43 protein-coding genes and 1 pseudogene (1 of these 44 running past the window's edge) are annotated in these 50,568 nt (G+C 57.1%); 34 read left to right on the forward strand and 10 right to left on the reverse strand.

Annotated features, from left to right (window positions below):
* The 6 genes from VFX97_13425 to VFX97_13450 all read left to right on the forward strand — a co-directional run.
* A protein-coding gene (locus VFX97_13425; GenBank protein ID HEX5704198.1) for an ABC transporter ATP-binding protein crosses the window boundary here: on the forward strand, window positions 1-583 show its 3' portion. The gene continues 185 nt to the left of window position 1, outside the view; the window shows 583 of its 768 coding nt (coding positions 186-768); its start codon lies off the left edge, out of view; its stop codon occupies window positions 581-583.
* 10 nt (window positions 584-593) lie between these two features.
* Complete coding sequence (locus VFX97_13430; protein HEX5704199.1) at window positions 594-1,958, forward strand: ABC transporter permease; 1,365 nt, start codon at window positions 594-596, stop codon at window positions 1,956-1,958.
* A gap of 2 nt (window positions 1,959-1,960) precedes the next feature.
* Window positions 1,961-3,202, forward strand: coding sequence for an ABC transporter permease (locus VFX97_13435; protein ID HEX5704200.1), 1,242 nt, complete (start codon window positions 1,961-1,963; stop codon window positions 3,200-3,202).
* 127 nt (window positions 3,203-3,329) lie between these two features.
* Complete coding sequence (locus tag VFX97_13440; GenBank protein ID HEX5704201.1) at window positions 3,330-4,571, forward strand: ABC transporter permease; 1,242 nt, start codon at window positions 3,330-3,332, stop codon at window positions 4,569-4,571.
* Between the two features lie 33 nt (window positions 4,572-4,604).
* The gene (locus VFX97_13445) at window positions 4,605-4,880 is read left to right on the forward strand and encodes a hypothetical protein (protein HEX5704202.1); all 276 of its coding nucleotides are present in this window, start codon (window positions 4,605-4,607) and stop codon (window positions 4,878-4,880) included.
* 2 nt (window positions 4,881-4,882) lie between these two features.
* On the forward strand, window positions 4,883-6,139 hold the full coding sequence (locus tag VFX97_13450) for an ABC transporter permease (protein ID HEX5704203.1): 1,257 nt from the start codon (window positions 4,883-4,885) through the stop codon (window positions 6,137-6,139).
* Window positions 6,140-6,202: 63 nt separating this feature from the next.
* Here VFX97_13450 and VFX97_13455 read toward each other — a convergent pair whose 3' ends face one another.
* From VFX97_13455 to VFX97_13470, 4 genes are all read right to left on the reverse strand, one after another.
* Window positions 6,203-7,201: a YIP1 family protein gene (locus tag VFX97_13455; protein HEX5704204.1), complete on the reverse strand. Its 999-nt coding sequence runs from the start codon at window positions 7,199-7,201 to the stop codon at window positions 6,203-6,205.
* Between the two features lie 91 nt (window positions 7,202-7,292).
* Window positions 7,293-8,306 carry an oligopeptide/dipeptide ABC transporter ATP-binding protein gene (locus VFX97_13460; protein ID HEX5704205.1) on the reverse strand — a complete coding sequence of 338 codons (1,014 nt, stop codon included), beginning with the start codon at window positions 8,304-8,306 and terminating at the stop codon, window positions 7,293-7,295.
* 103 nt (window positions 8,307-8,409) lie between these two features.
* A complete protein-coding gene (locus tag VFX97_13465) occupies window positions 8,410-9,456 on the reverse strand; it encodes an ABC transporter ATP-binding protein (GenBank protein HEX5704206.1) in 1,047 nt (348 codons plus the stop codon).
* Window positions 9,457-9,626: 170 nt separating this feature from the next.
* Window positions 9,627-11,345: a M20/M25/M40 family metallo-hydrolase gene (locus VFX97_13470; protein ID HEX5704207.1), complete on the reverse strand. Its 1,719-nt coding sequence runs from the start codon at window positions 11,343-11,345 to the stop codon at window positions 9,627-9,629.
* A 302-nt stretch (window positions 11,346-11,647) separates the two neighbouring features.
* Here VFX97_13470 and hisS point away from each other — a divergent pair, with 302 nt between their 5' ends.
* The 13 genes and pseudogenes from hisS (at window position 11,648) to VFX97_13535 (ending at window position 24,019) form a co-directional block, all read left to right on the forward strand.
* Window positions 11,648-13,042, forward strand: a complete 1,395-nt coding sequence (gene hisS / locus VFX97_13475) for a histidine--tRNA ligase (GenBank protein ID HEX5704208.1) — start codon at window positions 11,648-11,650, stop codon at window positions 13,040-13,042.
* 125 nt (window positions 13,043-13,167) lie between these two features.
* The gene (locus VFX97_13480; protein ID HEX5704209.1) at window positions 13,168-13,734 is read left to right on the forward strand and encodes a DUF1572 family protein; all 567 of its coding nucleotides are present in this window, start codon (window positions 13,168-13,170) and stop codon (window positions 13,732-13,734) included.
* A 4-nt stretch (window positions 13,735-13,738) separates the two neighbouring features.
* Entirely contained in the window at window positions 13,739-14,104 is a 366-nt protein-coding gene (locus VFX97_13485; protein ID HEX5704210.1) for a VOC family protein, read from the forward strand.
* Window positions 14,104-14,469, forward strand: a complete 366-nt coding sequence (locus VFX97_13490; protein HEX5704211.1) for a VOC family protein — start codon at window positions 14,104-14,106, stop codon at window positions 14,467-14,469. The genes VFX97_13485 and VFX97_13490 overlap by 1 nt, the downstream gene beginning before the upstream one ends.
* 84 nt (window positions 14,470-14,553) lie before the next feature.
* Window positions 14,554-14,952 carry a RidA family protein gene (locus VFX97_13495; GenBank protein ID HEX5704212.1) on the forward strand — a complete coding sequence of 133 codons (399 nt, stop codon included), beginning with the start codon at window positions 14,554-14,556 and terminating at the stop codon, window positions 14,950-14,952.
* 3 nt (window positions 14,953-14,955) lie between these two features.
* Window positions 14,956-16,011, forward strand: coding sequence for a hypothetical protein (locus tag VFX97_13500; GenBank protein ID HEX5704213.1), 1,056 nt, complete (start codon window positions 14,956-14,958; stop codon window positions 16,009-16,011).
* Window positions 16,012-16,018: 7 nt separating this feature from the next.
* A complete protein-coding gene (locus VFX97_13505) occupies window positions 16,019-16,810 on the forward strand; it encodes an enoyl-CoA hydratase family protein (protein ID HEX5704214.1) in 792 nt (263 codons plus the stop codon).
* Window positions 16,811-16,864: 54 nt separating this feature from the next.
* Window positions 16,865-17,359 carry a hypothetical protein gene (locus VFX97_13510; protein HEX5704215.1) on the forward strand — a complete coding sequence of 165 codons (495 nt, stop codon included), beginning with the start codon at window positions 16,865-16,867 and terminating at the stop codon, window positions 17,357-17,359.
* Window positions 17,360-17,474: 115 nt separating this feature from the next.
* Window positions 17,475-18,629, forward strand: coding sequence for an acyl-CoA dehydrogenase family protein (locus VFX97_13515; protein ID HEX5704216.1), 1,155 nt, complete (start codon window positions 17,475-17,477; stop codon window positions 18,627-18,629).
* A gap of 59 nt (window positions 18,630-18,688) precedes the next feature.
* Window positions 18,689-19,975 (forward strand): annotated as a pseudogene (locus tag VFX97_13520) (amino acid permease).
* Window positions 19,972-21,057: an aminotransferase class I/II-fold pyridoxal phosphate-dependent enzyme gene (locus tag VFX97_13525; GenBank protein HEX5704217.1), complete on the forward strand. Its 1,086-nt coding sequence runs from the start codon at window positions 19,972-19,974 to the stop codon at window positions 21,055-21,057. The pseudogene VFX97_13520 and the gene VFX97_13525 overlap by 4 nt, the downstream one beginning before the upstream one ends.
* Window positions 21,058-21,166: 109 nt before the next feature.
* Window positions 21,167-23,173 carry a DUF559 domain-containing protein gene (locus VFX97_13530; GenBank protein ID HEX5704218.1) on the forward strand — a complete coding sequence of 669 codons (2,007 nt, stop codon included), beginning with the start codon at window positions 21,167-21,169 and terminating at the stop codon, window positions 23,171-23,173.
* Between the two features lie 141 nt (window positions 23,174-23,314).
* Window positions 23,315-24,019, forward strand: a complete 705-nt coding sequence (locus VFX97_13535; protein ID HEX5704219.1) for a hypothetical protein — start codon at window positions 23,315-23,317, stop codon at window positions 24,017-24,019.
* A 108-nt stretch (window positions 24,020-24,127) separates the two neighbouring features.
* Here VFX97_13535 and VFX97_13540 read toward each other — a convergent pair whose 3' ends face one another.
* Window positions 24,128-25,600, reverse strand: a complete 1,473-nt coding sequence (locus tag VFX97_13540; GenBank protein ID HEX5704220.1) for an NADH:flavin oxidoreductase — start codon at window positions 25,598-25,600, stop codon at window positions 24,128-24,130.
* A 170-nt stretch (window positions 25,601-25,770) separates the two neighbouring features.
* Between VFX97_13540 and VFX97_13545 the strand changes: the two genes are divergently transcribed.
* From VFX97_13545 to VFX97_13570, 6 genes are all read left to right on the forward strand, one after another.
* A complete protein-coding gene (locus VFX97_13545) occupies window positions 25,771-26,967 on the forward strand; it encodes an aminotransferase class V-fold PLP-dependent enzyme (protein ID HEX5704221.1) in 1,197 nt (398 codons plus the stop codon).
* Window positions 26,964-27,560: a DinB family protein gene (locus VFX97_13550; protein HEX5704222.1), complete on the forward strand. Its 597-nt coding sequence runs from the start codon at window positions 26,964-26,966 to the stop codon at window positions 27,558-27,560. Before VFX97_13545 ends, VFX97_13550 begins: the two co-directional genes overlap by 4 nt.
* Window positions 27,561-27,572: 12 nt before the next feature.
* Window positions 27,573-28,430 (forward strand): tryptophan 2,3-dioxygenase family protein, encoded by an 858-nt coding sequence (locus tag VFX97_13555; protein ID HEX5704223.1) that lies wholly within the window; start codon window positions 27,573-27,575, stop codon window positions 28,428-28,430.
* Between the two features lie 14 nt (window positions 28,431-28,444).
* Window positions 28,445-30,028: a benzoate-CoA ligase family protein gene (locus VFX97_13560; protein ID HEX5704224.1), complete on the forward strand. Its 1,584-nt coding sequence runs from the start codon at window positions 28,445-28,447 to the stop codon at window positions 30,026-30,028.
* Between the two features lie 27 nt (window positions 30,029-30,055).
* Window positions 30,056-30,466, forward strand: coding sequence for a hypothetical protein (locus VFX97_13565; GenBank protein ID HEX5704225.1), 411 nt, complete (start codon window positions 30,056-30,058; stop codon window positions 30,464-30,466).
* Between the two features lie 130 nt (window positions 30,467-30,596).
* Entirely contained in the window at window positions 30,597-31,310 is a 714-nt protein-coding gene (locus tag VFX97_13570; GenBank protein ID HEX5704226.1) for a PEP-CTERM sorting domain-containing protein, read from the forward strand.
* A 169-nt stretch (window positions 31,311-31,479) separates the two neighbouring features.
* On the opposite strand, the gene VFX97_13575 is transcribed toward VFX97_13570, so the two are convergent.
* From VFX97_13575 to VFX97_13585, 3 genes are all read right to left on the reverse strand, one after another.
* Window positions 31,480-32,880, reverse strand: a complete 1,401-nt coding sequence (locus VFX97_13575) for a sigma-54 dependent transcriptional regulator (protein ID HEX5704227.1) — start codon at window positions 32,878-32,880, stop codon at window positions 31,480-31,482.
* Window positions 32,881-32,923: 43 nt separating this feature from the next.
* Window positions 32,924-34,972, reverse strand: coding sequence for an ATP-binding protein (locus VFX97_13580; protein HEX5704228.1), 2,049 nt, complete (start codon window positions 34,970-34,972; stop codon window positions 32,924-32,926).
* 177 nt (window positions 34,973-35,149) lie between these two features.
* Window positions 35,150-37,141 (reverse strand): diguanylate cyclase, encoded by a 1,992-nt coding sequence (locus tag VFX97_13585; protein ID HEX5704229.1) that lies wholly within the window; start codon window positions 37,139-37,141, stop codon window positions 35,150-35,152.
* Window positions 37,142-37,649: 508 nt separating this feature from the next.
* On the opposite strand from VFX97_13585, the gene VFX97_13590 reads away from it, so the two are divergent.
* The 4 genes from VFX97_13590 to VFX97_13605 all read left to right on the forward strand — a co-directional run bounded on the left by VFX97_13590 (window position 37,650) and on the right by VFX97_13605 (window position 40,805).
* Window positions 37,650-39,005 carry an MFS transporter gene (locus VFX97_13590; GenBank protein HEX5704230.1) on the forward strand — a complete coding sequence of 452 codons (1,356 nt, stop codon included), beginning with the start codon at window positions 37,650-37,652 and terminating at the stop codon, window positions 39,003-39,005.
* Between the two features lie 66 nt (window positions 39,006-39,071).
* Window positions 39,072-39,605, forward strand: a complete 534-nt coding sequence (locus tag VFX97_13595) for a hypothetical protein (protein HEX5704231.1) — start codon at window positions 39,072-39,074, stop codon at window positions 39,603-39,605.
* A gap of 83 nt (window positions 39,606-39,688) precedes the next feature.
* Window positions 39,689-40,480: an SDR family oxidoreductase gene (locus VFX97_13600; protein HEX5704232.1), complete on the forward strand. Its 792-nt coding sequence runs from the start codon at window positions 39,689-39,691 to the stop codon at window positions 40,478-40,480.
* Between the two features lie 70 nt (window positions 40,481-40,550).
* Window positions 40,551-40,805: a hypothetical protein gene (locus VFX97_13605; protein HEX5704233.1), complete on the forward strand. Its 255-nt coding sequence runs from the start codon at window positions 40,551-40,553 to the stop codon at window positions 40,803-40,805.
* An 8-nt stretch (window positions 40,806-40,813) separates the two neighbouring features.
* Here the strand turns inward: VFX97_13605 and purE are convergent, their stop codons facing one another.
* Both purE and VFX97_13615 read right to left on the reverse strand, forming a co-directional pair.
* Window positions 40,814-41,329: a 5-(carboxyamino)imidazole ribonucleotide mutase gene (purE, locus tag VFX97_13610; GenBank protein ID HEX5704234.1), complete on the reverse strand. Its 516-nt coding sequence runs from the start codon at window positions 41,327-41,329 to the stop codon at window positions 40,814-40,816.
* 40 nt (window positions 41,330-41,369) lie between these two features.
* Window positions 41,370-42,824 carry an NADP-dependent isocitrate dehydrogenase gene (locus VFX97_13615; protein ID HEX5704235.1) on the reverse strand — a complete coding sequence of 485 codons (1,455 nt, stop codon included), beginning with the start codon at window positions 42,822-42,824 and terminating at the stop codon, window positions 41,370-41,372.
* Window positions 42,825-43,053: 229 nt separating this feature from the next.
* Between VFX97_13615 and VFX97_13620 the strand changes: the two genes are divergently transcribed.
* The 5 genes from VFX97_13620 to VFX97_13640 form a co-directional block, all read left to right on the forward strand.
* Window positions 43,054-45,843: a Smr/MutS family protein gene (locus tag VFX97_13620; protein ID HEX5704236.1), complete on the forward strand. Its 2,790-nt coding sequence runs from the start codon at window positions 43,054-43,056 to the stop codon at window positions 45,841-45,843.
* Window positions 45,840-46,784: an alpha/beta hydrolase gene (locus VFX97_13625; protein ID HEX5704237.1), complete on the forward strand. Its 945-nt coding sequence runs from the start codon at window positions 45,840-45,842 to the stop codon at window positions 46,782-46,784. Before VFX97_13620 ends, VFX97_13625 begins: the two co-directional genes overlap by 4 nt.
* On the forward strand, window positions 46,784-47,149 hold the full coding sequence (locus VFX97_13630) for a hypothetical protein (GenBank protein HEX5704238.1): 366 nt from the start codon (window positions 46,784-46,786) through the stop codon (window positions 47,147-47,149). Before VFX97_13625 ends, VFX97_13630 begins: the two co-directional genes overlap by 1 nt.
* Before the next feature lie 3 nt (window positions 47,150-47,152).
* Window positions 47,153-48,964, forward strand: coding sequence for a DNA primase (gene dnaG, locus VFX97_13635; GenBank protein ID HEX5704239.1), 1,812 nt, complete (start codon window positions 47,153-47,155; stop codon window positions 48,962-48,964).
* Window positions 48,965-49,067: 103 nt separating this feature from the next.
* A partial coding sequence (locus VFX97_13640; protein HEX5704240.1) for a sigma-70 family RNA polymerase sigma factor occupies window positions 49,068-50,568 on the forward strand: 1,501 nt, incomplete at its 3' end.

Consider the following 50,568-nt stretch of genomic DNA (forward strand, 5'->3'; position numbering starts at 1 on the left):
GTACCTCGCCATTACGGGCCCGTCAGGTTCAGGCAAGTCCACCCTGATGAACCTGATCGGATGTCTCGACACGCCATCACAGGGCGAGTACTGGTTGAACGGGAAGAACGTCTCTGAGATGGATGATGACGAACTGGCGCGGATTCGCAATCAGGAAGTCGGCTTCGTCTTTCAAACTTTTAACCTGCTGGCGCGGGCCACGGCTTTGCACAACGTCGAGCTGCCTTTGATTTACGGCGGCATTCCCGGCGCCAAGCGAAAAGAGATGGCGACGCACGCGCTGGGCGCCGTCGATCTCACCGACCGCATGATGCACCGCCCGAATGAACTGTCAGGGGGACAGCGTCAGCGTGTCGCCATCGCTCGTGCGCTTGTGAATCACCCGTCTATCCTGCTCGCTGACGAGCCGACCGGCGCGTTGGATACGAAGACGAGCTACGAAATCATGAACCTCTTCGAGAAGCTTCACGAAGACGGCAATACCATCATCCTCGTCACGCACGAACATGACATCGCCGCGCGCGCGCATCGCATCATCTCGGTTCGCGACGGCCTAATCGAAAAAGACGAGCAAGTTAGGTAGGATCGCTGCCATGCCCGACCGCAGCGAACAATCCCCCGAACGCGCTGCAACGGTATTTGGTAAGTCACTGTCTGTCCCCGCTCGAGTCCGTTCGTTTCCCATTTTCCGCGTCGCCGCCCTCTGGGAAGCTTTCCTGGTTGCCGCTGCCAGTCTTCGTCAGAACAAGTTACGCACCGCATTGACCCTCGTCGGCATCATTGTCGGCGTCACCGCTGTCATCTCGGTCGTCACGATCATCAAAGGTCTCGATCAGACTGTCTCGCAGACATTCAATTCACAGGGCTCGACCGTCTTCACCATCTCCAAACGTCCCCAGGTCATTACCTCGCGCGAAGAGTTCGTCAGATACAACAAGCGCAAACCGGTCACCCCGGATGATGCGAATGCGATCGCGCGGCTCTGCACGGCGTGCTGGCGCACGGGCGTCGCGGTGAATTCGATTAAACCCGCCAAGCGTGGCAACGAAACTTTTGAATCCATGCAGGTTCGCGGGATCGAGCCGGTGGCGATGTTTGACATCGACGGCGTATCGATCGATGCCGGCCGATTTTGGACCGAAGGTGAAGGCGCCGCGGGCGGCGACACCTGCGTCGTCGGCTCAGACGTGGTGACGAATCTATTTCCAAACGAATCCGCCGATCGCGTACTCGGCCAGGACATCTGGGTTGGCGGCCATCGTTACATAATCATCGGGGTGCTCCAGCCGCTGGGAAAGATCTTTGGCATCTCGCGCGACACGCGCGTCTACATTCCGTTCGCGACATACAAGAAGCGCTTCGGGGTTGATTTCAGCGGCGCCGCATACGCGCCGCAGGGTTCGCTGGTTGTCTTTGTGCAAACCGAATCACCGGCGCAACTGGAAGCAGCCGAAGATCAAGTCCGCGCCATTATGCGTAATCGCCGCGGCAAGAGTTTCAAGGATGAGGACGATGGTTTCGCGCTCGAAACCCAGGATGTCTTTCTGGATCTTTATTCGAAAGCCACTTCGAATATTTATCTCGTGACGATTGGCGTATCGGCGATTTCGCTCGTGGTCGGCGGCATCGTCGTCATGAATATCATGCTGGTCTCCGTTACCGAGCGCACGAAAGAAATCGGCATTCGCAAAGCGGTGGGCGCGCGCCGAAAAGACATCCTGACGCAGTTTCTAATCGAGGCTGTGACTGTAACGGCGATCGGCGGGACGATGGGCGTGCTGACGGGATTCGGCGCGGCCTGGTTGATTGCCCTGCTGATCGGGTTTCCGCTTTTGATCAGCATCTGGTCGGCCGTGCTGGGCGTCAGCGTCTCGTCAATTGTGGGCGTGGTCAGCGGCCTGTGGCCGGCATGGCGGGCGTCGCGACTCGATCCGATTGAAGCGCTTCGCGCTGAATAAAGATGAACATCGCCGACGTAAAAGAATCGGCCTGGATGGCCCTTGAGACGGTGCGCGCTAACAAGCTGCGCTCGGCGCTGACGATTCTCGGCGTCAGCGTGGGCGTCGTGACGGTCGTGTTCATGGTGGGAATCATTCAGGGGTTGAACAAAGCATTCGCCGATCAAATCGAGTCGCTCGGTTCCAACACTATCTGGGCGACGAAGTTCGACCCGAGCATTGGGCATCAACCAACGCAGGAAGAAATCCATCGCAAAGAGTTGACGATTGAAGATGCGGACACCATTCGCAACGAAGCAACCTCAGTCGCGGGCGTGGCGCCGTTTTATCGCAAAGTCGCAGAGACCGTTCAGTACCGTGGTAATCAGAGCGACACTCCGATCCTGATCGGCGCCACGCCTTATCACGAATACACCGTTTCAAGTTACGTCGATCGCGGCCGTTTCATCTCTGAACTCGACGTTGACCGGCGCGAGAATGTCTGCGTGCTGGGCATCGATGTCGTAAAGGCACTTTTCGAGTACGAAGATCCGCTCGACAAGGAAATAAAACTTGCCGGCCACCCATTCAAGGTCGTGGGCATCATGGAGCCGCTCGGCAGCATCCTCGGCCAATCGCGGGACAACTCAGTCTTTATTCCGATCACGACGTTTGGGAAGTACTATCCGGAGTTCGACTTCCCTGAAATCATCTCAGCCATTATTGTCCGGCCGGTTTCACGCGCGCACGTTAAGACCGCTATCGACGAGATGACCGACATCCTGCGCCGGCGCCGCGGCGTGAAGCGTGGGGAGCCCAGCAACTTCGGCATCTCCTCGCAAGACGCGCTGCTGGATGTTTATAACCAGCTCACTGGCGCAACGTATCTCGTGCTGACGGCGATTTCGTTTGTGGCGCTGATGATTGGCGGCATCGGCGTGATGAACATCATGCTGGTATCAGTCACTGAACGCACTAAGGAGATCGGATTGCGGAAGGCCGTCGGCGCCACGCGGCTGAACATCCTTTCGCAGTTCCTGATCGAAGCCGTCGTGCTGACGGCCATCGGCGGTTTGCTAGGGCTGCTGGTTGGCGAAGTGGCCAGCATTCTCACCAACTGGTACTCGCCGCTGCCGGCGTATGTGCCCGCGTGGGCGATCGTGATCGGCATAGGCATCTCGGGCGGCGTCGGCATCGTGTTCGGCCTGTGGCCCGCATGGAAAGCAGCGCGGCTGGATCCGATTGAATCGCTTCGCTATGAGTGAGGCGGGGCAGTAGCCCGGCCGTCAGGAAGGGCGTGTCGCTCCGTTAGCGCCCTCCCTGACGGTCGGGCTACTGCCCCGCTCTTTGCCCAAGTAACCATTTCCCCTCGCTGAACGTAGTAACCAACAAGTGAAGCTCATCGAAATCCTGAAAGTCGCGATCGCCGCGATTTGGGCGCACAAAATGCGTTCAGCGCTGACTTTGCTTGGCATGATTGTCGGTGTGACGGCGTTTGTCACAGTCGTTTCGCTGATTCAGGGTTTTAACGTCTATATCGACGAGAAGATTGCCGGCATCGGCGCAAAATCGTTTTCGGTCCAGCGCTTTAATCCGTTCGAAGATTTCAAAGACACCGACACGATCGCCGCCGCGCAACGTCGCAACAAAGAGCTGACGCTCGATGACTACAATTACCTGAAAGAGAAAGCGACGCTCATCGGCAAGATCGGCGCAAAGGCCCGCGGCACTCCCGCCGAAGTAAAACGCGGCGATCAGGTTCTGGAAGACACCTTTGTCAGTGGCGCCACTGCCAATACCGCTGACATCGACAATCGCAACATCGAGTTTGGCCGCTTCTTTGCAGACGCCGAAGCTGAAGGTGGCGCGCGCGTCGCTTACATCGGAGCGGACATCGCCAACAAGCTCTTCCCGGCCGGCAACCCGATCGGCGGCGAGATTCAAATTCGCGGCCTGCCTTATCGGGTCGTGGGCGTTGAAGCTGTGAAGGGCACGGTCTTCGGCATTCCGCAGGACGGCTTCATCGTCATTCCCTTGAAAGCGTATCAGCTGGACTTCGGGCCCCTGGTGCGGCAGCGCTCGTTGTATTTCACCGCGACTGCGCGGTCTGATGAAATTTTTAGTGATGCGGTTGAGGAAGCACGCTTTCTCATGCGTGCGCGCCGGCACCTGCAGCCGAAAGAGAAAGATAACTTTGGCATCGTCACACCCGACGCGATTACCGGCCTGCGCGACCGCATCTTCGGCACCATCTTTATCGTGGCGATGTTGGTTCCCGGCATTGCGCTGATCGTTGGTGCGATTGTGATCATGAACATCATGCTGGTGTCGGTCACCGAACGCACCAAGGAAATTGGCATCCGTAAGGCGCTCGGCGCGCGCAAGGCGGATATTCTCAAACAGTTCTTATTTGAAGCGGTGACGCTCGCGACGATGGGCGGCGCCGTGGGAATCTTTTTGGCGTGGGTGATCGGCAAACTAGTGACCGCGGCTATTTTTCCGACCTATCTTTCACTGGCCGCGATTCTCGGAGCCCTCGCGGTCTCGGGTGGCGCCGGCGCGGTCTCGGGACTGTTTCCCGCGTGGAAGGCTGCGCGGCTGGATCCGATTGAAGCGCTCCGTGCGGACACTTAATTTGTTAACAGTGGGGAAACGAGGATGAAGTGTGTGGCATGTGGAAGTACGGCTCTCGTAGAAGGCTCGCTGGTGGATACCACGTCCGGAGGACGGCTCGCGTTTCAACCGGCTGACGTGTCCACCCTGAAATCAATGTTTGGAATGGGCAGTCGTGGAGTTGTCTCTTATGCTTGTATTCATTGCCGGACCCTGCAATTGACCGTTGAATTCAATGAAAAGGATTTGGCGAAGTATCAACAGTTTGAAGGCCAACAACCCGGCGTGTTGGAGAGAATTAATTTGGGCGAGGAACGAGAAGGCAGCTAGAGATGAAGCTAATCCGTTCTGACATTCTCGAGAACCTTTGGATGGCGCTGGGCACTTTGCGCGCCAACAAGCTGCGGTCGTTCCTAACGGTCTTTGGCGTCATCATCGGCGTGATCACGGTAATGCTGATCGCCTCGATCATCGCGGGCGTCGACACAGCGGTGACGAAAGAAGTCGAATCGTTCGGCACCCGCTCGATGTACATCAGCAAGTTCGATCCCGGCATTCATGTCGGCCGCCGCTCGCGCGAAGAGCGCATGCGCAAAGAACTGACCTATGACGACGCGATCGCCTTGTCACAACTGCCCACCGTTGAAGTCTCAGTCCCCTTTCTCGACATCACCAGCAACTTTTTTGGCCGGAAGATTAATGTCAGCGGCGGAGGCAAAACCTCGGCGTCGGTAGCTCTTCAGGGCACGCTGCCGGACTTTGAAAAAGCCGGCACGCAAGTCATTTCGGAAGGTCGGTTCTTTTCACAATACGAGAACGACGCGAATCAGAAGGTGTGCGTGATCGGCTCAAAAGTGGCCGACGACTTTTTCCGGTTCCGCTCGCCCGTCGAAGAACACATCAAGATCGACGAGGAAGAGTTTCGCGTGGTGGGCGTGCTGCAAAAGCGCGAGCAGTTTTTGTTCAGCGGCGGCAGTGACGATCAGAATAATGTCATCTACCTGCCGTATAACGTCGCGCGCAAAGTGAAACCGAACGAGGACGACATCTACATTCTCGCCGTGGCAAAACCCGGCATGATGCGGCAGGCGATGGATCAGGTTGTCGATACGTTACGCGTGCGGCGCCAGGTGCCGTTCGGGGCCCGGGACAACTTCGGAATTGAGACGACTGAGTCACTCATCTCGACGTTTCGTTCGATTACCGGCGGCGTCGCCGTCGCGATGGTGGTGATTTCGTCAGTGGGCTTAATGGTAGGAGGCATCGGCGTGATGAACATCATGCTGGTGTCGGTCACCGAGCGCACCCGCGAAATCGGAGTGCGCAAGGCGATTGGCGCGCGCCGCAAAGACATCATGGTTCAGTTCCTGATCGAAGCAGCGACACTGACTGGATTCGGTGGACTGCTGGGATTGTTAGTCGGCTGGCTGCTGACGCTGGTGGTGCGATTGATCATGCCGTCCTACGTTCCGCTGTGGGCGCCGATTGCGGGTTTCGCCGCGAGCGTCGGCATAGGCGTGATCTTCGGGCTGTGGCCGGCGTGGAAGGCCGCGCGGCTCGATCCAATCGAATCGCTAAGATACGAATAACGTGGCACAGACTTCAGTCTGTGATCAGCCCGATCAAACTGAAGTCTGTGCCACCGCTGGCCCTTAGCCCAGGAAGCTCGGGAAGATTGCGGCCATCGCCAGCCTGAGCACCAGGAATAGAACTGTCAGCGTGATGGTCACTCCCCATGCCGCGGTCGAGCTGACTTTGTAGCCACCCTCGCGCAGTCCCGTCGCCATCAGCCAAATTCGATACAACGCAAGGATGCCGAAGGTCGCCAGGAACGTGTACAGAATCGGATGGTCTTTCGACGAAACCAGCAGCGCCAGGTGGTCATACACCAACGACTCCTGGCCCAGCAACGGATGGATGTCTTCCGGCGCCTTCAGGTAAAGCACGAGGAAACTAATTAACTTCTGTATCACGGTCACGGGAAGACTGAGGTATGCGACGACCGAAAACGCCTGCCAGTAGTGCATGCGACCGCCAAACGCGAGCACGCCCAGAAGGGCCAGCGCCGCTACAAGTGCGACGCCAAAAAACCCGTTAGCGATGGTGCTGATTCCATTTGTCACCTGGGCCGACGTTGAATTTGCTTTTTCCAGTTCCGTGCGTCTGGATTCGGCAAGCGCCTCGGGCGGCGGTTTCAAAGGGCTTTGCTCGAGCGCGTCAAAAGTGAAATTCACAATGCGTTCCGGACCGAGGCGCCGGTAGAACGCAGTCGTGTACACCGCACTGACAATTCCCACAATCAGAATCGCGGCCAGCCAACGCGGGTGCGCGCGGAGATTCCGGAAGACGCGCGTGGGTTCAAAAAAGATTCCGGCGAGCGTTGCCGCGGTGGACATTTTAGGCGGTGCGTCCGGCACGGCCGGCAATCGCATGAAGCTGAACCCGAAGAACATGATGCCCAACACACAAACCGTCGCGCCGGTGCCAATCGCTGACGTCAGCACGCCCGCGATGTTCAGCCCGATGATGATTATGCCGACTACGAATACACCGACGCCCGCCCACATCAACCAGGTGGGCCGCTGCCGCTCCGGCTCAGTTTGGATTGGCGGCGGTGGTGGGGCATGAAACTCCTGATTTGGATCGCTCATGTTTTCTCCTCTGACTTTTAGAGGACGGGGAGACTGCTTTCCGTCCGATGATTACGTTAAGTTGTTTTACGGACGCGCTGCGCGCCAGGTTTCAAACCGTTTTGGTAACCAGAGTCTCGATTGGCTTTGCCTCGGCGTAACCATCGACGCGAATGCAGGCCGCGGAATGACCCGGAGAAATTTCGCGCAACTCTGGATCAATTCGCGAGCACTCGTCAATAGCAATCGGGCAGCGCGTACGAAAGCGACAGCCCGACGGCGGATTGCGAGCCGTCGGCACGTCGCCCTTCAAGATAATGCGGTCGCGTTTCTCTTTTGGATCGGGAACCGGAATTGCCGATAACAGCGCGCTCGTGTACGGGTGCAAGGGGTTGGCGTACAGCTGAGCGGCCGTCGCTATCTCGACCACGCGGCCGAGATACATCACGGCCACGCGCGTTGAGATGTGTTCGACCACGGCGAGTCCGTGCGAGATGAAAAGGTAGGTGAGCCCGAATTCTCTTTGCAGATCCTGTAGCAGGTTAACGACCTGGGCTTGCACGGAAACATCCAGCGCCGACACCGGCTCGTCAGCAATGATTAGTTTCGGATTCAACGCCAGCGCGCGCGCCACCCCGATGCGTTGTAACTGTCCGCCGGAGAATTCGTGGCTGTAGCGACTCGCGTAATCAGGATCGAGACCGACCTTGCCGAGGAGCCAGGCGACGCGTTCACGCCGCTCTGCTTTGTTTCCGATTTTGTGGATCACCAAAGGTTCGCCGACGATGTTGCCGACTTTCATGCGGGGATTCAGTGACGCGGCGGGATCCTGAAAGATGATCTGCATTTCGCGCCGCAACGCGCGCAGGTCACGTTTGTTCATCGCGGTGACGTCACGGTTTTCGAACTTCACGTCGCCGCTGGTCGGTTCGATCAAACGCAGAATGCACCGGCCGGCCGTTGATTTGCCGCAGCCTGATTCGCCGACCAGTCCCAGCGTCTCGCCTCGGAAAATGTCGAACGTAACGCTATCAACGGCGCGGATTGGCCCGTCGTCAGTCGGAAAGTGCTTGACGAGAGACTGGACGTTAACCAGTGGTTGTCCGGTTTGGTTTTCCGTGGACATGCAAAGCTTTGCGGCTTGCCGCCGCACAGTGCGGTAAGGCTTTGCCTTACCGTGACTGTGAAAAATAAAAAGGAGGCTACTCCTCGGGTGCTGAGGCGTAGCCTCAGTCTCGTTCAGGATCGCGGCCGGAAAGGCGAAGCCTTTCCGCACTGTGCTGCGGCAAAGCCGCAACCGTGGCCGGATCGTAAAGTACACATCGCACTGTCACGTCTTCGCCTGCCGGATACAAAGGAATCTCTCCTTCGCGACAACGCGGCATGCGATAGGGACAGCGCGGCTCAAAGTGACAGCCGGGCGGCAATGCCGTCGGTTTCGGCACGACGCCTTCAATTGTCTGCAAGCGTTCCTGTTTGACGACGTCCTTCATCGTCAGCTTGGGCACCGAACGGATCAGACCTTCCGTGTACGGATGCTTTGGCCGCGCAAACAATTCAGCGACAGGTGATTCTTCGACAATCCTTCCCGTGTACATCACGCAGACGCGATCAGCGACTTCGGCAACGACGCCGAGATCGTGCGTGATCAGCAGTACCGCGAGATGGCGCGTCTTCCTCAGATTGTCGAGGAGCTCGAGAATCTGCGCCTGAATCGTCACGTCGAGCGCAGTGGTCGGTTCGTCCGCAATTAGCAGTTCGGGATCGCACGCGAGCGCCATCGCAATCATTACCCGTTGCCGCATGCCGCCGGACAGCTGGTGGGGATAATCGTCCGCACGCATTTCCGGATCGGGAATCGCAACTTCGTGCATTGCCTGGACGGCCGCCTGGCGCGCAGCCTTCCGTGAAAGCCCACGATGAAGACGTAGCGCCTCAGCTATCTGCTCGCCAACCGTGAAGACGGGATTCAGCGACGTCATCGGGTCCTGAAAGATCATCGCGATGTCGTCACCACGTATAGCCCGCATCTCGGCATTCGATAATTTCATCAGATCGCGGTCTTTGAACAAGAGTTCGCCGCCTACGATTTTTCCCGGCGGCGCAATCAGACGCATTATCGACAGCGCCGTCATCGACTTGCCGCAGCCGCTTTCGCCCACCAGCCCCAACAGCTCGCCGCGATCGATGTAAAAACTGACGTCATCGACGGCACGCACGATTCCCGCGCGGGTTGGGAAGTGAGTCTTCAGATTGCGGACTTCGAGTAAGTGCATTTTGATCCAGTGTAACGCAGTTCGGGGCAGTAGCCCGACCGTGACGGAGGGCGCTGATGAGATCTCAGATTTGAAATTTGAGATCTCAGGACGCCCTCCCTGACGGTCGGGCTACTGCCCCGACGCTAGTCGCAAGTTAGCAACTTGCGTTACAGCTTACTGCTCACTGCTCACTGCCTGGTGCTCACAGGTTTCCGCGGCAGCTTCTCATCTCTCATCGCACTCTGATAGATGAATGCGGCCATGATCGTGGACGCCTGCTTCATATCATCCGCCTGGATGCGATCGAACATGTCCATGTTCGAGTGGTGCGTGCGCGTGTCGTATTCAATCTCATCCTGAATGAATTGAAAGCCCGGCAGGCCAATCGCGTCGAACGCCAGATGATCCGTGCCGCCCGTATTCGAAAGCGAGAGCGTCTCAGCACCAAGATCGCGGAACGGCGCCAGCCATTGGCGAAACAGTCCGGCCATCGCGTCGTTGCCCTGCAGGTAAACGCCGCGAATCTTTCCAGTGCCGTTATCGAGATTGAAGTAACCCGCGACCTTGTCATAATCCGGTAGCTTCACCAGCACCGGCGCGGGCGGCGGCGCCGCCGTCGTTCCGTTGCCGTTGCCGTTTGCCGCAGTCGTGGCGGCCGGCGTTTCCATTCTGCCGAAATGTTTCGCGACGTACGCGCGCGAGCCGAGCAGTCCCTGCTCTTCGCCGCTCCACAAAGCGATGCGAATCGTGCGCCGCGGCTTCAATCCCAAAGCTTGAATGATGCGCACCGCTTCCATGCCCACCGCTACGCCGGCCCCGTTGTCCGTCGCGCCGGTGCCGCCATGCCAGGAGTCCATGTGGCCACCCAGCATCACGATCTCAGCCTTCAACGTGGGATCGCTGCCGGGAATTTCCGCCACCGTGTTGTAGCCATTCAGATCCTTGTCCTGGTATTCAACGGCTAATTCAACTTCCATCTTCACCGTTTCGCCGGCTTGAATCATGCGCACGACACGGTTGTAATGTTCGACCGCCATGGCCACCTGCGGCACCATCTTTGGGGCGTCTTTGTCCCACGGTCTGAACCGCCGGGGGGCATTCGCGCTGGCCGCGCCGGGCCCGAAAGTATCCGGCGAGAACGGCTGCGGCACAGTGGCCGCCGATACGAAAATCGTGCCGCCATCACCACGGCCATGATCGATTAGCACGGCCGCGCCTTCGTCAACAAAGAACTGGTTCCTGGCAGCGGCGAACTTCTGCGCCGCAAGAAATTCCGGATTGCGATTGCCGGCCCCACCACGGCCACCGCCGCCCGGACGGGGCATCGGCGCATTCGCGAGGGCGAGCAGGTTCTTTTCGTCCCGTCGCGTTCCCGGCGCCGCAAACAGTGCTTTCACTTCGCGCATCGGCGCGGTCAAGACGATCTTGCCTTTCAACTTGCCTTTAAAGCGCGCCAGATCGGCTTCGTCCTTCGCGTCAAAGTAGACAACTTCAGCGGCTACCGGTCCGTTTGTTCCCGGCGACCACGCTTTCGGGTAAGCGATGAGCGGAAAGCCCTGCGGCTCGATCACCTGCGCGCTGAATCGTTTCAAAGACCAGCCACGGCCGAACGTCCCCCAGCTTTCAACATTTGCGTTCTGCAATCCCCATTTCGCCAAAGTATCGCGCGTCCAATCGTTCGCGCGCTTCATCTGCGGCGACGCCGTCAGGCGCGGCCCGATGACATCGGTCAGGTAAGAAAGCGTCTGCATCACCTGTGATCGATTCATACCTTCATCGCGAATCTTTGCGATTGGGTCGTTGGGATCGAGCGCGGGCTGTTGGTTGGCCGGCTGCTGCGCAAGGGCAGCGTACGGCGCGACGAGTGCGAAAAGCAGAACTAAGGCAGCAAATTGGCGACGAATCATGGTGGACTCCTAACTGAACTTCGAAATGGAATGTTTCACTTGGCTTGAAAGCCAACCGCGTAACTGGATTGACGCTGCTTATACTCGGAAAGTTACAACGAATCAAGAAATTAGAAGGTCTTTGGGCTCTTTCGGCTTTGGTCTTGGGCTTGGGCCTTTGTTCCGATGAGCACGAGTAGCTGGAAATTCTGGAAGCACTCAGTGGCAGAGACCAAAGACCTAAGACAAAGACATAAGCCCAAAGCCCAAAGATCTAATCACAGAGTCCCAAGTGCGTTTTTGTCTGTTATGATTGCGCGCTAATGCCTTCACTAAAGACCCAGCCGGCCCGTGGCATGCGCGATTTCTTGCCCGCCGACGTGCGTAAACGCGAGTACGTCATTGGGGTCATTAAGCAGGTCTACGAGCGCTACGGTTTCGAGCCGCTGGAAACCCCGGCGGTCGAAAATATCGAGACGCTGATGGGCAAGTACGGTGAAGAAGGCAATCAGCTCATCTTCAAAATTCTCAAGCGTGGCGAGCATGAGAAGACCGGCGAAGCGGATCTCGCACTGCGTTACGATCTGACTGTTCCCCTCGCGCGCGTGGTCGCGCAGTATCAGAACGATCTGCCGAAATTTTTCAAGCGCTACCAGATTCAACCAGTCTGGCGCGCGGATCGTCCCGCGCGCGGCCGCTTTCGCGAGTTTTATCAATGCGACGTCGATGTGCTTGGGTCGCAATCAATGATTGTCGAGGCCGAGCTAATCGCAGCGGCGAGCGACGCGCTGGTAGCGCTGGGCTTCAAAGACTTCACGATTCGTTTGAATCATCGGCAGGTCCTCACGGGCATTCTTGATCAGGCTGGAGTGTCGCGTGAGCAGCACGACGCCGCTCTAATTGCCCTCGACAAGATGGACAAAGCCGGGCCCGAGGGTGTCGCACGTGAGCTTCAGGCACGGGGCATCGTCGATGAATCCGCCGTGAAGCTGATGCGCTTCTTCGAAGGACTTGCCGGCGCGAAACATGCTTTGGATCTGGTCGATCTCGGTGAGGCTACCGACGCGCGCGCGGCTTACAATGCCGACGTTCTCGGGCGTTTGGTCGAGTTCATCGGCCCACACGAAATCGGCGCGAGTGGCGTTGACGATTTGCGCCAAATTCTTCAGTTCGCCAAGGCAAGCGGCGTCGATCAACGAATCAAACTCGATCCGACCCTGGCGCGCGGACTCGCGTATTATACTGGCGCGATCATTGAAATTAACGTCGCGGATCTCGCGGGCAGTCTCGGCGGCGGCGGACGTTACGACAATCTCGTCGGCATGTTTCTTGGCAAAGACGTTCCGGCATGTGGTTTCTCGCTCGGACTAGAACGGATCATCGTGGTGATGAGCGAGCGCGAAATGTTTCCGGAACAGTTGATAGCCTCGCCCGCGGACGTGATGGTGACACTCTGGAGCGACGACTCAATCGCTGAATCGATCGCACTCGCGAGCGAATTGAGAACCAACGGGTTGCGCGTCGATGTGTATCCTGAAGCCGACAAGCTAGGTAAGCAATTTAAGTATGCCTCGGAGCGCGGCATCCCGTTTGTGGCGATTCTTGGAGACGAAGAGCGCGCCAAAGGCGAAGTCGCGATTAAAGATATGCGGAGCGGCGAGCAGAAATCCGTGGCCCGCGGCCAAGTCGCGCATTTGTTACAGAACCGCGAGCGATAGCGAGCGGATTTGGAGTGCGGTGGCAAGCGTAGCGCGACACCGCTTTGGATCGCCCGTCGCGATCCCTAATCCAAAGCGCCGTCGCCGCTTCGCTTTGCCGGCGCACTCCAAATTAAGGACAAGGCATGACCACTCAATCTCTCGGCCAACATTATATGGAAGACGTGCTGCGGACCTTTCGCGAATACAAAAAGCTGGGCGAGCGCGCATTCGCGCAAACCAGCGACGAAGATTTTTTTCGCACCATCGACGACGAGTCGAATAGCATCTCCGTCATCATCAAGCATATTGCCGGCAACATGCTTTCGCGCTGGACTGACTTCCTGAACACTGACGGCGAGAAGCCGGACCGCAATCGCGACATGGAATTCGTGATGCTGCCCGAGACGACAAAGGACGAAATGCTTGCGTACTGGGAGAAGGGTTGGAAATGCACATTCGACGCGCTCGAACCATTAACGGCTGACGATCTGCTGCGCACGGTGAAGATTCGCGGCGAGGATCACACAATCGTGCAGGCCATCAACCGGCAGATTGCCCATTACGCGAGTCACATCGGGCAGATTGTCTATCTCGCGAAGCATTTCAAATCGAATGAGTGGCAAAGCCTGAGCGTGCCGAAGAACAAGTCGGCCGAGTTCAACGCTCAGTTACAGAATCGCGAGGGTAAGCACAGAGGCAAAGGGGTTTGAATTCATGTTTCTCGGACTACGCACAGCCATCTATCACGTCGGCGACATTGAAAAAGGCAAGATGTGGTACACCAAGGTCCTCGGAATCGAGCCTTACTTCGACCAGCCGTTCTACGTCGGATTCAATGTGAGTGGATATGAACTCGGCCTCCAACCGGACGAAACCGCTGCCGATGTCCGAGCTGACGGAGCGGTGGCATATTGGGGAGTCGCTGATGCGGACGCAGTTTTCAAAGAGCTGATCGCATTGGGCTCAACGGTTCACGAACCCGTACAGGACGTCGGTGGAGGAATCAAAGTGGGGACGGTTAAAGATCCCTTCGGCAATGTCTTTGGCATCATCGAGAACCCACACTTCAAGCTTGCTTAATGGTCGTAGCACTGCATCACGTCAACGTAACGGTGCCCGCGAAACTTGAAGCGGTGGCCAAGCATTTTTACGGCGCGGTGCTCGGCTTGAAACAGATTCCGAAACCAGCGACGTCGCGCCAAAGCGGTGCCTGGTACGAAATCGGTGAGACGCAGTTGCATCTCTCGGTCGACGACGAAGGACACGGACAGGTGAGTTCCGGTCATGTCTGCTTCGCCATTTCTGACCTGGCGGAAGCGGAACAGAAATTTCGCGAAGCCGGAGTCGAGATCATCCCTGACCCCAAGCCGAACCCGAATGCGCCACGATTTTTTGTCCGCGACCCGGGCGGAAATCTGTTAGAGATTGCGCAGGCCTCTGTGTAAGTCTGTGGTCCTTTGTGTCTCTGTGGTAAGAGACGATCAACTACAGAGGCACAGAGAACCACAGAGGTTCACTGAGAAAAAAGCATGGCCTTCACACTTATCAATCCCGAATCACTCGGTGCGCCGCGCGGCTATTCGAACGGAGTGCTCACGGACGCCGGTGGCCGGGTGCTTTTCATCTCCGGGCAAATCGGTTGGGATCACCAGCAGAAGATAGTCAGCGATGATGTCGTTGAGCAGTTCGATCTCGCGCTGGCGAATGTGATTGCGGTCGTCGTTGAAGCCGGCGGGAAACCGGATCAAATCGCGCGACTGATCATTTACGTCACTGACAAGAATGAATACCGCGATCGAACGACGGAAATCGGTGAGCGTTATCGCGCGCGCATGGGGAAACATTTTCCGGCAATGGTGCTGGTCGAAGTGAAGAGTCTTTTAGAAGACCGGGCTAAAATCGAAATCGAGGGGACGGCTGTTCTCTAAACGATGAAACGGTGCCCAACATGTAGTCGAGTCTACGACGATGTCAGTCTGCGATTCTGTCTCGACGACGGGACGGAGTTGGTAAACAAGCCTTTGGAAACAGATCCGCCGACTCTCGCTATGCAGACCTCGCCCGAAAGCCAGCCGACCATTAACGCGTTCCAACCTCCGCCGCCACCGCCTCCCCCGGCGGCCACTGTCTCTGCGTTCAAGAACAAACGTCAGCGAAATCTAATTGTCTGGATTCTGATCCTGGCGTTGGGTCTGCCGTTAATTGCCGGCGCCGTGCTCGGCGGGTGGTCGCTTATTAGTAGCCGGAAGTTAGCGTGGCATCTGGTGCTGGAAGTAGATCCAAAAGCGCCAGATCGAAGCGCGGCGGTGCGACAAACCGTCAATGTGATCGACAGCCGGCTCAACGCGTTAGGCCTGGCGAATTACGAAATTCAACCCAAAGGCGATCCCGCTAACGGACTCATCGAAATTAGCCTGCCGGCCACCGACGATCCTGAACGCGTAAAGCGAATCATCAGCACCTGGGGAAAACTTGAGCTCGTTCACGTCGTAAGTCCGCCGAGCCCGTCGGCCGTGCAAACGTTCGTGACCCAAGAAGAAGCCGCGGCCTCGTTTGCTTCCGCGGAGGGCTGGAAACAGACACACCGGGTGCTGCCGTATGCCGACCGCGAGGAAGTTAATACTGCAACCGCGAAACAATGGGTGGTGGTTAAGTCTCCGCCGATCATCGCCGGCGCCGATCTCCGCACCGCTGCGGCCATGGCAGACCCCGGTGGTGGTAAGGGAAATTACTCGGTTAGCTTTTCGTTGAAACCAGCGGGAGCGGCAAAGTTTGGCGCGTGGACCGGATCCAACGTCAACCAATACCTCGGCGTAGTTCTCAACGACGAAGTTAAGTCGATCGCCTACATCAAGTCTCGGATTGACGATCAAGGCGAAATTAGCGGCCGTTTTTCGAAACAATCGGCGGAAGATCTGGCTCTGGTTTTAAGGGCGGGCGCTCTCCCGGTGCCGGTAAGATTCGTTGAAGAGACTGTGAACCAGTAACTTAGAAATGAAAAATCCGAAAAGTTTTCTTTACGAACAGCGCGACGGCATCGGCACGATCACTCTGAATCGGCCCGAACGTTTGAATGCGATCACGTTTGAGGTGTATCACGAGCTGACGGACTTCATCGCACAGCTTCGCGATGAAAAAGATGTGCGCGTCGTCGTGATTACCGGGGCGGGCCGCGCGTTCTGCTCGGGCGGTGATGTCGTGGACATCATCGGCGAATTGACGGGCCGCGACGCCGAGGGGCTGCTTCAGTTCACGCGGCTGACGTGCGAACTGATTCACAACATGCGCGCGCTGCCAAAGCCGATTATCGCCAGCTTGAACGGCACAGTTGCCGGCGCAGGCGCGTGCATCGCGCTGGCTGCAGACATTCGGATTGCTGCTGAAGAGGCGAAGATCGCTTTCATCTTTGTAAAAGTCGGACTCGCCGGCACAGACATGGGCGCGACTTATCTGTTGCCCCGCGTCGTGGGTCTCGCAAAGGCCACCGAGTTGTTAATGACGGGCGACTTTACGGAAGCGGCCGAGGCCGAACGGATGGGGCTTTACAATCGCGTCGTGCCGCGTGCTCAACTTGAAACCGTTACGCGTGAGTTCGCCGGGAAGCTTGCGCGCGGGCCGGCGCTGGGAATCGCCAAGACGAAAGAGATGCTTAATCGCGAGCTTCACATGGGATTCGATGCGGCCCTCGAAGCCGAGGCGGTCGCGCAAGCACTGTGCATGCAGACCCCGGATTTCAAAGAAGCACATGCGGCGTTCATAGAGAAGCGGCCGGCAAAGTTCGAGTGATTTGGAGTGCGCCGGCAGAGCGAAGCGGCGACGGCGCTTTGGATGGATTCGGAAATGAGCGTCCCACAAAAAATCACTTGGCCGCATGCACCACTTCACCAACTTTCAGCTCGCGGTACTTACATTGTCACAGCGGGCACCTACCAAAAAGCGCACCATTTTCGTGAACGCAAGCGACTGGACGTACTGCATCGCGGTTTACTCTCGGTAACTCAAGAATTTGGTTGGGGCTTGGAGGCTTGGGCCGTCTTTTCTAATCACTATCATTTCGTCGGCCACTCGCCAGATGAGGGCGCCGACAATCTTGCCCGAATGCTCGGACTCCTCCATGAGAAAACAGCAAAATGGATTAATAAGGTCGACAACTCAGCAGGCCGGGAGATCTGGCATAATTTCCGGGAAACAAAACTTACGCACAAGAATTCCTATCTTGCGAGACTGAACTACGTGCATCAAAATCCGGAAAACACGGATTGGTTTACACTGCTAATCAGTATCCCTGGTGCTCTGCTGGTTGGTTTGAGCGAACGGCGCGACCTGCGCAGGTGAAGACGATTTACGGTTTCAAGATCGACAAGTTAAAAGTGGTTGATGACTATGATGTATCGGTAGCCGACTAATTCAAAGCGCCGTCGCGCTTCGCTTTGCCGGCGCACTCCAAATAATGGATTCCTTCATCGCCACAATTCCATTTTTCACCTCACAGCAACGCTCCCTCGCTGACCGCGTCGAGGAATTCGCCAGCCACGAAATCGAACCGCGCGCCAGTGCCGACGAGCGTGACGTTGAAGAAGCGTTACCCGCCTACGTGCGGCTGTTGAGCGAGCAAGATCTGCTGCGCTACGCGGTGGCCGCACCTGGCGAACAATTCGATCTGCGCGCCTTCTGCCTCATTCGCGAAACGCTTTCGTATTCCTCGCCACTAGCTGATCTCGCGTTTGTGATGCAGGGGCTGGGCACGTACGCGATTAGCCTTGCCGCAACTGAACACGTGCGCGATTTCTGGTTGGATCGCGCGCGCACCGGACAAGCAATCGCGGCTTTTGCTTTGACCGAGCCTGACGCAGGTTCAGACGTGTCGGCTTTGAAAACCGAAGCACGACGCGAAGGCGACGGTTACCTCATCAACGGCCGTAAACGCTTTATCTCAAATGCAGGCGTCGCTGATTTCTACACCGTGTTCGCGCGCACCGGAACGCGCGCAGACGGTCGGGCGGAGATTTCTGCATTCATCGTAAGCGCGCGCATGCCGGGATTCAGCGTTGCCGAACGGACTGACATGATCGCGCCGCATCCGATTGGCGAACTGGAATTCAAAAACTGTCGCGTGCCGGCCGAAGACATGATCGGAAATCAGGGCGACGGGCTGCGCCTCGCGCTGCAAACGCTCGACCTGTTTCGCGCGAGCGTCGGCGCGGCGGCCTGCGGCATGGCGCGCCGGGCCCTGGATGAAAGTGTGAAATATGCGAAAACGCGCGAACAGTTCGGTAAGCGACTGTCAGAGCATCAACTGATTCAAGAGAAGCTTGCGGACATGATCACTGAACTCGACGCGGCCCGGCTGCTCGTATATCGCGCCGCGTATTTGAAAGATGCAGGCGACGAACGTTCGACCCGTGAGGCCAGTGAAGCAAAGCTGTTCGCCACTGAAGCGGCCGGCCGCATCATCGATCAGGCCGTACAGATTCACGGCGGTAGCGGACTTGTGCGCGGATCAGTGGTTGAGCGGCTGTATCGCGACGTGCGCGCGCTGCGGATTTACGAAGGAACTTCAGAGATTCAAAAGCTCGTGATCGCCAATCAACTCTTGAAAGAGTAAGCGCCACGTCAACTTCAAAAACACAACCTGAAACTCTCGCGCGCCGGTTAACGCTCTTCGACGCGACGATGATCGTCATGGGCGGAATCATCGGCGCGGGCATTTTCACCAATCCTTACGTCGTCGCGCAGTTGGTGCATTCGACGACACTGATTCTTGGCGTATGGATCGCGGGCGGGCTGATAGCGTTGGCCGGCGCCTTTATTTACGCGGAGCTTTCATCGCAGGTTTCCGAGACGGGCGGGCAGTACGTCTATCTGCGCGACGCGATGCACCCGGTCGTCGGCTTTGTTTACGGCTGGAGCATGTTGTTCGTGATCCAGACCGGCGCGATGGCCGCGGTCGCGCTCATCTTCGCGAACCATGTATTTGCCGTGGCCGGTGTGACGGCCAGCGAGTGGAGCGCCGCGCTGCTGGCCGCGTCAGCTCTGATCCTTTTGACGATCGTGAATTGCATCGGCGTGCGGGCGGGCACGTTCACGCAGAACACGTTCATGATTCTTAAGCTCGTCGCCATCGCCGCGCTCGTCGTTATCGGCCTCGCATTAGCGACGCCGGCGTCCCCGGAAGTCAGCGCCGTCACCTCTGGCGAAAGCACCTGGCAAACATTGATTGCGTTCGGCGCAGCTTTGATCCCGGCGCAGTTCGCCTACGGTGGCTGGCAAACGTCCTGCTATGTCGCCGGTGAAGTGCAGGAACCCCGCAAAACTTTGCCGCGCGCTTTGTTGATCGGCGTCGTGGGAGTGATCGTCGTTTACCTTTCAGTGAATTTCGTGTGCGTCTATGTGCTGGGTCCGGAGATGCTGGCGAGAACCAAGACGCCGGCGTCAGCGATTATGGGACTGGCGCTCGGCGACAAAGGCGCGCGCTTCATCGCCGCCGGCATCGCCATCTCGACGATAGGGTTCCTGAGCCAGAGCATGCTGACGGCGCCGCGAGTTTATTTCGCGATGGCTGAAGATGGTTTGTTCTTCAAACGTCTGGCGTCGTTGAATCGCTCGCGCGTCCCGGCATTTGCGATTGCGCTGCAAGGCGGATTGGCGGCGGCGATCGCTTTGGTGGGCAGCCGCTACGAACAGATTTTGAACTATGCGGTGTCGGTTGATGTCGTCTCGTTCGGCATGACGGCGGCTTGTGTGTTCGTGTTCCGCAGGCGGCTTCGCGCTGCCGCGGATGTGTTCCGGATTCCCGGACATCCGTTCACGACGCTTTTCTTCATCGGCATGTGTGCCGTGATAACGTTCAGCATGATCTACAAGTATCCGCGCAACAGCGCGATCAGTTTTGGAATCATGTTTCTGGGCGTACCGGCGTATTTTCTGTGGGCGAGGCGCGCGCGGCGATGAACACTCAATCCACCTACATGCAATGGGCCAAGAAGCGGCCGAAGGTGAAGTACGATCTCGCTTTGAGTGGAATTCTGAATCTTCCCTTCCCCGAACTCGAAGCCACGATCGATGATATCGATCTGAACGGCGACAACTCATACGGCTACAGCCCGCTGGTAAATGCGATTGCCGATCATTGCCATGTCGCGCCCGAAGACGTGGTCAGCATTTCCGGCGGCACGTCTATGGCGAATCACCTCGCGATGGCGGCGGTGATCGAACCCGGCGACGAAGTTTTGATTGAGCAACCAACGTATGAGCCGCTGCTGGCTTTGGCCGAATACTTTGGCTTGCAGGTCAAACGTTTCTCGCGGGCGTTTGACAACAACTTCGAGGTCGATCTGGACGAATTACGAGCGAAAGTCAGCTCGCGGACGCGCTTGATCGTGCTGACGAATCTGCATAACCCGAGCAGCGCGTTGATAGATGAAGCGACCCTCAGGCGCATTGGTGAAATCGCCAACAGTGCCGGGGCCCGCGTGCTGGTTGATGAAGTTTATCTCGATGCCATGTTCGAAGACGCACCGCGCTCATCGGTTCATCTTGGGCCGCAGTTCATCGCGACCAGTAGTTTGACGAAGGGTTATGGCCTGAGCGGCCTGCGCTGTGGCTGGATCCTCGCGGAACCGGAACTCGCCGAAAGAATGCGCCTGCTGCACGACATCTTCGGGGCGGTTGCGCCACATCCAGCGGAGCGGCTGAGTGTGCTCGCCATGCGGCAGCTGCCAAAGTTCATCGCACGCGCGAAGAACATTCTGGAAAGCAATCGCGCCGTGCTGAATGATTTCCTCGACTCCCGAGAAGAACTCTCCGCGTCGAGATCCGAAATTGGCACGACCTGTTTTCCGCGATTGGAGAAAGGCAGCGTTGATTCGCTTTGGACTTTGCTGAACGATAAGTACGAAACCGCTTTTGTGCCGGGCCGCTTCTTTGAATCACCGCAGCACCTGCGCCTCGGCATTTGCGCCGAACCGGAACTTTTCGAAACGGGAGTGCGACGATTAGGGCAGGCTCTCGACGAACTAGGCAACTCAAACTAACGGCGTCAGAGTACCCACTTTAGTTGGGCTCTTGGGTACGCACGCTTCCAGCGTGCTGTTTCCTCTGCCGGCGATCAACTAAGAGCACGCTGGAAGCGTGCGTACCCGGATGAAGATCAACATTATCGGCGGCGGGCCGGCTGGCATGTACTTCGCCATCCTCATGAAGCAGGCCGACGCCACCCACGAGCTCACCATCTATGAACGAAACGGCCCGGACGACACGTTTGGTTGGGGAGTAGTGTTTTCGGGAAAGACGCTCGCGAACTTACGCAACGCTGACGAAACGTCGCACGCGGAAATCACCCGCGACTTTGAAGCGTGGGACAACGTGGATGTCGTGCATCGCGAGGAAAAGATTTCGATCCACGGCAACAGCTTTTCCGGCATCGCGCGACTTCGCCTGCTGAAGGTCCTGCAAAAACGATGTGAAGAGCTCGGCATTCAAATCCATTTTCGAACTGAAGTCGACGATATCGAGTCACTGAAAGACGCGTGCGATTTGCTCGTCGGCGCGGACGGGGTCAACAGCACGGTTCGTCAGAAATTCGCCGAACATTTCGAGCCAGACCTCAGCGCGCGGCCGAACAAGTACATCTGGTACGGCACGAATCAGTTATTTCACGGTTTGACGCTTACGTTCCGTGAGAGTGATGCCGGAGTTTTCGCGGCGCATTCTTACAAGTTCGACAAAACGACCAGCACCTTCATCGTCGAATGCGACCCCGAGACGTGGGATCGAGCCGGATTCGCGACGCTGCCCGATGAAGAGACGCGCCGGTATGTCGGCGAAGTGTTCGCGCGCGATCTTGGGGGGCACGCGTTGCGGTCGAACAATTCGAAATGGATTAACTTTGTCCTGGTTAAGAATGCGAATTGGCATTTCGAAAACGTCGTGCTGCTCGGTGACGCTTTGCACACGGCGCACTTCTCGATCGGCTCAGGCACCAAGCTGGCGATCGAAGACGCGATTACGCTGAAGCAATCCTTTGACGATACTCACGATGTCCGCGCAGCCTTGACGCGATTCGAAGAGGTGCGTAAGCCGGTGATCGAGGACTATCAAGCCGCGGCCTACGAAAGCATGTTGTGGTTTGAGAACGCGCGCCAATACATGCACCTGTCGCCAATTGAACTCGCCTATTCGCTGATGAAGCGGAGCGGGCGCGTGGATGATGAAGAGCTGCGAAAGCGCGATCCGAAGTTTGTGGCGCAGTACCAGCGAAGGACTTCCGGGAGATGCTTTCGTGCGGGCACTGAAGTGAAAACGCAGCAAGGATGGAAAATGATTGAGCGCATCCAATGCGGTGAAGTCGTCTGGACGCATCGCAACAGATTAAGACCGGTGATTGGCCTTCAGCCGCATCCGCATGTCGGTCGCATTATTGGTGTTCGTGTCCAAGGCAGCATGCAAACGATTTGGATGACCCCCTCGCAGAGACTCTTCTCCCCCTCTCCGCCTGCGGAGAGGGGGTTAGGGGGTGAGGACGCCGTGCGTCTTGACCCCGCCCCTAACCCCTCCCCGCAAGCGGGGAGGGGAGATATACAACGTCGGCTGGGTGGCTCGCATGTCGGATTGTGGAAGTTGGGTCGCGACCTGAAAAGAAACTCCACGGCCGCTGAAAAACTTCTGTGGAATGAACTCCGCGGGAAGAAGCTTGGAATCAAGTTTCGGCGACAGCATTCCCTCGGCAATTACATCGCCGATTTCTACGCACCCGATGTCCTCCTGGCCATCGAGCTGGACGGTTCTATCCATGATTCTGACAGACAACGATGGGCGGATGGCATTAGGCATAGACAGATTGAGCAAGCAGGTGTTCGAATTCTTCGGTTCAGAAATGAAAGAGTGTTGCACGATCTGAAAGCGGTCCTTGGCGAAATAAGTCACTGCATCCCCACCTCTCCACAGGCGGCGAGCGGAGAAACTGCGATAGGCCCTTACTTTCGCAACGCTGGTGACTTAAACGTTGGGGACGAAATCATTCTCAGCGAATGTGGTCATCTGGGTGTGGTCGAGTCAGTTGAATCAGCTTTCACAAACGAGACAGTCTTCGATCTCATCGTCGAAGAGGATCATTCCTACATCACAGCAGTCGGCATAGCCTGTGAATAACTCATTTTCAAGGTGAGCTCCTTCGATCATGACAATTCCCCTCCCCGCCTGCGGGGAGGGGTTAGGGGAGGGGGTAAACGAGATTGCCCGTCCTCACCCCCAAACCCCCTCTCCGCATGCGGAGAGGGGGCAAAAGACGCGTTGACGGACGAGAATCGCGCCAAGCTTCTTCATTACCTTACCCGCTTTCATTTTGCTTACCTGATCACGATTCCCTTCCTCGGGCTGATTAGCTGGTGGTTTGTCAGGCCCTCAGCTTTGGCGGCCGTAATCATCGCCGGCTTCGCTCCGATCGCCGCGTACTACTCGCTGCAAGTCGAGCGTTATCACTTAACGACGCATTTGCCTTCGGCGCTGTGGGTAACTATTTCCGGGCCGTTGCTGGTTTTGATCTCGAGCATACGCGGCGGCGGCATCTGGTTCTTTTTTGTCGATGCCACGTTCATCGAAATTGGCGGCATGTGCGCCGGCATCATCGTCGGCGCGACGGTCAAAGGAATTCGCGAACGCGAATATTTTTACCCCGGCGTGCTCTACGTGTTCATGGGAGCCTTTATCGCTGTGTGGGGATGGTTAATCTGGCAAGCGCACGCCGCGTTTCGGTGGGACAACCTTTGGTTGCTCGCGGCTTTGGCCAATGAAACCTACGGCTACAGCCGCATGTTCATCTCCGGCGACGTCGATTTGTATTACGGCAACACGCGGGCGGCGAAACGCGCGGGCGCCGATTGGCTTCCGGGACCGCTGAAAGACGAGCATGGGTTCGCGCTGATTCTGGTTTTTGCCGTGATTATTATCCTGTCGCCGTTTGTGATTGGGCTGCTGAAGTATGCAGGAAAGTTGTGACTGCTTTGTGCTTGTACGTTGTGTTCACTGCTCACTGCTCACTGCTCACTGCCCACTGCTCACTGCTCATTGCTCACTGCCCACTGCTCACTGCCCACTGCCCACTGCTCACTGTTCCCAATCAGGCGGCAGCAATCGCCTGCGCCCGTCGCTCGCCATCGAAACTCCCGGCTCATCGAGCTCCTTGCGATCCCAAAGCTTGCACGTGACCTGCTTGTGCGCCTGGTCGAGCGCTTCACAGTAGTTTGTGTAAGTGCAGCGACGCACTTCTTCACCGCGACCGAGTATCACTTTTCTAAACCAGTCAGGATCGGCCAGCGCCTGACGCGCCATGCCGACTATATCGGCGTCGTTGTTTTGCAGAATCTCTTCGGCCTGTTCAAAAGTTGTAATGCCGCCAGTTGCGACGATAGGAGTTCTGAATCCGGCGGCGTTGACCGCGTGTTTGATTTGCGCGACCAAAGGAACCGAACGCGCAAACGGCCCACGGTCATCCGAAAGAGTTGTCGGCATGCATTCGTAACCGCTTTGTCCCGTGTACGGATATACGGCCTGACCGACTTTCGGCTGCTCGGCATCTTCGAACTTGCCACCTTTCGAGATCGAAAGATAATCGAACCCAGCTTTCGCGAATTCCACGCCGAAATAAACGGCATCGTCAATTCGATTGCCACGCGCAATCACTTCATCGCCGAGAAATCTGACACCGACCACGTAATCGTTGCCGACACGCTCACGCACTGCGCGATAGACTTCGAGCGGCAAGCGCGCCCGGTTCTCTCGGGCACCGCCATAACCGTCGGCGCGATCATTCAACGCACTGAGAAAACCCGCCATCGTGTACGCGTGCGCGTAGTGCAGCTCGACGCCATCGAAGCCGGCTTCACGTGCGCGGCCAGCGGCGTCCGCAAAGATTCCGGGTAAGACCTGCGGCAGCTCGCTAATGTGAGGCAGGTGCATGTCGGTGACTCGTTCGCGATAGCCGAAGCGGAGAGACTCAAGCTCGCGTTCATCCAGAACATGATCCAACACTTCGTCCGAAGCATTCCTCAGAAATTCGCGTGAACGCGTTTCATCGCCGTTCAGATATCGTGGATCACTCGTGAGCTCGGCGATCATGTCGCGGTGGCGCGGTGTGATCTTCAGGAACCGTGCAAAATATTTCGCTGGGTCGGGCCGGCGTTTGACCGCCAGAAAGTCGATTATTTGAATGAAGAGCTTCGTGCGGCCTGCGCTCGCGTCGCGAACTGTTTCGACGAGCTTCTTCAGTCCCGGCAAGAACCGATCATCGCCGATGCGCAGCAGCGGGCCACTGGCAATATCGCGAACTCCGGTGGCTTCGACGACGAGCGCTGCCGGTCGTCCTTCAGCAAATCGGCGATACCAGTCCAGGTTGTCCTGGGTGACGAACCCGTCTTCGGTCGCGCGCCACGGCACCATCGCCGGCACCCACGTGCGGTTTTCAAGCGACAGCGAACCAATCACGATCGGTTGAAACAGAAGCGACCGGCTCGCGTGATCGGCGGCCGGCCAGAGCGTTTCGGGTATCTGATGTTTGATCGGATTGGGGAACTTCCACATCTTTTGGCTACTTTAACATGAGGTCAGTACCGGGAGCGGTAGCGACTGGGTCGCAAGAGGATGGCGATCGAGCTAGCGAACTGTGACCCGGTCGCCACCGCTCCCGGTACTGACCTCATTGCTCGACTAGCGCGTTGCCTATGGTAAATTAAGACCCAGGTACCAATCCTTTGACTGACAATCTTCTCAAGTGGCGTTCTGAATTTCCGATTCTGGACAAGACTGTCTACCTGATCTCGCACAGTCTCGGCGCAATGCCGCGCGCGACTTACGATCGGCTGCATGAGTTTGCCGACGCCTGGGCCACGCGTGGTGTGCGCGCGTGGGCCGAAGGCTGGTGGGAGATGCCGGTCAACGTTGGCAACGAAGTCGGCCGCATTATCGGCGCCGACGCAAACACCGTGGTGATGCATCAGAACGTTTCCGTCTGTCAGTCACTGATTCTGTCGGCGATGCTGCCGCTTGCGGCCAATTCAAAGCGGAACAAGATCGTTTTTGAAGAGCTAAACTTCCCGTCCGTGATGTACGTGTATGAAGCGCATGCGCGCGCCCATGGGCTGCGGGTCGATCGCGTTAAATCCGACGACGGCATCACGATTCCGCTTGAGCGAATGCTCGCGGCGATTGATGAAGAGACGCTGCTCGTCCCGATTTCGCATGTGCTTTTCAAGAGCGGTTTCCTTCAGGACGCAAAAGCAATCACCGAACGCGCGCATCAAGTCGGCGCCATGGTCGTGCTCGATTGCTATCAATCCGCGGGCACCGTCCCCTTCAACGTCAAAGAGTTGAATGTAGACTTCGCGACCGGCGGTTCAGTGAAGTGGCTGTGCGGCGGGCCGGGTGCGGGTTATTTGTATGTGCGGCCCGATTTATTCGATCAGCTTGAGCCAAAGACGACCGGTTGGATGGCGCACGAGCAGCCGTTCGCATTTGAAGCTGAGATGCATTACGCGCCGAACGTTACGAGGTTTCTGCACGGCTCGCCGGCGATCCCGGCACTTTACGCGGCGCAATCGGGTTACAAAGTAATCAACGAAATCGGGGTCGCAGCGATTCGCGAAAAGAGTGTCCGCCAAACCGGAGCATTGATCGAATTAGCAGAAGAGGCCGGCTTCCGCGTTACCAGTCCGAAAAGTTCGGCGCAACGCGGCGGCACGATTACAGTTTGGGACGACAACGCCGCCAAGATCACCAAAGAACTGATTCGCCGCGAATTCATTGTCGATTACCGGCCTGGCGCAGGCGTGCGCATCTCGCCGCACTTCTACACGAAAGACGAAGAGCTGGAATTGATCGTCGCTGAGATGAAAAAGATCCGCGACAACCGCGAGTACCAGACGGCAGGGAAAGCAGGAGCTGCGTTTTGAAACCGTCAGAGCGATTAAAAGAATTTACTGACTCGCCGAATTTCATCAGGACGATAGTCTCGGAAGCTAAGAAGAACAACGCGACGGCGAGTGAGTTGGTTCGCGGACTTACCCAACAGCAGCTCAACTGGAAACCTGATGCAAAGCAATGGAGTATCGCGCAATGCCTCGAGCATCTCGCGGTCACGTCCCGGCAGTTCAACAGCTACTTCAGACAATTAATCGAAAGCGCACGTCTGAAGTGGCCGACGAACGGCGCCATTCCGTACCGGCCCAGCCTGGTCGGTGGCTGGCTAATCAAACAAGTGGTTCCGGAAACGACGCGCAAAGTTCCAGCGCCCAAGGTCTTCAAGCCTTCTGACTCGTCATCGATTCAGGACCCGTTGGGATTATTTCTTAAGCAGCAGGAAGAATTTGTCCGCTTCGTGCACGACAGCGAAGGCGTTGATTACAATCGCGCGCGTCTGCGCTCACCGGTTACGCCGCTGATGCGCTACAGTCTGGCGGACGCGTTCGTGGTCACTATTGTCCACGGCTACCGGCACCTCGCGCAGGCCAATCGCATCAAAGCAATGCCCAACTTCCCGAACTGAACCTACACAAAGATGTCCACCGAATACGGCAAAGACGCTCCGCTCTCATACAACGATTACCTGCGCGTGCAGGAGTTGATCGAACTGCAGACGCTTCGATCGTCTCCGGCGCACCACGACGAACTGCTTTTTATCACCGTGCATCAGGCGTACGAGCTTTGGTTCAAGCAGATCCTGCATGAGATTGACGCGACGCTGCGTCTGATGAATGAAGACGCGACGGGCGAAGCAGCCTCAGCAATGAAGCGCGTGGTCGAAATCGAGAAGCTGCTCATTACGCAAATTCACATCCTCGAAACAATGTCGCCAATCAGCTTCCTCGGCTTTCGCGACGAGTTAAATCCGGCCAGTGGTTTTCAGTCAATGCAGTTTCGCGAAATTGAGTTTGCTTCAGGCTTGAAACACGAATCGGTCGCGCGCGCGTTCAAGGATGACGAGTTCGCGCACAAGCGCTTGCAAGCGCGGCGGGATACACCTTCGCTCGGCGACGCATTCTTCGCCCTGCTTCGCCGCCAGGGCTTTGACGCGCCGGCCTCTGATGAGCAAGAGAGTGAAGACGAACGACGCAGCAGTCGCGGACGCCGCGTGCGCGCGATCATTGAGATCCTGACGCATCCGGAAAAGCTCTACAAAGAATATCAGTTGGCCGAAGGGCTGCTCGAACACGACGAACATTTCGCGCTGTGGCGTTCGCATCACATCAAGATGGTGGAGCGCATGGTGGGCACGAAAAAAGGCACGGGTGGCTCAGAAGGTGTTGGTTATTTGAAGACGACGCTCGACTACAAGTTCTTTCCCGAGCTGTGGGAAGCCCGGACGTATCTGAGCACGCAGCACGGCGACACGGGATGCCCATTTGCTAAAACCTGAAACTCACCGAACTCATGCCTGTCGAATTCCCTGAACGCTTCAACATGGCCGATTACTTCCTCTACCACAATTTGGAGGAAGGGCGCGAAAACAAGGTCTGTCTTTACTTCAAAGATCAAACTTACACCTACGGCGAGGCGGGGCGGATGTCGAATCGCACGGGCAACGCGCTGCGCGAACTCGGCGTGGAAATGGAAGACCGGGTGCTGATTGTTCTGCCGGATTGTCCGGAGTTTGCCTGGACGTGGTTTGGCGCAGCCCGCATTGGCGCCGTCATCACGATGGTCAATCCGCTGCTGCCTGCGGATGACTATCGTTACTATCTCGAGTACACGCGCGCGCGGGTGGTGGTCGTGCATCAGTCTCTGGCGCAACCGTTTGTCGAGGCGGTCTCAAGCGCGAACCATCTGCGTTCCGTTTTGGTAGTTGACGACGGAGCCGCGATGGAAGAACAGCTGGTCGATCCGCGCGGCCGCGTCAAGTACTTTCCGTTTGCTGAAACGGTCGAGTCCCAACCCATCGCCTGCCGCGCCGCCGACACGCATCGTGACGACATCGCTATCTGGCTATTCACTTCAGGCTCCACTGGTCATCCGAAAGGCGCGGTGCACCTGCAGCATGACCTGCCTTACAACACTGAAGTCTTTGCGAAGCGCACGATGGGCGTGAACGAAAATGATTTGACGGTGTCTGTACCGAAACTCTTTTTCGGATATGCAACCGGAACGAACCTGCTGTTTCCGTTTGCCGTGGGAGGCGCCACTGCTTTATTCGCCGAACGTTCGACTCCGGAGAAGTTGTTCGAAGTGATCGAACGATACCGGCCGACCATTCTCACGACCGTGCCGACGATGATCAATGGAATGCTTAACGCAGACGATGCCGCGTCGCACGACGTTTCCAGCATACGGTTCTGCTACTCAGCCGGCGAGGCTCTGCCGGTCGAGCTTTATCACCGTTGGAAGCAGACCTTTAACGTGGAGATTTGCGACGGCATCGGTTCAGCCGAGATGTTCCACATCTACATTACGAACCGGCCCGATGACGTGAAGCCCGGCAGCCTCGGCCGTATTGTCGAAGGTTACGAAGCAAGGATCGTCGATGCTGACAGTAACGAAGTCGCGACCGGCGAAATGGGCACACTGAGAATCAAAGGCGACTCAGCCTCGCTTTGTTACTGGAACGCGCATGAAAAATCGAAAGAGACATTTGCCGGTGACTGGTGCACAACCGGCGATCAATTTCATATCGACGCGGAAGGTTATTACTGGTATCACGGGCGCACCGACGACATGCTCAAAGTCGGTGGCATCTTTGTCGCGCCCGCGGAGATTGAGAACTGTCTGTTGCAACACGAGGCAGTACTTGAATGCGCAGTCGTCGGGCATGAAGATGAAGGTGGATTGGTGAAACCAAAAGCGTTCGTCGTCGCGCGTGATGGGCATGCGGTAGGCGATGCGCTGGTCGAAGACATCAAGCAATTCGCTAAGTCACGTCTCGCCCTGTACAAGTATCCTCGCTGGGTCGAATTCGTCCCCTCACTTCCGAAGAATGATCGGGGCAAAATTGATCGGAAGCTGTTAAAGAGTGTCAGCTAGCCTCTCGTCATCCTGATGTCGAGACACATGTTCAAACTCTTAGTCGTCGGCAATCAGATAATCCTGCTGGCATACACACTGTTAGATGAGATGACGACGAACGCTCTAACTGCCGGTGAAAGTGTTTTCGCCATCCAGAACTCGAATTGGCCCCCGTTGAGCGACGTGCCGTACTGGTTAGGCTGGATACTTTTATTAACCGGGCTAATGGGGGCGGTGGGACTGTGCCTGGAACAACGATGGGGCAGGACGTTATTCCTTGCCACTTTCGCGGCGGCCGTAATTAGCACTCCACTGACCGAGTTGTATGTTAGTTCCGGCTGGGCGTCTTTATTCGGTTATTTATCCGGCGCCACTGAAGGAATGATCATCGCGCTCGCTTATTTCTCGCCCGTGAAGAGGATGTTAGAACCTTCTGAACCAGACTCTTTAGACTGAATAGCCTCAGGTTTCCAGTTCGAATTGCCAGCTAAAAGCAGCCGTTTTTATCGGAATTTCGGAATTGCATACCTACTAACCATTTCCTTCAGGTGATGAGTCAAGACGACTTTTCGGAGGGAAGATGATCGTGCGAAACCTTTTACTGCTGATTGCCGCGGCCGTTGTTTTCGCGCTACCAGCCACCGCATCCGCGGACGTCATTACGTTCCAAGCCCCGGCTACCGCACCGAATGCCGGTAATGGCGGACCCCGGCAAGTCGACTTGGATCACCATCGCGCCTACACCTGGCGCATCGACAATATCAACCTGCCGCAGGGCCATACCCTGATGGGCGCGACCCTGACGTTCCACAACATCAGCAACTGGGACACGAATCCCAACATGCTCTTCATGCATCTCCTCGACACCGCACGCAATGCCGGCATCGCTTCATTCACGGATGCTACCGGGACGCCCGTGCCGTCGTCGCAGATTCGAGATAACTTTGCTGGTTCACTGCTCGGCAGCAATCCACTGGTAGCGCCGGGCACGGGAAACATTTTGCTCACGCAGCAATCGTTCACCACCACGCCGCGCGATTTTGTCTACACGTTTACCGCCGACCAGCTAAACATTCTGAGCGTGTTCATTCTCAACGGTGGCAATCTCGCGTTGGGTTTGGATCCGGACTGCCACTTCTGGAACAACGGCATCACCTTAACCTTGACTACCTGTCCACCGACGGCCACCCCTGAGCCGGCTACGATGGCTTTGTTGGGAAGCGGCTTGGCGGGACTGTACTACCGAAGACGACAGCAGAAACGCAAAGCTGCTGCTGCGGCTGCTGCGAATCAAGTCTGAAAAAGTCGCTTTTAGAAAATCGAAAGCCGCGGATCCCGTGCTCCTGGGATTTGCGGCTTTTGTCTTTGTCAGAACCACCTGCGGTAGCGGCTGGTTGAGCTTTGTTTTCGGTGCCTTCGACCCACCGGAGATCAACCGCCCGCTACCGCAGGCGGTTCTGACAGGATGGCTAGCGCAGCTTTCCTTCTAAATGATAATCGCGCAGACGCCGATACAGCGTTGAAGGCGAGATGCCGAGCAAAGCGGCCGTCTTGCCTCGATGCCAGCCGGTCTGCTCCAGAGCATTAATGATTTGCTGCTTCTCAACGTCGCGCAGAGCCGTCGGCGTGGAAACATCCCCTCCGTTGGGTGCGCCCGTGGATGGTGTGACTGCAAACGAGGCCACGCCCAGCGTCCGGCCGGCGACTTCCGGCGGCAATTCACTCACGCTTATGCGGCCATCGTTGGCGAGCAGCACGGCCCGCTCTAAACAATTTCGCAGCTGGCGAACGTTGCCTGGCCAACCGTAGTCGCGCAGCTTTTCCACAACTTCCGGTTCAACTACAGGCGCGCTCGCCCCGGCCAGCTGTTTCAAAATGTGTTCTGTCAGCGGGGGAATATCTTCCGTGCGTTCCCGCAACGGCGCCAGATGGATTTGAAAACTGTTGATGCGATAGAGCAGGTCGGCGCGAAACGTCCCATCGTTTACTACCGAATCCAAATTGCGGTTCGTCGCCGCCACGATGCGCACGTTGACTTCGACTTTGCGCACGCCGCCGACACGGAAGAAGGTGCGCGTCTCAATGGCGCGGAGAAGCTTTGCCTGCAAATTCGCCGGCAGCTCAGTCACTTCATCGAGAAATAGAGTGCCTCCGTCAGCCAGCTCAATCAATCCCAGCTTGCGAGCCTTCGCGCCAGAGAAGGCGCCCGCTTCGTAGCCAAACAATTCAGATTCCAGCAGCGACTCTTGAAACGCGGCACAGTTTAAATCGATAAAGGCTCCGTTCGCCCGGTTCGAAAGCCGGTGAATCGCCTGCGCGATCAATTCTTTGCCGGTGCCGGACTCGCCGGTAATCAGTACTGATGCATCAGACGGCGCGACCCGTTCAACCAGGCGAATCGCTTCCGCAATCGCTCTCGATTCCCCAATGATTTCCGGAATGGCGGTCTTGCGCTCAATTTGGGCCCGCAGTCTTTGGTTATCAACCCGCAGGTTCCGCTTCTCAGCCGCCTGGCGCACGCGCACATCGAGTTCGCTGATGCTGTAAGGCTTGGTCAGGTAATCATAGGCGCCGGTTCTCATCGCCTCGACCGCGGTTTCGATGGTGCCCTGGCCCGTGAGCATGATGACTTCGGGAGGGTTGGGCCGTTCGTGAACGCGGCGCAGCAACTCCATGCCGTCCATGCGCGGCATGTTGATGTCGCACAACAGCACATCGACATTGCTCTCTTCAAGCTTTCGCAAGGCCGCTTCGCCGTCGGGTGCGACGTGCACACGATAGCCGAGCCGCTGCAGTTCTTTCTGCAACACCAGACGCAGGTTTGCCTCGTCTTCGGCTATCAGTAATCTTGCATTGCGTTGTTCGTCCACGCTTTCGACTCCCGCACTTGAATCGACGGCTGGCGCCGTTAGTTTAATCGCTCGCTTTGGGTAGCGAGATGGTGAAAGTAGTACCAACACCTACGGTTGACCGGACGTCGAGGCGGCCCCCGTGCTCAGATACAATACCATAACAGACCGCCAGCCCGAGGCCGGTGCCGCGACCCACGTCCTTCGTGGTGAAGAACGGATCAAAAATTTTGGTGAGGTTCTCGGGAGAGATGCCAACGCCATTGTCGGTGACTTCAATAGTCACGTTCGGTCCCGCAGGAACCGTACGTAGCGTGAGCGTGCCGCCCTCTGGCATTGCATCAATCGCGTTGGTCGCAAGCGCGACCACCGCCTGTTGCAACTGACCTTCGTCACCCAATATCTCGGGAAGGTTTTTCATAGTTTCGATTTCGATCTGAATGTTGTTGTCCCCACGCTGTTGATGGGTGACGAGCCGCGCCGTCATCTTGATCGTCTCGGCCAGATTCACGGGGACTCGATTGCCGGCGCGCAAACGACTGAAGTCCAGCAACCCATGTGTGATCTGTTTGCAGCGGAAAGCTTCATCGCGGATCAAACCGAGATACTCTTTTAGGTCTTCAACATCCGAAGATTCAGCGAAAGCGCCTTCCGCGATTCGGGTCTCCAGCGACTCAGCACAGGCCGCGATCGTCGCCAGCGGATTGTTGATTTCATGGACGACGCCGGCCGCCAGACGACCAACGGCCGCCAGCTTCTCAGCGCGCGCGACAGCGCGTTCAGATTTGACCCGGGAAGTAATGTTCTCGCCGACTGTGATGACGTGCGTCACCTCGTCCGTTTCGTCGGCGTGCATGGGTATTTTGCTGATAAGCCAGTGGTTAGCGTCGCCGGATTGCGTAATCGCCTCCTGCTCGACGCGGTGTATTTCACCGGTCGCGAATACCTTATTGAACTCGCGCTCCAGTAATTCCCTGCTTTGTTTTGTCAGCACATCGAAGATGTCTCTGCCCAGCACTTGTCCGCGCGGCATGCCGAGTTCACCCAATTCGCGATTGCGGTTCCAGGCCACAATACGCTTGTCACGATCGATGGCGTACAGCGAAAGCGGCAGGCTATCGATGATTGCTTCGGTGAAGCGCTGCTGTACTTCCGCCTCGACGGCGCGGCGGTCAACCTCTTCCGCAAGCGTCGCGGCCGATTCGCGCGCGTGTAGATACAACAACGAGATGTGCGCGGCGAGGGCCGCCTGCTGCGCGGCAGCGTCAATGAGACCACAGTCAGTATTTGAATAGTCTTGCGGACTGTCGAACGCGACGATTAGAGCGCCGAGGACTTCGCCGCCGAACCGGAGCGGACTGATGTACTCAGTCGTCCGCCGATCGTCGTGCAAAAGGAATTCTCTTTCATTGGTCAGTAGCGACGGAGTGGCGGCGCGCTTCGAGTCTAACCATCCCGCAAAGCGTTCGCTGTTGACCAGTGATGCGCCTTCAGCGTTGCCTTCCCGGTCGAAGGCGCAGATGGCAAACCCGTGGCCGTTATTCTTCACCACACAGGCACACAAAGCGGCGTTGATGCCTTCGAACGTTGCACCCGCGACGCGGCGCGCCACCTGATCAGGTTCGAGAGTTTGCAGTAAACCGCGGCCGAGGTCGGCGAGGAAACGCAATTCATGATTCGCATCCGTCAGTTGCGACTCGCGTTGCGCGCCACTCAAGTGCGAATTGACCCTGGAGATGAGTTCCCCGGGTGTCGAAGGCTTGACGATGTAGTCGTCGGCGCCGGCGCTGAAAGCTTCAACCTTGCGCTGCTCGTTGTCGGTCGCTGAAAACACCAGCACCGGCAATTGGCGCAGCGACGGTTGCGCGCGCAGTAGACGACAAAGAGCGAGACCATCAACTTCCGGCAGCTCGACATCGAGCATCACCAGGTCGCACTGCTCTTTTTTCAAGAATCGCAGCGCCGATGGTGCGTCGCCAACCGCGACGGTGCGATGACCGGCGCTCTCAAAAATGCTGCGCAGGCCCTCGCGCGCCGACGAATCATCGTCGATTACGAGCAGGGTCGCCGGATTAGTCTCGAACGCAGGAGAAACAGACATTAAGGTCAACATTGAGGACCGAACAGTTTGATGCAACACGCGAGTTCCAGAGGATGAGAGGGGCGGGCCGGAAACAAATGGCCGGGTATTTTGAAGAGCGCGTTTGTGGTGGACTGCGCCCGAAGCGGACAAACTTGTCCGCAGCCAGTTTCCAGATTGGAAGATCGAGGCGGGAGTTGTCAAGATTATTTAATTAATTGAAGCGGTAACTAGATTTTCGGTATCGGCTTCCCCGGACGGGGCGACGGACGTGCTCATGGGGACTTCCGGCGCCTGCAGCAGTGGCAGCGCGCCGGTCTTGTGGGCCGATTTCGCGCGATACATCGCCTGATCGGCCGCAATTAGAAGGTGATCCAAGGTCTCGCCGTCGGCGCCGAAAATCGACGCGCCAATCGAGATGCCCACCCGCGCGCGCGTTTGCGAGCCCGAGCCCACGCCCAGCGAGAACGAACTGACAACCATTTCAATACGGTCCCTCAGTTCCTCCACCTGCTGCACCGTCAAGTCCGGCAGCAACGCGACAAACTCGTCACCTGCATAGCGGGCGAGAAAGTCGTATTCCCGGAGCTGGTTCTGAATCAAGCTGGCAACTTCGCGCAACATGCGGTCGCCGATCTTGTGACCAAAGCTATCGTTGACGATCTTAAAGTCATCGAGGTCCAGCATGATGACCTGGAACGGACGATTGTTACGACGCGCGCGCGAGACCTCCTGGTCGAATCGCACATGGAGCGCACGCGCATTTGGCAGCCCGGTCAACGAATCGGTCAGAGCATTGGATTCGGCTTGCGCGTGATGCATCGCGTTCGCGAGCGCGTCTGACGCCAAACGCGTGACTGTCTCGAGCAAACGAATCTGGTTGTTGGTGTATTCCCGAAGCGACGTCGAATACAGCGACAACGCGCCGAGCAAGACATCGCCCTTGAACAGCGGCAGCGATGCCATCGAACGATAGCGCGCATCGAGTTTCACCCCGAGTAGATCGAATTCGAGACTCGGTTGCAGCCGGTTTACTGAGCGGCGGTTCGCCATCGCAAAACCGGTGACACCTTCGCCCGGCGCGACACATCGATTGCGCAAAGCTTCGGCGTCGCGGCCGACGGCGAGGGCGGCGGACGCGTAACCTTTGATATCGTCGTAAAGGTAAACCGCGCACGTATCGAACGTCACCAGATGCCCCACCTTATCGACCAGCACTGACAGAGTGCTATCCATCTCCAGGGACGAACTGAACTTGCGTGCGATTTCGTAAAGCGCATACACCTCTCGATGCGCGTTGCGAATTTCATCGTACGCCGCGAAAGAAGTGTTCTCGCGCGCACTTGCAACTTCGTCTTCAGCCGGTGCAATCGGCATCGGAGGGTTGCTGGAATGAATTTCTGCGTCGAGGCCGCGACTGGAAATCTCAGACTCAAACCGCGGTAATTCGCCGATAAATAACTCAACGATGTTCGGATCGAAATGTGTGCCGGCGCCTTTGCGCAACAGGCTGATCGCATCTTCGCGCGACATACTTGGACGGAACGGCCGGTCTTCGCGAACCGAGTCGAAAGAATCAACCACCGACATGATGCGCGCAGTGATCGGAATCTCTTCGCCTTTCAAGCCGTCGGGGTACCCGCAGCCGTCCCAACGCTCATGATGGTGCTTGACGATGGGGACTACCGGATACGGAAAATTGACGCGGCTGAGAATCTCGGCCCCGACAGTCGTGTGAATCTTTGTTTTCTCGAACTCAGCAGGCGTCAGCGATCCTGGCTTGTTCAAGATGTGATCGGGCACAGCCAGCTTGCCAATGTCATGCAGCAACGCGCCTGCGCGTAAGGCGGCCAGCTCTTTCTCAGACAAGCCAAGCAACCGGCCCAGGCCATCGATATAGATTTCCACGCGTCGCACGTGACAATGCGAAGTCTGATCCTTCGCGTCAATCGCGGTGGCCAGTGCCTCGGCGGTCGCCAAATGCAGCCGGCTCATCTCCTCAGCTTCGCGTGTCTTTGCGTTGAGGCGCTCAAAATACAGTTTGTAAGTCCAGAAGGTGACGGCGAGCACAGGTACGCTCAGCACGGCGTATTTGATGCCGCCCTGGAGGACCCAAACGAATACCGAAATACCGGTGACGGCGAGGACGTACCAATAGGGCCGAGCCGCGCCGTTGTAATCAGACATGTCGATCAGTTTCATGTTTGCCTTGCTTAATCGTTTAGCCGCGGGCTACCGCCCGCCGAATTGCAAACCGACGTGGCGGGCAGTAGCCCGCCTCTAAACAAGACGTCATCATTTCTGTCTAAAAAAGTCCGCGCCGAAACCTTCAACCGGGAGCAACCTCGGCATTTCAGTTCGGCGCGGCACTGGGCAAGTCGGCGATGCTGGCACGCATTCGCCGGCTGGGGTGTAGTAACAGGGCAAAAGAGTCGCGCGCTTCGGGTCATAATTTTTAGGCGGCTAGCGGACCCAGTGCGGTGGGCCCAACAGCGGTTAAGCTTTCCTAGCCGCGCCATTCACGATTACAACGCGTGTGCCGCAAGTGTCTTTCGCGGAAGCTGGCCTATTTGCGTGGATTTCTGATGACACCGCGTTAGTTCATCGGGCAGATGCGGTCACGTTTCTCATTCTGACAAGTCAGACTGACGGCAGTCGCGTTGACAACTTCATTTGGCCGGTGCACCGTTCATCATCTTCCAAAAATCGGATGAAGCTGCGAAACAGAGTTCAACCAACCGTCGCGACGGCGCCGTCAGTCGGTTATTTAGAGCTGCTTCGGAAGAACCGGCAGTTCCGCATGCTTTGGTTAGGCCAGGTGGTCAGCCAGATGGGCGATTGGTTCGACACAATTGCCGTTTACACCCTAGCGTTGCAACTGACAGGTTCCAGTCGATCAGTCGCGCTGATCATGGTCGCGCGTTTCCTGCCGAGCGTCGTCATGGGCCCGCTGTCCGGCGTCGTGGCCGACCGGTTCAGCCGGCGGTCGATCATGATCGCTTCAGACATCATGCGCGCGCTGGTAGTGCTCGGATTTTTGTTCGTGCGCCGTCCGGATCAAATGTGGCTGGTTTACGTGCTCACGGTTTTGCAACTGGCGTTCTCAGCATTCTTCGAACCGGCGAAGACCGCCGCCATTCCCTCGATCGTTTCGGATCGCGAATTACTTCCGGCAAATGCCATCGCCTCGGTCACATGGTCGATCATGTTGACTACCGGCGCAGCCATCGGTGGCGTCGTGACCGGATTGTTCGGGACGAATGCCGCATTCATCCTGGATTCGCTGACGTTCCTGGCTTCGGCAATCTTGATCAGCCGGGTGAGTCTTCCGAAACGCCCGGCGCGCGAGAAAACTAAACTGACAGTCGCGAAAGCGGTCGGCATCACCGACACGATTGAAGGCGCCCGCTATGTGAAGCAGCGTCCGCGCGTGCTGGCTTACCTGATGGTCAAGACTTCGTGGGGAGTGGGCGGTGGGATCTTGACGCTGCTCGCGGTTTTCGGCGAGCGGGTTTTCCCGGTAGCCGGGAAGACCGCGACAGGCATCGGCGTGCTGTTCACGGCCCGGGGTATCGGCACGGCCATCGGACCCATCGTTGCACGCCGGTGGGTGGGCGAAACACGCCGGCACATGCAGACTTCGATTGGCGTCGCGTTCCTGATCGCCGGAGTTTTTTACGCTGCGTTCGGAACTTCGAGAAGCTTCACGCTTGCGTTGCTGTGCCTGCTCGTCGCTCACGCCGGCGGCAGCATCCTCTGGGTGTACTCAACGGTGCTTCTGCAACAAACCGTTGGAGATCAGTTCCGCGGCCGTGTCTTTGCGGCTGAGTTAACGCTCGTTACCCTAACAATGGCAGCCTCGAATTATGCTGTGGGCGAACTGATGGATCGGTTCGGATTCTCGCCGCGCGTGGTAACGGCCGCGATCGGCGTGTTTTTTCTGCTGCCTGGAATAATCTGGTTTGTAACGCGGAAATGGTGGGACGTGGCAGAGGCCCGCGTGTCACCGCGTGTCAGTACCCCGAGCGGTAGCGAGGTGGATCGATCAGTCAACGTTGACCCCTGACCCGGTCGCTAACGCTCTCGGTACTGACACCACGCGGCGGGCAACGCCCCCCTCTAACGTAAAGTCATGAAGATCAAAATCGGTGTCATGGGTTCGGCGGAAAAAATGCCGGACGTTTGTGCAAAAGCAGAGGCGTTGGGCCGGGCAATTGCCGCGCGTGACGCGATCCTGCTGACCGGCGCGACGACCGGGGTGGTTTACGTAACCGGGAAAGCCGCGCGAGATTCCGGCGCCACGCACGTCGGTATTTCGCCGGCGCACAACGCCGAGGAACACGTGGAGCGATACGAGCTGCCGCTCGACGCTTGTGACGCGATCATCTATACCGGCTTTGGATTGAAAGGTCGAAACGTGGTCCTGGTGCGTTCGTGCGATGTCGTGATATTCATTTCCGGCTCGATCGGATCGCTGAATGAATTCACCATCGCGTACGACGAAGGAAAAATAATCGGCTGTCTGACGGGAACGGGCGGAGTCGCTGATGAAATCAAAAAGTTGGCTGAGACTTTTCCGAAGCAAACGAAGTCGCGGATCTTTTATGACGACGATCCGGTGCGGCTAATCGGTAAGTGCACGGGCGCGATGGATGAGGGGCACTAGCCCGACCGTAAGGGAGGCCTCACCAGCCCGAGCCCTTGCTTACGCGCGGGCTAATGCCCCGGCTCGACTCTCCGAGACCAGTTATGGACTTAGGAATCAAAGATCGTGTTGCACTTGTCGCCGCCGCCAGTCGCGGCATTGGCTATGCGGCCGCGCTTGAGCTGGCCCGCGAGGGCGCGCGAGTTTTTCTTTGCTCGCGTGATGAACAGCGCGCTTCGGAAGCCGCCGCAGCCATTCACAAAGAGACAGGCGCGGACATCGCCGGCATTGCGGCCGACGTTACGAACGGCCAGGACACGGAAAGGTTTGTCGCGCTCGCTCTTGAACGCGCCGGTCGCGTGGACATCTGCGTGACGAACGCAGGCGGCCCGCCGGCGACAGTTTTCGACAATACGGACATCGAGATGTTTCGCCAGGCGTTTGAGTTAAATGCCCTCTCTGCGATTCGACTGGCGAAGCTGGTTCTGCCCGGCATGCGCGAGCGCAAGTGGGGCCGTATCATCAACGTCACGTCGATCTCAGTCAAACAGCCGGTGGAAGGATTGCTGCTTTCCAACACCGTGCGTGCCGGACTGACGGGCTGGGCGAAAACGGTCTCGAATGAGGTCGCCACCGACGGGGTGACCGTGAATAACGTCGCGCCGGGTTACACTTTGACAGAACGGCAGAGCGAACTCGCGAACATGCGGTCAAAGGCGACCGGCAAATCAAAGCAGGAAATCATTGAAACGTGGGCGACGCAGACACCCATGCGGCGCATGGCGGGCGCGGAGGAAATCGCTGCGGCGATTGCATTCCTCGCTTCCGAGCGTGCTTCTTACATCACCGGCGTGACCCTGCAAGTCGATGGCGGGTGGACGCGGGGATTGTTTTAGAAGATCATCGGCACAGTACTGCGAGCAGTATCGGATACACATTCACCTTAACCTGCGAGGATCCTGAATTATGGCGCGAGGCTGGGAAAGCAAATCGGTTGAAGATCAGGTCGCTGATGCTGAGGCGGCGAAGGACGATCGAGCGAAACTCCACCTCTCTGCGCAAGAGCGCGTACTGGAGAACCAGCGGCAGCATCTGCTGCTCTCGCGAACCCAAATTATGGGTCGCCTTAAGGCAGCCACGAATGAACGTTACCGCACGCAACTCGAGGCGGCGCTTCAGGATTTAGAAAACAAACTGCGTGAGTTGGACCCGAAGGAATAACTTTAGGTTCAGTCTAGGGTCGTGGCGCGGATCTTCTTATCCTGCTCGGCGCGAAATTCGCGCAATTTTTCTTTCAGTTCAGGTCGGCTGTTAGCGAGAATTGCGATCGCCAGCAAAGCGGCGTTAGTGGCTCCCGCTTTTCCAATTGCTAAAGTCCCTACCGGAATTCCACCCGGCATCTGCACCGTCGAAAGCAAAGAATCAAGTCCATTGAGCGCGCTGGTCATCGGCACGCCCAGCACCGGCAGAGTTGTGTGCGCCGCCATCACACCCGCAAGGTGAGCGGCGCCGCCCGCGGCGGCAATGATCACCTGGATGCCGCGTGAGTCAGCCTTGCCGGCAAACTCCGCCGCTAGCTGCGGCGAGCGATGTGCGGACATAACGTGCGATTCGTGTGGCACGCCGAAGTCTTTCAGCGTGTCTGATGCTGAACGCATTACGTCCCAGTCGGACTTGCTACCCATGAGGACCGCGACTAGAGATTTCGAATTGCGAATTGCGGATTGCGGATTTTTCTTAGCCATGCAGTTTTCAGATAGACTGTGTTCGAAGTGTTGGAGTCAGCTACTCTCCTTGATCTAAAGAATATCCACGCTCGCCGTCAAAGTTGCACAGGTTCTCGGTCTTGATGAAATCAAAGCCACCGGCGTCAACGCTCGACAACAAATTGATGATCTGCTGATGCTCGATGGTGCCGCCGTTCTGGCTTACGAAACGGCAACGCCAATGATCGGAGCAGAACGTTTCAGACTTGCCGCCGGGCCAAACCTTTACGCCGCGATTACTAATCATCGTCAGCTTGAGATCCTCCGGCGTAATATCGGTCAGCGCCGCGCCCAGGTCGTCCGGCGAGCCTTTCATCCAATCCAGGAACACATCGACGCCCACCAACTCTTTCTTGGTGTCTGAGCGTTCTTTGAAGATCGTTTCTTCGGCAAACACTCCCTCGCCGCTGTCCTGGTTATAGGTGACCGCTTTCAGCGTGTGCGGTTTCTTACCGAGACGCTCGACAATGGCCTGGCCAAATTCCTTAGTACCGACTTTTTGTTTGCTTACTTTCTCGTCGTAGACGTCATACGTGTGGACACCGTCTTCAATCGTGCGCAGCCACGCATTGTGAACGCGCTCGGCAATTGCAGACTGGCCAATGTGGACGAGCATCATTACCGCGCCGAGCAGCAAACCAGACGGGTTGGCGAGATTCTGACCCGCGCGGCGCGGCGCCGAGCCATGAATCGCTTCGAACATGGCGATGTTCTCGCCGATGTTTGCTGATCCCGCGAGCCCCACCGAACCGGCGATCTGCGCCGCCACATCCGACAAAACGTCGCCGTACAAATTCGGCATCACGATCACGTCGAAAGCTTCCGGAGTGTCGGCGAGCTTGGCCGCGCCGATATCAACGATCCAATGTTCGTTCTCAAGGTCCGGATATTCAGCAGCGATTTCGTCGAAGACTTTATGAAACAGACCGTCGGTCAGCTTCATAATGTTGTCTTTGGTGAAGCAAGTGACTTTCCTACGGTTGTGACGGCGGGCGTATTCGAAAGCGTAACGAACAATCTTTTCCGAGCCAGGCCGTGAAATCAGTTTCAAACATTGGATGACCTGGTCCGTCTGCCGATGCTCGATGCCCGCGTAAAGATCCTCTTCATTTTCACGGACGATTACGACGTCCATGCCGGGATGCTTTGTCTCAACGAATGGAGAGTACGAAACGCACGGCCGCACATTCGCGTAAAGGCCGAGTGTCTTCCGCACAGTCACATTGAGACTCTTGAAGCCCCCACCTTGTGGGGTCGTGATCGGCGCTTTCAGAAATACTTTGTTGCTGCGCAGCGAATCCCAGGAACTTGGCTCGATGCCTGAACTATTGCCCGCAAGATAAACTTTCTCGCCGATATCGATCCGGTGAATGTCGAGTTTTGCGCCTGCTTCTTTCAGAATGAACAGCGTCGCTTCCATGATTTCCGGCCCGATGCCGTCACCATGGGCGACTGTGATTGGAACTGTGGGCATGAACGAGTGCCTTTCTTTGGCGTAATGGAAGTTGACGAATATACGCCTAAAGGTAAAGGCGGGCAAAGCGGGGTGAAGGGGGACGATTGCTTCATTGATTCATTGCTTCATTGATTCAATGGTTCGGTTTGAATAGGTCAATGATTCAATGGATCGATGTTCCAATGAACCAATTTCCTATCAGTCTAATCTGCGGATAGGTTCCTGGCGGTGTAAGATTGATTCTTCCATGAATCCTCAGGCTTTCGGAATTCTTGAGTTCGATCAGTTGCGCCAACTCGTACGGCGGCACGCGCAAACCGACATGGGTCGCGCGCGGGTCGCGGACCTCGAGCCGTTCGACGATCTGGAGCCACTGCGGCACGCGCTGACTGAACTTGGCGAAGCGATCAGTTTGCGCGCGCGGGGTGCGCGCTTCTCGTTCGACGGCGTCGCTGATCCGAGCGAGTCAATCGCGCGTTTGAAGATCGAAGGAGCGGCCCTGGAACCATTGGCCATGCTCGATCTGGTGCGCCTGTGCAACTCAGCTCTGGATGCGCGAAACGCGATCCTCGCGGAACGCGAAGACTCTCCGACGCTCTTCGACACAGTCGCCGCGCTTTCACCCGACCTGAAGCAGCTCGCGACCGCGATCACGAAGAAGATTCTGCCGAACGGCGAACTGGATGACCGTGCGAGTCCTGAGCTGGCCCGCATTCGTCACGACGTCGGACGGCTTCGTTCATCGATCACGCGATCGCTGGAAAACCTGATGCGCCGCTCGTCCGAGGCAATTCAGGAAGAACTCGTCACTGTTCGCAACGATCGGTTCGTCATCCCCGTGCGCGCGGATCATCGGGGCCGCATCAATGGCGTCGCGCACGGTTCTTCGTCATCGGGACAGACGATATTTATCGAGCCGATGCCGACAATCGAGGCCAACAATGAATTACAAACGCTCCGCGAAGCGGAACAACGGGAGATCGCTGCAATCTTATTTCGTCTTTCCGAAGACCTGCGCGCGCAGTTGCCGGCGATCGAAGCGGCCGCGGTGGCCGTCGCGGTGCTTGACGTAATCAATGCGAAGACCGCGTTCGGCGAACGCTTCAATTGTGTGGTGCCTGAAGTGGCACAGACTAGCGCCAGGGGTGAGGTCAGTACCGGGAGCGGTAGCGACCGGGTCCGCTCGTCGGCGAGCGTTGCTTTTGTCGATCATGACCACCCGGTCGCATCCACCACCCCACGCGGGCTGCCCGCGCAGGGACCCCGGTCCGCTCCCGGTACTGACCTCATAGCCAACCTGGAACTACTCGACGCGCGTCATCCGCTGCTCGAGGAGAATCTGCGCGCATCCGGCGGTCAAGTCGTGCCCGTTTCATTCACGCTGGATCATGAGCAGACAACGATGGTGATCTCGGGTGCGAACGCCGGTGGGAAGACCGTCGTGCTGAAAACCGCGGGTCTGCTGTCGCTGATGGCTCTCTCTGGGCTGCCGGTTCCTGCGCGTTCAGCGCGGGTCCCCTTCTATCGATCAGTTCTTGCCGACATCGGGGACCATCAGTCGCTGGCGGCAAATCTCTCGACCTTCACCTCACACGTTGCAAACATCGCGACGATGATCGAAATCTGCTCCGGCAGCGCGGACATCTCGCCCCCATCTTCTTCGTCCCTCGTACTACTCGATGAAGTCGGGACCGGAACCGATCCAGAGGAAGGGTCAGCGTTGGGCGTTGCCGTTGTCGATCATTTCAAGCAGCGCGGCGCTCACGTGCTGGCCACGACGCATTACTCCGGATTGAAAATGTACGCGGCGAATGAACCCGGCGTCCTGAACGCCAGTGTCGAGTTTGACGAACGGACTTTGCGGCCGACGTATCGTTTACTTGTCGGAGTCGCCGGATCCTCTTCAGGTTTGGACATCGCGCAACGGTTCGGGATTCCCGCGGACATCATCGCCGGCGCAAATGAACACGTCACAGAATCGTCGCGGGTTGCGACCGAATACCTAAGGCGGATTAAGCGCGAGGCCGATGAAGCCGAAGCCTTGCGGCGCGCCCTGGAAGAAGAACGCGCGGCGGTTGCTGAGAAATTCGCGACCCTCGATCTCGACTCTCAGCGGCGCGAACGTGAACGGCAGACTGAGTTTGAAAAACAGTCGGCCGCCATCTTCGCCGAATTTGAAAAGCTTTCCCGCGAACTTCTGGCGAAGATTCAAGAGCGCGCCGATCGCGTCAAGGTCGAGCGCGAAACCCAGAAACGAGCGGCTGAGCTCAAGGGCGAAGCACAACGCGCGGCCAAAGCGATGTCTGACGAGGCGCGCCAAAAAACGCGTGCCCAACTTAGAGGACCTCGCAGTCAGGAAGGGGGCCTGCCCCCGCAGTTGCGCGGCGTGAAGGTAGTTCGCGACGGGCAGGTTGTGAGTGATGCACCACGAACGGCTGAGTCGCCCGAGCCGTCGGAAGACAGCGGGCAAGATGCCCGCGCTCCCAAGCACCCTCCCAGCGGCGACCCCCTACGCGAGATTGCGGTTGGCGACCGGGTTCGTCTCCTTTCATTCGGTTCGACCGGCATCGTCGATCAAATCAAAGACGACGAGGCGGAAGTTCGTGTCGGCTCGTTGCGCATGCGCGAGAAACTCTTAAATCTTGAACTGCTCGACGGTACGAGCTCGAAGCAGAATGAAGTCAGTACCTCCCGCGGTAGCGGGCGGGTCAAAGGTTCTCTTGAGGCTCTGAAGAGACAGGCAACCGCAACCGAGCTGCACCTGCACTCAAAAGACTCGAACTCCAGGTCTCAGAACCACGAACTTAATCTCATTGGTAGGACCACCGATGAAGCCGTCGATCTGGCGGACAAGTTTCTCGACGAAGCTTTCCTGAACGGCCTCAGCGAAGTGCGCATAATTCACGGCCACGGCACCGGCGCGCTGCGTAAGGCGGTCGCTGAATTCCTGCGCTCCCATCCGCACGTCGCGCGCTTTTCATCAGCGCCACCTGAAAAGGGCGGATCCGGCGCAACGCAAGTTGAACTCAATTCATGAAGGAACGCGAGGATTCGGTTCCTCTCTCCGCATGCGGAGAGGGGTTAGGGGAGAGGTTAACGCGCGTCGCAACCCCACCCCCTGCCCCCTCCCCGCGAGCGAGGAGTGGAGAACACCCATTCAAACTCCATCTGGTTGAAGGCACCGGCCTGAAGCGTCTGTTCTTTTCCATCATCGTGGGGCTTGTGCTTTCATACGTCGGTCTGCTTTTGTACGGAACAATGTTCGCCGAACGAATGATCTTTCTCCCGCCGGTTACCAATTACCGCGATACAAGTTCAACTCTGAAACTAAAGTCCGGTGACGGCATTGAGATTTCCGCGGCTTATCTTCCCAATCCGGAAGCTACCTACACAATTCTCTTCAGTCACGGAAATGCTGAAGACCTTGGAACCCTGGCGCCTGAGTTGGAAAACATAAGGGCGCTCGGCTTTTCAATCTTTGCCTATGACTATCACGGATACGGAACAAGCGGCGGCAAAGCGACTGAGCAGAATGCTTACGAAGACATCGACGCCGCGTACAATTACCTGACTCAAGTATTAAAGGTTCCGCCGGATCGGATTATTGCGCACGGTCGTTCGCTGGGCGGCGCAGTCGCAATTGACCTCGCTTCGCGGAAACCCCTCGGCGGACTCGTCGTCGAGAGCTCGTTTGTGTCCGCGTTTCGCGTGGTGACCGGCTATCGCATCTTTCCATTCGACAAGTTCCGCAACGCTGACAAGATTAAAGCGGTCCGCTGTCCGGTGCTGATAATTCACGGCCGCCAGGATGAAGTAATCCCGTTTTGGCATGGCGAACGACTATTTGAATTAGCGAACGAGCCGAAGATGAATTTTTGGGCGGATGGCGCCGGCCACAATAATTTGAAACCTGTTGCGGGCGCCGAATACGTGAAGTCGTTGCAGGCATTCCGCGATTCGCTGGCAACTTTGAAGTAATGACTAACAAAGAACCGTCGTGGTTGACGCTTTTTCGTCCCGTAGGACAGCAAGAACTCGAACTAATCCAACGTAGCCAGAGCACTGCCTTTCCTCCGCGACTACCTGAGCAGCCATTCTTTTATCCGGTTCTGAACGAAGATTACGCGGCACAAATCGCTCGCGACTGGAATGCGAAATATAACGAGCCCAAATTTGGTTATGTGACGCGCTTTCGTGTAAGAAAGTCTTTTCTCGATCGTTATGAAGTGAAGACAGTAGGGGGCGCGAACCATCAGGAATATTGGATACCTGCTGAAGAACTTGAGGAACTCAACCGTAACATCATCGGCACCATCGAAGTGATCGCCGAATTCAAGAATTAACTCGTGCGTTTTCCGCAAACCTTCATCGATGACCTGCGCCGCCAGTCGGACATTGTCCGCATCGTGCAGGACTATGTGACGCTGAAGAAGGCGGGCGCGAATTGGGTGGCGCGTTGTCCTTTTCACAAAGAGACCAAGCCTTCCTTTTCCGTCAATCCCGCAAAAGAAATTTTCTACTGCTTCGGCTGTCAAAAAGGCGGCTCCGTTTTCAACTTCGTGATGGAGATCGAGCGGGTGGCTTTTCCCGAGGCGATCAAAATCGTCGCCGAGAAATCCGGCGTGCCCCTGCCGAAGATGATCGACGACGGACGGTTCGAAGCGCGCAAGCGCGATTCGGATGAGGTCATCGAACTTAATCAATGGGCGCTGCAATGGTGGCAGGATCAGCTCCAGAGCAAAGCCGCGACCTCCGTCCGGCAGTACCTAAAGCAGCGCGGCTTGACGGAAGAAACGACAAAGACGTTCCGGCTCGGATTTGCACCGGACAGTTGGGAGGCCCTGTCCACCCATCTGCGCCAAAAGGGCGCTACTCAGGAGCAACTTGAGCGCAGTGGCCTCGTCGTGAAAAAGGATGAAGGCGGATCTTACGACCGTTTTCGCGGGCGGCTAATGTTTCCGGTGTTCGACGCCCAGGGGAAGCCCATCGCGTTTGGCGGCCGGACGCTGGATCCTGAAGGCGAGCCCAAGTATCTAAATTCTCCGGAAACGTCGGCTTACACGAAGGGCCGCCACCTCTTTGGCTTGAACCTGACCCGCGACGAAATCAGGCGGAATGGGTTCGCCATTCTCGTCGAAGGCTACCTGGATCTCATCGTTCCTTACCAGTTTGGTATCAGGAATTTAGCCGCGAGTCTCGGCACCGCGCTGACGCCTGAGCAAGTGAAATTGATTGGCCGCTTTGCGCGTAAGGTTGTGGTGAACTATGATGGTGATCGCGCGGGTGTGCAGGCAGCGAAGCGGGCGATCGAAACTCTTCTGGCAGAAGACCTTGAGGTCAAGGTGTTGGTGCTCCCGGACAACGCCGATCCTGACGATTTCATCAGAAAAAACGGCGTCACGGAGTATCAGCAGCGGCGAGGCAACGCACAGCCCCATATACAATTCGTGATCGATCAAGCGGTACGGGATCGTAACCTTCACAACCCGGCGGACAAAGCGGCGGCGGTGGAGGAGACGCTCCCGTTTGTGCGCGCTGTCCGCGATTCGATTCAACGGCGCGGGTATTTTGATGAGGCAATGGATCGGCTGCGAATTCCAAACGATCAGCGGCGCGAGCTTTTGCAAAGAATACGCGGCGCCGCAAGTGGTGACGGACAAACCGTTCAGCAGGTGGTTGTCCGGCAACTGAAGCCGACGGTTGCGGAACAAAAGCTTTTGGAACTGCTGCTGGCGAGCGAAGAGTTGCGAAAGATTGTTCTGGCGCGGCTCGAACCGAGTGATTACGAAGGAATTGCGACGGCGCCAATTTTTCGCGCGCTGGTCAAGCTGAACGAGGACGAAGGCGAAGTCAACTTCGATTCATTGAGCGCGGAAACGCCGGACAATCCCGCGACCGGCGAGTTGCTGGCGCGGTTAATGATTGCCGAGCCAATTGAGTCGTTCGATGACGCATTGACGCACGCTGATAGCTGTCTGAATGCTTTGCGCCTGATGAAGCTGGATCGGGAGATTGACGAACTTAGTTCGCAAGTCGCCGAAGCGGAACGCGCGGGTGAAACAGAGAAACGCGACAGGCTGGAAACGAAAAAACAGGAACTATTCAAACAGCGCGGCAATTATCTGACGGCAGCGCAAGTCAGTAAAACGGTGCATTGAATTAATCGAGCCGCATGGTGCGGCCCAGTGGTCAGTACCACCTGCGGGGATTTGTCAGTACCACCTGCGGTAGCGGGTGGGTTGAACGAGGATAAAATATAACGTGGCTAGTGAAGAAAAAGATCGAGACGATGTGATGGATCGCCTGCTCCAGTTGGGCGGCGACAAGAAATTTCTGTCTTACGACGACTTGAATCGTGAGCTGCCTGAGAACGTTGTTTCGCCGGACGATATCGAAGACGTGTTGCAGAAGCTGGACGCTTCAAACATTCATGTCGCCGACTCCGACGAACGTTTGATCGAGCAGGCAGCCGCCATCGCGACGGAAGAAGAAGAGAGCGATGAAGATCTGGAACTGGATCTCTCCGCGGGCGCGCTGGAGAAGACCAACGATCCGGTTCGTCTCTACCTGCGCGAAATGGGCGTGGTGCCGCTGCTTACTCGCGAAGGTGAAGTCGCTATCGCGAAACGCATCGAGCGCGGCTTGATGAAAACGCACAAGTCGATTGCGCGCTCGCCGATTGCCGTAATGGAACTTTTGAAGATCGGCGAAGAGCTGGCGGAATTCAAAATTAACATTCGCGAGGTCGTGCTTTTCTCTGAGCAGGCGGAGCTTGCCGGCGAAGACGACAAGGCCGAAGAGTATCGCGAGTGGACGATCGAAGGTATCGAGGGTGTGCGCAAGCTCTTTAAGAACGCGCTGAAGGAGTACGCAAAACTCAAGACCGAAACGAAAGCCCAGCGCGGCAAAAAGACGAAGAAGGTCCTGCGTTTGCGCGGGCGCGTCGGGCGCCTGCGAATTGAGATTGCCGATGAAGTTGCCCGTCTGAATATGACGGAACGGTCGCGGCAAAGGCTGATCAACGCCATTCGCAATGTGCAGAAAGAAGTACGTTCGGCCGAGCGCGAGTTTTCTACTTACACCGAAAGACTTAATTCGAAGAAGCGCCTCAAGGCCGACGATCAGAAGGCTTACAAAGCACACGTTTCGAACGCGAAGAAACGCCTGCGCACCGTCGAGGAGGAGTATCACATCTCTCCCGTCGACGTTAAGCGTTCACTGCAAAACATCGTCACCGGCGAACAACAGACGGGTCAGGCCAAGCGCGAACTGGTCGAAGCGAACCTGCGGCTGGTGGTTTCAATCGCGAAGAAGTACACGAACCGTGGATTGCAGTTCCTCGATTTGATTCAGGAAGGCAACATCGGCTTGATGAAGGCCGTGGACAAGTTCGAGTACCGGCGCGGCTACAAGTTCTCGACCTACGCCACGTGGTGGATTCGGCAGGCCATCACGCGCGCGATTGCCGACCAGGCGCGGACCATCCGCATCCCGGTCCACATGATCGAAACGATCAACAAGCTGATTCGGACGTCCCGCGCGCTGGTGCAGGAGCTCGGCCGCGAGCCCACCTCCGAGGAAATTGCCCGACGCATGGACATCCCGGTGTCGAAGGTGCGCAAGGTCCTCAAGATCGCGCAGGAGCCGATCTCGCTCGAAACGCCGATTGGCGAAGAGGAAGATTCATATCTGGGCGACTTCATCGAGGACAAGAAGATCATCAATCCCGCCGATGCGGTGATGAACATCAACTTGTCCGAGC

The sequence above is a fragment of the Pyrinomonadaceae bacterium genome (assembly GCA_036277115.1).
Classification (GTDB): Bacteria; Acidobacteriota; Blastocatellia; order Pyrinomonadales; family Pyrinomonadaceae; genus UBA11740.

What these genes read in the sequence shown, in the direction of transcription:
- VFX97_13625 (HEX5704237.1), top strand. Translation starts at nt 45,840, where the DNA reads ATGAAGGAACGCGAGGATTCGGTTCCTCTCTCCGCATGCGGAGAGGGG.
- VFX97_13600 (HEX5704232.1), top strand. Translation starts at nt 39,689, where the DNA reads ATGGACTTAGGAATCAAAGATCGTGTTGCACTTGTCGCCGCCGCCAGT.
- VFX97_13525 (HEX5704217.1), top strand. Translation starts at nt 19,972, where the DNA reads ATGAACACTCAATCCACCTACATGCAATGGGCCAAGAAGCGGCCGAAG.
- VFX97_13555 (HEX5704223.1), top strand. Translation starts at nt 27,573, where the DNA reads ATGTCCACCGAATACGGCAAAGACGCTCCGCTCTCATACAACGATTAC.
- VFX97_13450 (HEX5704203.1), top strand. Translation starts at nt 4,883, where the DNA reads ATGAAGCTAATCCGTTCTGACATTCTCGAGAACCTTTGGATGGCGCTG.
- VFX97_13595 (HEX5704231.1), top strand. Translation starts at nt 39,072, where the DNA reads ATGAAGATCAAAATCGGTGTCATGGGTTCGGCGGAAAAAATGCCGGAC.
- purE (HEX5704234.1), bottom strand. Translation starts at nt 41,329, where the DNA reads ATGGCTAAGAAAAATCCGCAATCCGCAATTCGCAATTCGAAATCTCTA.
- VFX97_13460 (HEX5704205.1), bottom strand. Translation starts at nt 8,306, where the DNA reads ATGTCCACGGAAAACCAAACCGGACAACCACTGGTTAACGTCCAGTCT.
- VFX97_13585 (HEX5704229.1), bottom strand. Translation starts at nt 37,141, where the DNA reads ATGAAACTGATCGACATGTCTGATTACAACGGCGCGGCTCGGCCCTAT.
- VFX97_13620 (HEX5704236.1), top strand. Translation starts at nt 43,054, where the DNA reads ATGAATCCTCAGGCTTTCGGAATTCTTGAGTTCGATCAGTTGCGCCAA.
- VFX97_13490 (HEX5704211.1), top strand. Translation starts at nt 14,104, where the DNA reads ATGGTCGTAGCACTGCATCACGTCAACGTAACGGTGCCCGCGAAACTT.
- VFX97_13480 (HEX5704209.1), top strand. Translation starts at nt 13,168, where the DNA reads ATGACCACTCAATCTCTCGGCCAACATTATATGGAAGACGTGCTGCGG.
- VFX97_13435 (HEX5704200.1), top strand. Translation starts at nt 1,961, where the DNA reads ATGAACATCGCCGACGTAAAAGAATCGGCCTGGATGGCCCTTGAGACG.
- VFX97_13580 (HEX5704228.1), bottom strand. Translation starts at nt 34,972, where the DNA reads ATGTTGACCTTAATGTCTGTTTCTCCTGCGTTCGAGACTAATCCGGCG.
- VFX97_13605 (HEX5704233.1), top strand. Translation starts at nt 40,551, where the DNA reads ATGGCGCGAGGCTGGGAAAGCAAATCGGTTGAAGATCAGGTCGCTGAT.
- VFX97_13495 (HEX5704212.1), top strand. Translation starts at nt 14,554, where the DNA reads ATGGCCTTCACACTTATCAATCCCGAATCACTCGGTGCGCCGCGCGGC.
- hisS (HEX5704208.1), top strand. Translation starts at nt 11,648, where the DNA reads ATGCCTTCACTAAAGACCCAGCCGGCCCGTGGCATGCGCGATTTCTTG.
- VFX97_13510 (HEX5704215.1), top strand. Translation starts at nt 16,865, where the DNA reads ATGAGCGTCCCACAAAAAATCACTTGGCCGCATGCACCACTTCACCAA.
- VFX97_13560 (HEX5704224.1), top strand. Translation starts at nt 28,445, where the DNA reads ATGCCTGTCGAATTCCCTGAACGCTTCAACATGGCCGATTACTTCCTC.
- VFX97_13630 (HEX5704238.1), top strand. Translation starts at nt 46,784, where the DNA reads ATGACTAACAAAGAACCGTCGTGGTTGACGCTTTTTCGTCCCGTAGGA.
- VFX97_13505 (HEX5704214.1), top strand. Translation starts at nt 16,019, where the DNA reads ATGAAAAATCCGAAAAGTTTTCTTTACGAACAGCGCGACGGCATCGGC.
- VFX97_13500 (HEX5704213.1), top strand. Translation starts at nt 14,956, where the DNA reads ATGAAACGGTGCCCAACATGTAGTCGAGTCTACGACGATGTCAGTCTG.
- VFX97_13515 (HEX5704216.1), top strand. Translation starts at nt 17,475, where the DNA reads ATGGATTCCTTCATCGCCACAATTCCATTTTTCACCTCACAGCAACGC.
- VFX97_13590 (HEX5704230.1), top strand. Translation starts at nt 37,650, where the DNA reads ATGAAGCTGCGAAACAGAGTTCAACCAACCGTCGCGACGGCGCCGTCA.
- VFX97_13455 (HEX5704204.1), bottom strand. Translation starts at nt 7,201, where the DNA reads ATGAGCGATCCAAATCAGGAGTTTCATGCCCCACCACCGCCGCCAATC.
- VFX97_13485 (HEX5704210.1), top strand. Translation starts at nt 13,739, where the DNA reads ATGTTTCTCGGACTACGCACAGCCATCTATCACGTCGGCGACATTGAA.
- VFX97_13470 (HEX5704207.1), bottom strand. Translation starts at nt 11,345, where the DNA reads ATGATTCGTCGCCAATTTGCTGCCTTAGTTCTGCTTTTCGCACTCGTC.
- VFX97_13540 (HEX5704220.1), bottom strand. Translation starts at nt 25,600, where the DNA reads ATGTGGAAGTTCCCCAATCCGATCAAACATCAGATACCCGAAACGCTC.
- VFX97_13430 (HEX5704199.1), top strand. Translation starts at nt 594, where the DNA reads ATGCCCGACCGCAGCGAACAATCCCCCGAACGCGCTGCAACGGTATTT.
- VFX97_13615 (HEX5704235.1), bottom strand. Translation starts at nt 42,824, where the DNA reads ATGCCCACAGTTCCAATCACAGTCGCCCATGGTGACGGCATCGGGCCG.
- VFX97_13465 (HEX5704206.1), bottom strand. Translation starts at nt 9,456, where the DNA reads ATGCACTTACTCGAAGTCCGCAATCTGAAGACTCACTTCCCAACCCGC.
- VFX97_13530 (HEX5704218.1), top strand. Translation starts at nt 21,167, where the DNA reads ATGAAGATCAACATTATCGGCGGCGGGCCGGCTGGCATGTACTTCGCC.
- VFX97_13565 (HEX5704225.1), top strand. Translation starts at nt 30,056, where the DNA reads ATGTTCAAACTCTTAGTCGTCGGCAATCAGATAATCCTGCTGGCATAC.